Annotated in this window: 53 protein-coding genes (1 of these 53 cut by a window edge); 30 read left to right on the plus strand and 23 right to left on the minus strand. The window is 65.1% G+C overall.

Going from position 1 to position 56,275, the window contains the following annotated elements:
• Positions 1-611, plus strand: the 3' portion of a protein-coding gene (locus tag DVS29_RS22865) for an OmpA family protein (RefSeq protein ID WP_118182850.1). 346 nt of this gene lie to the left of the window's left edge; 611 of the gene's 957 nt are visible here — the last part of the coding sequence; its start codon lies off the left edge, out of view; its stop codon occupies positions 609-611.
• A 9-nt stretch (positions 612-620) separates the two neighbouring features.
• Here the strand turns inward: DVS29_RS22865 and tssA are convergent, their stop codons facing one another.
• The 9 genes from tssA to DVS29_RS22910 form a co-directional block, all read right to left on the minus strand.
• Positions 621-1,748: a type VI secretion system protein TssA gene (gene tssA / locus DVS29_RS22870; RefSeq protein ID WP_118182793.1), complete on the minus strand. Its 1,128-nt coding sequence runs from the start codon at positions 1,746-1,748 to the stop codon at positions 621-623.
• A 48-nt stretch (positions 1,749-1,796) separates the two neighbouring features.
• Complete coding sequence (gene tssH, locus DVS29_RS22875) at positions 1,797-4,469, minus strand: type VI secretion system ATPase TssH (RefSeq protein ID WP_118182794.1); 2,673 nt, start codon at positions 4,467-4,469, stop codon at positions 1,797-1,799.
• 65 nt (positions 4,470-4,534) lie between these two features.
• A complete protein-coding gene (gene tssG, locus DVS29_RS22880; protein ID WP_118182795.1) occupies positions 4,535-5,620 on the minus strand; it encodes a type VI secretion system baseplate subunit TssG in 1,086 nt (361 codons plus the stop codon).
• Positions 5,584-7,428, minus strand: coding sequence for a type VI secretion system baseplate subunit TssF (gene tssF, locus DVS29_RS22885; RefSeq protein WP_118182796.1), 1,845 nt, complete (start codon positions 7,426-7,428; stop codon positions 5,584-5,586). Before tssF ends, tssG begins: the two co-directional genes overlap by 37 nt.
• Positions 7,429-7,524: 96 nt before the next feature.
• On the minus strand, positions 7,525-8,007 hold the full coding sequence (tssE, locus tag DVS29_RS22890) for a type VI secretion system baseplate subunit TssE (RefSeq protein ID WP_118182797.1): 483 nt from the start codon (positions 8,005-8,007) through the stop codon (positions 7,525-7,527).
• A gap of 85 nt (positions 8,008-8,092) precedes the next feature.
• Positions 8,093-8,596 (minus strand): Hcp family type VI secretion system effector, encoded by a 504-nt coding sequence (locus tag DVS29_RS22895; protein ID WP_118182798.1) that lies wholly within the window; start codon positions 8,594-8,596, stop codon positions 8,093-8,095.
• Between the two features lie 78 nt (positions 8,597-8,674).
• Entirely contained in the window at positions 8,675-10,168 is a 1,494-nt protein-coding gene (gene tssC, locus DVS29_RS22900; protein WP_118182799.1) for a type VI secretion system contractile sheath large subunit, read from the minus strand.
• A gap of 24 nt (positions 10,169-10,192) precedes the next feature.
• Entirely contained in the window at positions 10,193-10,741 is a 549-nt protein-coding gene (gene tssB / locus DVS29_RS22905; RefSeq protein WP_118182800.1) for a type VI secretion system contractile sheath small subunit, read from the minus strand.
• A 54-nt stretch (positions 10,742-10,795) separates the two neighbouring features.
• Entirely contained in the window at positions 10,796-11,518 is a 723-nt protein-coding gene (locus DVS29_RS22910) for a hypothetical protein (protein ID WP_118182801.1), read from the minus strand.
• Between the two features lie 312 nt (positions 11,519-11,830).
• Here DVS29_RS22910 and tssJ point away from each other — a divergent pair, with 312 nt between their 5' ends.
• The 4 genes from tssJ (at position 11,831) to DVS29_RS22930 (ending at position 17,194) form a co-directional block, all read left to right on the plus strand.
• Complete coding sequence (tssJ, locus tag DVS29_RS22915; protein WP_118182802.1) at positions 11,831-12,553, plus strand: type VI secretion system lipoprotein TssJ; 723 nt, start codon at positions 11,831-11,833, stop codon at positions 12,551-12,553.
• A gap of 115 nt (positions 12,554-12,668) precedes the next feature.
• Positions 12,669-14,024 carry a type VI secretion system baseplate subunit TssK gene (tssK, locus tag DVS29_RS22920; RefSeq protein WP_118182803.1) on the plus strand — a complete coding sequence of 452 codons (1,356 nt, stop codon included), beginning with the start codon at positions 12,669-12,671 and terminating at the stop codon, positions 14,022-14,024.
• Positions 14,021-14,806, plus strand: a complete 786-nt coding sequence (icmH, locus tag DVS29_RS22925) for a type IVB secretion system protein IcmH/DotU (RefSeq protein ID WP_118182804.1) — start codon at positions 14,021-14,023, stop codon at positions 14,804-14,806. Before tssK ends, icmH begins: the two co-directional genes overlap by 4 nt.
• A gap of 501 nt (positions 14,807-15,307) precedes the next feature.
• Positions 15,308-17,194: an ABC transporter ATP-binding protein gene (locus tag DVS29_RS22930; protein WP_118182805.1), complete on the plus strand. Its 1,887-nt coding sequence runs from the start codon at positions 15,308-15,310 to the stop codon at positions 17,192-17,194.
• Positions 17,195-17,331: 137 nt separating this feature from the next.
• Here the strand turns inward: DVS29_RS22930 and DVS29_RS22935 are convergent, their stop codons facing one another.
• Positions 17,332-17,844, minus strand: coding sequence for an OmpA family protein (locus tag DVS29_RS22935; RefSeq protein WP_118182851.1), 513 nt, complete (start codon positions 17,842-17,844; stop codon positions 17,332-17,334).
• Positions 17,845-18,023: 179 nt separating this feature from the next.
• On the opposite strand from DVS29_RS22935, the gene DVS29_RS22940 reads away from it, so the two are divergent.
• Positions 18,024-18,386 carry a hypothetical protein gene (locus DVS29_RS22940; RefSeq protein WP_338069343.1) on the plus strand — a complete coding sequence of 121 codons (363 nt, stop codon included), beginning with the start codon at positions 18,024-18,026 and terminating at the stop codon, positions 18,384-18,386.
• Here DVS29_RS22940 and DVS29_RS36970 read toward each other — a convergent pair.
• Positions 18,376-18,615: a hypothetical protein gene (locus DVS29_RS36970; RefSeq protein ID WP_124800687.1), complete on the minus strand. Its 240-nt coding sequence runs from the start codon at positions 18,613-18,615 to the stop codon at positions 18,376-18,378. The genes DVS29_RS22940 and DVS29_RS36970 overlap by 11 nt on opposite strands.
• Before the next feature lie 352 nt (positions 18,616-18,967).
• Here DVS29_RS36970 and DVS29_RS37390 point away from each other — a divergent pair, with 352 nt between their 5' ends.
• Together DVS29_RS37390 and pdeM are read left to right on the plus strand one after the other, a co-directional pair.
• Positions 18,968-19,105 carry a hypothetical protein gene (locus tag DVS29_RS37390; RefSeq protein ID WP_164707969.1) on the plus strand — a complete coding sequence of 46 codons (138 nt, stop codon included), beginning with the start codon at positions 18,968-18,970 and terminating at the stop codon, positions 19,103-19,105.
• Positions 19,105-19,773, plus strand: coding sequence for a ligase-associated DNA damage response endonuclease PdeM (pdeM, locus tag DVS29_RS22950; RefSeq protein WP_118182808.1), 669 nt, complete (start codon positions 19,105-19,107; stop codon positions 19,771-19,773). The genes DVS29_RS37390 and pdeM overlap by 1 nt, the downstream gene beginning before the upstream one ends.
• Positions 19,774-19,809: 36 nt before the next feature.
• Here pdeM and DVS29_RS22955 read toward each other — a convergent pair whose 3' ends face one another.
• The 3 genes from DVS29_RS22955 to DVS29_RS22965 form a co-directional block, all read right to left on the minus strand.
• Positions 19,810-20,610, minus strand: coding sequence for a phytanoyl-CoA dioxygenase family protein (locus DVS29_RS22955; protein WP_118182809.1), 801 nt, complete (start codon positions 20,608-20,610; stop codon positions 19,810-19,812).
• A 117-nt stretch (positions 20,611-20,727) separates the two neighbouring features.
• The gene (gene glgA, locus DVS29_RS22960) at positions 20,728-22,314 is read right to left on the minus strand and encodes a glycogen synthase GlgA (protein WP_118182810.1); all 1,587 of its coding nucleotides are present in this window, start codon (positions 22,312-22,314) and stop codon (positions 20,728-20,730) included.
• 374 nt (positions 22,315-22,688) lie between these two features.
• Positions 22,689-23,777: an aldose 1-epimerase gene (locus DVS29_RS22965; protein WP_240655747.1), complete on the minus strand. Its 1,089-nt coding sequence runs from the start codon at positions 23,775-23,777 to the stop codon at positions 22,689-22,691.
• Between the two features lie 261 nt (positions 23,778-24,038).
• Between DVS29_RS22965 and DVS29_RS22970 the strand changes: the two genes are divergently transcribed.
• The 6 genes from DVS29_RS22970 to DVS29_RS22995 all read left to right on the plus strand — a co-directional run bounded on the left by DVS29_RS22970 (position 24,039) and on the right by DVS29_RS22995 (position 31,707).
• Complete coding sequence (locus DVS29_RS22970) at positions 24,039-25,184, plus strand: LacI family DNA-binding transcriptional regulator (RefSeq protein ID WP_118182812.1); 1,146 nt, start codon at positions 24,039-24,041, stop codon at positions 25,182-25,184.
• A 176-nt stretch (positions 25,185-25,360) separates the two neighbouring features.
• Positions 25,361-26,392, plus strand: coding sequence for an ABC transporter substrate-binding protein (locus DVS29_RS22975; protein ID WP_118182813.1), 1,032 nt, complete (start codon positions 25,361-25,363; stop codon positions 26,390-26,392).
• Positions 26,393-26,448: 56 nt separating this feature from the next.
• Positions 26,449-28,041: a sugar ABC transporter ATP-binding protein gene (locus DVS29_RS22980; protein ID WP_118182814.1), complete on the plus strand. Its 1,593-nt coding sequence runs from the start codon at positions 26,449-26,451 to the stop codon at positions 28,039-28,041.
• Between the two features lie 84 nt (positions 28,042-28,125).
• Entirely contained in the window at positions 28,126-29,097 is a 972-nt protein-coding gene (locus DVS29_RS22985; RefSeq protein ID WP_118182815.1) for an ABC transporter permease, read from the plus strand.
• A gap of 7 nt (positions 29,098-29,104) precedes the next feature.
• On the plus strand, positions 29,105-30,184 hold the full coding sequence (locus DVS29_RS22990) for an ABC transporter permease (RefSeq protein ID WP_240655748.1): 1,080 nt from the start codon (positions 29,105-29,107) through the stop codon (positions 30,182-30,184).
• A 122-nt stretch (positions 30,185-30,306) separates the two neighbouring features.
• Positions 30,307-31,707 (plus strand): MFS transporter, encoded by a 1,401-nt coding sequence (locus tag DVS29_RS22995; RefSeq protein WP_118182816.1) that lies wholly within the window; start codon positions 30,307-30,309, stop codon positions 31,705-31,707.
• A gap of 73 nt (positions 31,708-31,780) precedes the next feature.
• Here the strand turns inward: DVS29_RS22995 and DVS29_RS23000 are convergent, their stop codons facing one another.
• From DVS29_RS23000 to DVS29_RS23010, 3 genes are all read right to left on the minus strand, one after another.
• Positions 31,781-32,581: a MipA/OmpV family protein gene (locus DVS29_RS23000; RefSeq protein WP_420816156.1), complete on the minus strand. Its 801-nt coding sequence runs from the start codon at positions 32,579-32,581 to the stop codon at positions 31,781-31,783.
• 290 nt (positions 32,582-32,871) lie between these two features.
• On the minus strand, positions 32,872-34,974 hold the full coding sequence (gene katE / locus DVS29_RS23005; RefSeq protein WP_118182817.1) for a catalase HPII: 2,103 nt from the start codon (positions 34,972-34,974) through the stop codon (positions 32,872-32,874).
• Between the two features lie 115 nt (positions 34,975-35,089).
• Positions 35,090-35,509: a secondary thiamine-phosphate synthase enzyme YjbQ gene (locus DVS29_RS23010; protein WP_118182818.1), complete on the minus strand. Its 420-nt coding sequence runs from the start codon at positions 35,507-35,509 to the stop codon at positions 35,090-35,092.
• A gap of 250 nt (positions 35,510-35,759) precedes the next feature.
• Between DVS29_RS23010 and DVS29_RS23015 the strand changes: the two genes are divergently transcribed.
• The 4 genes from DVS29_RS23015 (at position 35,760) to DVS29_RS23030 (ending at position 37,854) form a co-directional block, all read left to right on the plus strand.
• Positions 35,760-36,188, plus strand: a complete 429-nt coding sequence (locus tag DVS29_RS23015) for a hypothetical protein (protein WP_118182819.1) — start codon at positions 35,760-35,762, stop codon at positions 36,186-36,188.
• A gap of 71 nt (positions 36,189-36,259) precedes the next feature.
• Positions 36,260-36,610, plus strand: a complete 351-nt coding sequence (locus DVS29_RS23020) for a hypothetical protein (RefSeq protein ID WP_124800688.1) — start codon at positions 36,260-36,262, stop codon at positions 36,608-36,610.
• Positions 36,611-36,981: 371 nt separating this feature from the next.
• Positions 36,982-37,248, plus strand: a complete 267-nt coding sequence (locus DVS29_RS23025; protein ID WP_124800689.1) for a hypothetical protein — start codon at positions 36,982-36,984, stop codon at positions 37,246-37,248.
• 192 nt (positions 37,249-37,440) lie between these two features.
• Positions 37,441-37,854 (plus strand): MarR family winged helix-turn-helix transcriptional regulator, encoded by a 414-nt coding sequence (locus tag DVS29_RS23030; RefSeq protein WP_118182822.1) that lies wholly within the window; start codon positions 37,441-37,443, stop codon positions 37,852-37,854.
• Positions 37,855-37,860: 6 nt separating this feature from the next.
• On the opposite strand, the gene tkt is transcribed toward DVS29_RS23030, so the two are convergent.
• Positions 37,861-39,930, minus strand: a complete 2,070-nt coding sequence (gene tkt, locus DVS29_RS23035) for a transketolase (RefSeq protein WP_118182823.1) — start codon at positions 39,928-39,930, stop codon at positions 37,861-37,863.
• A gap of 429 nt (positions 39,931-40,359) precedes the next feature.
• On the opposite strand from tkt, the gene DVS29_RS23040 reads away from it, so the two are divergent.
• Genes DVS29_RS23040 through DVS29_RS23055 form a run of 4 tightly spaced genes read left to right on the plus strand, consistent with a single transcriptional unit; the run spans position 40,360 to position 42,325 of the window.
• Positions 40,360-40,617 (plus strand): hypothetical protein, encoded by a 258-nt coding sequence (locus tag DVS29_RS23040; RefSeq protein ID WP_118182824.1) that lies wholly within the window; start codon positions 40,360-40,362, stop codon positions 40,615-40,617.
• 13 nt (positions 40,618-40,630) lie between these two features.
• Positions 40,631-40,849: a hypothetical protein gene (locus tag DVS29_RS23045; protein ID WP_118182825.1), complete on the plus strand. Its 219-nt coding sequence runs from the start codon at positions 40,631-40,633 to the stop codon at positions 40,847-40,849.
• A gap of 21 nt (positions 40,850-40,870) precedes the next feature.
• Positions 40,871-41,104 (plus strand): hypothetical protein, encoded by a 234-nt coding sequence (locus tag DVS29_RS23050; protein ID WP_118182826.1) that lies wholly within the window; start codon positions 40,871-40,873, stop codon positions 41,102-41,104.
• Positions 41,105-41,155: 51 nt separating this feature from the next.
• On the plus strand, positions 41,156-42,325 hold the full coding sequence (locus DVS29_RS23055) for an HlyD family secretion protein (protein ID WP_118182827.1): 1,170 nt from the start codon (positions 41,156-41,158) through the stop codon (positions 42,323-42,325).
• 157 nt (positions 42,326-42,482) lie between these two features.
• Here the strand turns inward: DVS29_RS23055 and DVS29_RS23060 are convergent, their stop codons facing one another.
• The gene (locus DVS29_RS23060) at positions 42,483-42,719 is read right to left on the minus strand and encodes a hypothetical protein (protein WP_118182828.1); all 237 of its coding nucleotides are present in this window, start codon (positions 42,717-42,719) and stop codon (positions 42,483-42,485) included.
• Positions 42,720-43,219: 500 nt separating this feature from the next.
• Here DVS29_RS23060 and DVS29_RS23065 point away from each other — a divergent pair, with 500 nt between their 5' ends.
• The 7 genes from DVS29_RS23065 (at position 43,220) to DVS29_RS23100 (ending at position 51,028) form a co-directional block, all read left to right on the plus strand.
• Positions 43,220-44,791, plus strand: coding sequence for a DHA2 family efflux MFS transporter permease subunit (locus DVS29_RS23065; protein WP_118182829.1), 1,572 nt, complete (start codon positions 43,220-43,222; stop codon positions 44,789-44,791).
• A gap of 43 nt (positions 44,792-44,834) precedes the next feature.
• Entirely contained in the window at positions 44,835-46,433 is a 1,599-nt protein-coding gene (locus DVS29_RS23070; RefSeq protein ID WP_118182854.1) for an efflux transporter outer membrane subunit, read from the plus strand.
• A 246-nt stretch (positions 46,434-46,679) separates the two neighbouring features.
• The gene (locus tag DVS29_RS23080; protein WP_240655750.1) at positions 46,680-47,180 is read left to right on the plus strand and encodes a PRC-barrel domain-containing protein; all 501 of its coding nucleotides are present in this window, start codon (positions 46,680-46,682) and stop codon (positions 47,178-47,180) included.
• A 206-nt stretch (positions 47,181-47,386) separates the two neighbouring features.
• Positions 47,387-47,791: a hypothetical protein gene (locus DVS29_RS23085; protein ID WP_118182831.1), complete on the plus strand. Its 405-nt coding sequence runs from the start codon at positions 47,387-47,389 to the stop codon at positions 47,789-47,791.
• A 224-nt stretch (positions 47,792-48,015) separates the two neighbouring features.
• A complete protein-coding gene (locus DVS29_RS23090) occupies positions 48,016-49,341 on the plus strand; it encodes an MFS transporter (RefSeq protein WP_118182832.1) in 1,326 nt (441 codons plus the stop codon).
• Positions 49,342-49,436: 95 nt separating this feature from the next.
• Positions 49,437-50,228 carry a class I SAM-dependent methyltransferase gene (locus DVS29_RS23095; RefSeq protein WP_118182833.1) on the plus strand — a complete coding sequence of 264 codons (792 nt, stop codon included), beginning with the start codon at positions 49,437-49,439 and terminating at the stop codon, positions 50,226-50,228.
• Positions 50,229-50,368: 140 nt separating this feature from the next.
• The gene (locus tag DVS29_RS23100) at positions 50,369-51,028 is read left to right on the plus strand and encodes a carbonic anhydrase (RefSeq protein WP_118182834.1); all 660 of its coding nucleotides are present in this window, start codon (positions 50,369-50,371) and stop codon (positions 51,026-51,028) included.
• 57 nt (positions 51,029-51,085) lie between these two features.
• Here DVS29_RS23100 and DVS29_RS23105 read toward each other — a convergent pair whose 3' ends face one another.
• The 3 genes from DVS29_RS23105 to DVS29_RS23115 form a co-directional block, all read right to left on the minus strand.
• On the minus strand, positions 51,086-51,904 hold the full coding sequence (locus DVS29_RS23105; protein WP_118182856.1) for an SDR family oxidoreductase: 819 nt from the start codon (positions 51,902-51,904) through the stop codon (positions 51,086-51,088).
• Positions 51,905-51,945: 41 nt separating this feature from the next.
• A complete protein-coding gene (locus DVS29_RS23110) occupies positions 51,946-52,803 on the minus strand; it encodes a phytanoyl-CoA dioxygenase family protein (protein WP_240655751.1) in 858 nt (285 codons plus the stop codon).
• A 237-nt stretch (positions 52,804-53,040) separates the two neighbouring features.
• The gene (locus tag DVS29_RS23115) at positions 53,041-53,814 is read right to left on the minus strand and encodes an SDR family NAD(P)-dependent oxidoreductase (protein WP_118182836.1); all 774 of its coding nucleotides are present in this window, start codon (positions 53,812-53,814) and stop codon (positions 53,041-53,043) included.
• A gap of 251 nt (positions 53,815-54,065) precedes the next feature.
• On the opposite strand from DVS29_RS23115, the gene DVS29_RS23120 reads away from it, so the two are divergent.
• Complete coding sequence (locus DVS29_RS23120; RefSeq protein ID WP_118182837.1) at positions 54,066-54,503, plus strand: carboxymuconolactone decarboxylase family protein; 438 nt, start codon at positions 54,066-54,068, stop codon at positions 54,501-54,503.
• 74 nt (positions 54,504-54,577) lie between these two features.
• On the opposite strand, the gene norR is transcribed toward DVS29_RS23120, so the two are convergent.
• The gene (norR, locus tag DVS29_RS23125; RefSeq protein WP_240655752.1) at positions 54,578-56,167 is read right to left on the minus strand and encodes a nitric oxide reductase transcriptional regulator NorR; all 1,590 of its coding nucleotides are present in this window, start codon (positions 56,165-56,167) and stop codon (positions 54,578-54,580) included.
• Positions 56,168-56,275 lie beyond the last annotated feature (108 nt).

Consider the following 56,275-nt stretch of genomic DNA (forward strand, 5'->3'; position numbering starts at 1 on the left):
GCGCCGCGAACGTACTCGACCAGATCGAAGTGCGCGATGTCGCGACGCCGCCGAACTGGTCGTCCAACGTGCAGCAGCTGCTTGGCCCGCAGCTGAAGCAGATCAGGAAGGGACAGCTGGTGATCGACGGTACGTCGATCGACGTGAAGGGTGAAGTCGGCAATGAAGCGCTACGCCAGCAGTTGGTCAGCAACATGGCGAACACGCTGAACCCGACCTACACGATCCGCAACGGCTTGCGCGTCAGTGCATCCGAACAGGGTCTGCTCGACCAGACGCTCGCGAACCGCACGATCGAATTCGAAACCGGCAGCGCGACGCTCACGCCGCAAGGCCGCGCGATTCTCGATCAGATGGCGGCCGTGCTCACGAAAATGACCACACGTACCGTCGAAATCATCGGCCACACCGACAATGCCGGCAATCGCGCGGCGAACATCGCGTTGAGCCAGGCGCGTGCGGATGCGGTGAAAGGCTACCTCGTCGCCAAGGGCATCTCGCCGCAACAGCTCACCACGACCGGCGTCGGCCCGGATCAGCCGATCGCATCGAACGATACGACCGACGGGCGCGCGCGCAACCGGCGCATCGAATTCCGCGCCGGCCTTTGAGCGGCGGTTTCAGCTGCCGCTATCCGGCTTCACGCCCAGCAGCTCGCGAATATGCGCGAGCGATCCGTCGTCCTTGACGACGGACGCGAGCCATTCGTGCAGCGGCATATCGGCCCATTCGGCGGCCTTGTCCGCGAGATACGCGACGGGGCTATGCGGCTCGGTGCGGCGGAAATACGCGGCAACCGCGCGCAGTTGCGCGAGGGCCTGAGCGCGCGTCGCCAGGCCCGCCTGTGCAACGGGTAACGTGACAGGATTCGGCACGGCAGTGTCCTCTGCAAAAGACTGCGTCCTGAAGCTCGGCTCCACGCGTTCGACGGCAACCGGTTCGTGTGTATCGGCGCTCGCCTGCGGTGCCGCGTTCGCCGGGTTTGCCGTGACGCCCGCTTCTTTCGCGAAACGTTCCGCGAGCCGATACACCGCGTCGTATGCGTCCTTCGTCTGGCGAAAGCTGGGAGCGGCATCGCCCGCATGCAGGTCGAGTTCGCGTTCGAGCGCGAGCAGCGCGGCATGGAACGCATGCAACTGCGCGAGCAGCGCGCTGTAGAACGCGATCGGCGTCGCACGGCGCGAAGCCTCGATCTGCTCGATCGAAGGCTTGCCTCGCACGATGTCGTTCGCGTGCTCGGGGTCGCGCTTCGCGGCCTGCGCGACATGCGTCGCGACGTCCCAGTCGAGCGTACGCCACGCGCCGTCCGGCGCCTGGGTCAGCGGAATCGCGCGCAGCAGTTCGGCCGAACGGCCCGCGAGCCACGACACGTTGCCCAGCCGATACTCGACGTCCTCGCTTTCCGGCAGCGGATGCACCGTGTCCCAATAGCGCGCGCACAGACCGGTCAGCAGCGTATAGCCCGCGGTCAGACCCGCGACGCCATCTTCGATCGTCAGCGCCTCGGTCAGCCACACCGCAAGGCGCAGGTCTTTGGTCTGCGTCTGCAGCAGCGCGGTCGCGCGCTCGACGACGAACGCCCAGTCCGCCTCCTTGATCTCGGTCACCCACTCGCCCTGGTCGAGCGACGGATCGTCAAAGCGGCGCGCGTGCTGGATCGCGTCGAAATCGGTGGAAAACAGCAGGTCGTCGCCGCAGGGCGAGGTTTCGCTGATCGGATTCAGCAGCGCATTCGTATCGATGGACATGATTCAGGCACCTGGGACTGCAATGAAACAAACGTCTTCCTTAAAAGCTCAACGCACCGTGTAGTCGAACGCACCTGTTTCTGCGTTCGCACGCACGGCGATCAGTTCGAGCGACGCGCCATCCGCCATCCGTTCGAGCACATGCTGCGCGATCTCCGGCAGCAGCGTCCCGTTCAGGATGTGATCGACGTTGCGCGCGCCGGAGTCGACTTCGGTGCAGCGCGCGAGCACCGCATCGACGAGCGACTCGTCCCATTCGAAGCGCGCGCGATGATTCGCTTCGATACGGCGCTGGATACGACCGAGCTTCAGCTCGATGATGTCCGCGAGCACGTCGTCCGGAATCGGGTAGTACGGCACGGTTTTCATGCGGCCGAGGAACGCAGGCTTGAAGGTCTTGTACAGCAGCGGCCGCAGCGTTTCGGCGAGTTCGTCGGGACCGGGCCGCTCGTCGACGCCCTTGTTCAGGCACGCCTGCATCACCGCCGACGACCCGACGTTCGACGTCAGGATGATCAGCGTGTTGCGGAAATCGATGTTGCGTCCTTCGGCATCGTCCATCGAGCCCTTGTCGAACACCTGAAAGAACATTTCGAGCACGTCGGGGTGCGCCTTCTCGACTTCGTCGAGCAGCACGACCGAATATGGATTACGCCGCACTGCCTCGGTCAGCACACCGCCTTCGCCATAACCGACGTAGCCCGGCGGCGAACCCTTGAGGCCCGACACGCTGTGCGCCTCCTGATACTCGCTCATGTTGATCGTGATCAGCTTGCGCTCGCCGCCATAGAGAATGTCGGCCAGCGCGAGCGCCGTCTCCGTCTTGCCGACACCGGACGGGCCGACGAACATGAACACGCCGCGCGGCTTGTCCGGGTCTTCGAGGTTCGCATTCGCGGTGCGGACCCGTTGCGCGATCGCGTCGAGCGCGTGGTCCTGACCGATCACACGCGCAGCGAGCAGTTCCTGCAGGTTCAGCACGGTCTGCAGTTCGTCCTTCACCATGCGTCCGAGTGGCACGCCGGTCCACGACGCGACGATTTCCGCGACGACGTGCGCGTCCACCTGCAGCGGCACCATTGGCTGATTGCCCTGCAAGGCATGCAGTTTTGCCATTTCTCCGCCTAGCCGTTCGCGAAGGCTGTGCCGCTGATCGGCGTTCGCCGAAGCATCGCCGCTTAGTGCACGTAGTGCATCGAGCTCATTGCGCAGCGCTTCGATCTGCGTGACGAGCGCACGCTCTTCGTCGTAACGCGCATTGCTTTGCGTGAGCGCGGCAAGCGTATCGTCGCGTTCGGTGCGCAATTCCGCGAGCCGTTCTTCATGTGAAGAAGCGCCCGCGGCCGCTTCGCGCTCCAGCGCCGCGATCTCCGCATCGAGCCGTTCGATGCGCTTGTTCGCATCGTCGATCGCTGCGGGCGTCGCGCTGTGCGCGAGCGCGACCTTCGCGCACGCAGTATCGAGCACGCTGATCGCCTTGTCGGGCAACTGCCGTCCGCTGATATAGCGATGCGACAGGCGCACGGCTTCGGTGATCGCTTCGTCGAGAATCCGCACGTCGAAGTGCTGTTCCATCAGTGCGGCCATGCCGCGCAGCATCGCGGACGCGAGCGCTTCCGACGGCTCCTCGACCTTCACCACCTGGAAGCGCCGCGCGAGCGCCGCATCCTTTTCGAAGTACTTTTTGTATTCGCTCCATGTCGTCGCGGCGACCGTGCGCAGTTCGCCGCGCGCGAGCGCGGGCTTCAACAGGTTCGCCGCATCGTTCTGCCCGGCCTGGCCGCCGGCGCCGATGATCGTGTGCGCTTCGTCGATGAAAAGAATGATCGGATGCGGACTCTTCTTCACCTCGTCGATCACGCTCTTCAGGCGGTTCTCGAACTCGCCCTTCACGCTCGCGCCGGCTTGCAGCAAGCCCATGTCGAGCACGTGCAGCGCGACGCCGCGCAATGGCGCAGGTACGTCGTCCGCCGCGATGCGCAGCGCGAGACCTTCCACGACCGCGGTCTTGCCGACGCCCGCCTCTCCGGTCAGGATCGGATTGTTCTGCCGGCGCCGCATCAGGATGTCGATCACCTGGCGAATCTCCCCTTCGCGGCCGATCACCGGATCGATCTTGCCGGCCCGGGCGCGCTCCGTGAGATTCGTCGTGTAGGTATCGAGCGCCGGGGTTCTGGATACGCCGGGCGCTGCAGGTATCGCCGTGTCGTCCGGTTCATCGGATGCAGCGGACTGCACACGCTCGGCTTCGGCCGAACCTTCGGTGGCTTCGTCGAAACGGTGCTTGAGTTCCGTTGCCGGCACGTGTGCGAACAGCGGCGACATGCGCTGCGCGAACCGCGCGAGATCCGGCGCGCCGACCAGCGCGAGCAGCAGATGCCCCGAGCGGATGCGGCCGATCTGCGTGTCGAGCGAAGCAATCAGCCACGCCTGCTCGAACAGCGCGATCAGATGCACCGAAAACACCGGCGTGCGCGTATTGCCCGTTTTCAGGCGCCCCAGTTCGCGCTCCAGATCGGCACGCAGCGCGTTCGTGTCGACGCCGTTCGCGCGCACCACCACCACCACGTCGCTCGCGGGTTCGTCGAGCAGCGTCACGAACAGATGCTCGAGATCGACCTCGTAGTGACCGCGCGACAGGCAGAGGCTGGCGGCGCGCTCGGTCGCCTGGCGGCTGGCCGGGTTCAGTTTCGCGATCAGGGTCTTCAAAGGCGTGCTCATGTCATGCGATCCGGTAAAGGTACGGCCTGGCGTTGGATGTCGTTGTGATTGAAATGCAATGCCGGTCAGTGCATCGCGTGCAGTTCGTAGCGCGCATCGGCACGGTCGCGATCAGCATCGCGCGTGCAAAGGAATGCATCCCAGCCGAGGCGCGCCCCTGCGCCCAGTTGCGCCGGGCCGACGTCGGTGCGCTTCAGCACGAGCGACACTTCATATTCGAACGTGATGCCCGCGAGCAGCGTCAGCATGCGTTCCAGTGCCTGCGCGCACGCGGCGCCGGGCAGGAACGCCTCGTACTCGGACATCGAAAGCGGACCGACCACGAGCCGCGCGCGCATATCGCGCTGCCACACGCGGCTGCCGGCAAGCGCCGTCGCGTTCAGCGTCGCGTTCGCGCGGCCGAGCACGCTCAGCTGCTCGGGCGGCACGTCGTACCAGCGGCCGACGAACTGCTCGACGCGGACCGGCACGCGAAAGTAGTCGGTCAGTGTGCGCTGCAGATACGCGGCCGAAACGGGACGGTGCCGCGCGGGCAACGCGTAACCGGCAATCGCCTCGTCAAGCAGACCGCCATGCTCGAACGCGCTCCGTTCCCGGCTCGTATCGTCGGCCACGCCTGCGAGCGCGAGCAGCAGCGGCAGATAACGTTCGTCACGATCGAGTTCGTAATGGAACGGCAGCCGGTATTTCTTCCACGCGGCGTAGAACAGCGCGGTGGCGCGGTTCGAGAACACGTCGAAGAATTCTCGCGCGGCACGATCGCGCTTCGTCTGTTCGCGTGCGACGAGCTGTTCGGTGTAGTGCAGCGGCAACGCGCCTTGCCCGCCCAGCAGGCCGAAAAATGCGGGCGTCAGCTCCACCCGCCGCAGCGTGCCCTCGCTCACCGCATGCGTGCGTTTCTCGCGCGTGTCGATCGGCTCGCCCGCTGCGTCGTACGACATCGCGCGTTCGATCTCGCTAGGCGGAAACGCGAGCGACAGCGTGTTGCGAAAGCCGATGCGGCGCGCGATCACCTCATCGGGACGCGAATCCGCATCTTCCGAGAACCAGCGTTCGAGCACGCGCACCGCCTGGAAAAACTCGAAGCGGTGCGGCTCGTCGAGCAGACGCTCGACTACGCCAGCGTCGATTCGCCGCTGCGCGGTTTGCATCGCAGAATCTCCTCGCCGGTGCGCTTCGATATCACGACCAGTTGCACGAAGCTGTTCAGATGGACGTAAAGCCCGAAAAAGACATCGAGTATCCGCGCGAACACACCGATACTCGCGCCGACGAAATGCTCTTCGTCGAGCGTCAGGCGAATTTCGGTGCCCCGCACGAAGGTCGAAAACGGTTTGCCCGGCAGCCACTGCACCGCGTCGCGCGATTCGATCGCGACGATACCCTCGATATGCCGCGACGAAATCGCCGTGCGGCGCAGGTCGTACAGCACCAGCATTTCCTTCAGCGCGGCGATGCCGTCGTCGATCAGCGAGATGTGGTTGAGCGTCAGGTGCGAAATCAGGCGCCAGTGCGTCGCGCGGCCGCGCGGAAAACGCGTGCTGTGCGTCGGCCGGCGCAGCAGCGCGATCGTGCCGTTGACCGCTTCATTCGACGCGAACAGGTCGCCGCCCTCCAGACCGATCGCGAGGCGCGCGGGCAAGTCGCGATTCGTGCAGGTGGCCTCGATGCTGAGCGTGTCGGTCTGCGCCTGAGTAGGCTCGAAATCGATATCCACGACGGAGATTTCAGTCTCGTAGCCGGGGCTGTTCGCCGCCACCCATTCGTTGCGCCGCGCAAACCAGTAGCGCCCGACGCGCGCGGCCTCACCGTGATGCAGCGCATAGAACGGCCGGAATTCGATCACGCGCTCCTGCTCGGGCTGCTGCCGCACCAGATGCACCGAGTCGATCGAATAGATCTCGTAACCGAACGCCCGGCGTGCGTCCGCCACCACCGGATACGACACCGCTTCGTGGCTCACACGGATCGGCTCGCCGTGCTGACGGAACAGGTTCACGACCGGCGTGCAGAAAAGCCGCAGATGATGCGCCGACAGCAGTTCGAGCAGACGCCCCGCATGCGAATCGTTGCGCACCTCGTTCAGCGCGATATGCAGCGTCAACCGGCGGCATGGCGCCAAAGGCTTCACGAGCGCCGCGAAATCGACGTCGGCGAAATCGAATTTCTCGGGAAACGCGAAGTATTCGGTCAGCAGGCGGTAGGCGGGATGCGAGCGCGGTGGAAAATCGATCAGCGCATCGTGTTCGTTCAGGCCAACGGGTGCGAGTGGAATGCGGCCCAGCGTGCGCCATGCATTCGGCCCCTCTCCTTGCACGAATGCCGCGCCCGCGTGAATGAACAGTCCGTCCGACAACGCGGCGACGAACGATTGCTCGCCGTGCAGGTTGACCCGCAGCGTATCCAGTTGCAGCGCGTGAAGGTTCAATTCGGGCTGCGTCGATTCGAAGGTGATCGACACAAAGCCGCTCGCGCTCGCGGGCAGCACGACGCTGGCCGGCGCCACCGCGATCGACTGATAGCGCGCGTCCACGATGCGCAGCGGCGCGACCGTCACGTCGTACGCGGTGCGAAAGCGGCATTCGACGCCGTTGATCGCGCGCGACCGCAGCTCGGTGCCGCGCTCGATACGAATCGCGTGTTGGTAGTCGTCCGCGCCGAACGCGCCGGCAGCGTTCAGCTGCGCGATCGAACACGACGGAAACGGCCGCAGATAATGCGGATACAGCACCTCGACGAGCGCTTCGGTGAATTCCGGGTAATCGTCGTCGAGCTTTTTGCCGACCCGCGCGCTCAACAGCGCGAACGCCTCGATCATGCGCTCGACGTGCGGGTCTTCTCCCAGCACACCGTGCATCGCAAGGTGCGAGGCGACCTTCGGGTAACGCGCGGCGAAATCGTGCGAATGCCGTCGCAGGAACGACAGTTCGCGTTCGTAATACGGCAGCAATTCTTCCATCTATCGTTCCCCGGACCATCCTTCGTGCTGCCGCACCGGCCTTCGTCATGCGCCAGACCGGTGCATTACCCCGATACTCCGCTAAACCGCTAACCGCTACAGCTTCGCGCGTGCGCGCGTCACCGAATACTGCAACGTGGACGGTTGCAGCATCGCGTCGAAACTCACCGGTTCTTCCGCCGGGTGAACCACCAGCAACGCCTGGATCGCGAAATTCAGCGCGTTGGTGGACTGCTGGTCGTTCAGTTCGAGCGTCACCACGACCTGCCGCAGACGCGGTTCATGGCGCGTGATCGCCTGCTGGATCGACTGGCAGATGAATGTGCGATCGTAGTGACTCGCGAGGCTCAGGCCCGCGAAATCGTTCAGCCCGTACGTCAGCACCGATTGCCGGCATTCGGGCAGCATCGCGAGTTGCTCTTCCGTCAGCGCGATGCGCGTGTTGAGAATCGACTCGACGTCGCGCGCGACGCTGCTTTTCAGCTCTTCCAGCGACCATTGCCGCATCGCCGCCGGAGCGGGACGATGCGGTTCGTCGTCGAACAGCTTGTCGAGAAAGCTTGGTTCGAAGCGTTTCATCAGGCGTTGGGCGAAAGCGCGCCGGCAAGGCGCACAGGTGTACTAAGCGTACGGTGAAAACCTGCGCGCGCTGCCGGCGCGAATCTCAGACCGCGTAGGTCTTGTCGTTCTTCGTCAGGCTCCACGCGCCCTGTGCGTTACCGCCCTGATTGCCGCCGATATTCTGCTGCGTGTACTTCCACTGCACGGCCGCGTACTTGAGCGAAAACTGCTCGGTCGGCAGGCCCTCGCCCGCGACGCTCGGCGACACGTTCGAGATGATCACGTACTTCAGCTTGATCTCGAGGTACTTGATGCGGTTGCCCTCGCCGTCCGAGCGCATGAAGTCGACCGTGACTTCATCGAACGTCGTGCCGCCCGACGCGTGCTGGTACAGCAGCGGGCTGACGACGTCGATGTCTTTCGTGAACACCATGTCGCCATGCTCGCAGCGCTCCGACGTGTGACCGCCGGACGTCGAAGCCGTTGCCGAACGCGGCTGCGTGATGCTGTGGCTCCACGAATCGAACTCGATCCAGCCCTGATGGTCCTTGTCCTGCGATTCGCCCTTGATCGCAGGATTGCCGAACTTCACATATCCGTCCTTCATGCCGCTGACTCCCCAAAGAGGTGGTTTGAGTGCGCCCCGGACGGCCCCCCCGCCGGGTAACGCACCTGCTTCACTTGTTTACGCGTTTGCCGGTTTCGGCAGATCAGCGACGAGCCGCAGAGAAATGGACAGCTCGTCCAGCTGGAAGTGCGGCCGCAGGAACGCGACCGAACGATACGATCCGGGCTTGCCCGGAATTTCCGAAACCTGGATCGACGCCTCGCGCAGCGGAAATTGCGCCTTCTGCTCCTGCGTGGCGTTGTCGTCGAGCAGCACGTACTGCGAAATCCAGCGGTTCAGGAACACCTCGACGTTCTGCGCGGACGCGAAGCTGCCGATCTTGTCGCGCATCATCGCCTTCAGATAGTGCGCGACGCGCGACACCGAGAAGATGTACTGAAGCTGCGCGGACAGCACGGCATTCGCGTTCGCGCTGTCGGTGCTGTATTTCTTCGCCTTCTGCACCGACTGCGCGGCGAAGAACGCCGCATAGTCCGAGTTCTTGCAGTGCACGAGCGGGATGAAGCCGAGGTCGCTCAGTTCCTTCTCGCGGCGATCGGTGATCGCGATTTCGGTCGGGCACTTCAGCGCGATTTCGCCGTCGTCGGTCTTGAACGTATGCGTGGGCAGATCTTCGACGAGACCGCCGCCTTCCACGCCGCGAATCGCCGCGCACCAGCCGAAATCGTCGAACGCGGCCGTGAGGCGCGCGGCGAACGCCCACGCGGCGTTGCACCACAGATACTTCGAGTGGTCGGTGCCGTCCACTTCTTCGACGAAGTTGAAGCCTTCAGCGGTGGCGCCGTCTTTCGGGTTGAACGGCAGACGGCCGAGGAAACGCGGCAGCGTCAGGCCGACGTAGCGCGAGTCTTCGGAATCGCGGAACGACTTCCACTTCGCGTATTCGACCGTGTCGAACACCTTGCCCATGTCGCGCGGTTTGCCGAGATCGGCGAACGATTCTAGCCCGAGCAGTTCCGGCGACGACGATGCGATGAACGGCGCGTGCGCGGCCGCCGCGACGTGCGCCATCTGCTCGATGAAATACATGTCTTCCGGCTGGCGCGTCACTTCGAAATCGCCGATCAGCGCGCCGAACGGCGCACCGCCGAAGGTGCCGAATTCTTCTTCGTACACTTTCTTGAAGAGCGCACTCTGGTCGAATTCGACCGCGGTCTTGAAGTCGCGCACCAGATCTTTTTTCGGCGCGTGAATCGCGCGGATCTTGATCGTCGAACCGGTATTGCTTTCCTTGCACAGGTAATCGAGCCCGCGCCACGTGCCTTCGAGTTTCTGGAACTGCGGCGCGTGCATCACCGCGCTCAGCTGCGCGGAAATCAGCCGGTCGAGTTCCGCGACGCGGGCGTCGATCGTGGCCGACAGATTGTCGGACACCACCATCGTGCCTTCCAGCACCTGATTCGCGAGTTCCCCGATCAGGTCTTTCGCGCGCGCGTGTTCCGACTGGGACTTGGCTACCTTGCTCTTCTCGACGATTTCATCGAGCAGCGAGGTCGTTTCCACACCTTGCTGTGCGCCCGCGAGCTGGGCCGCTGCCGTTTGCTGGTTCATCTGATCCTCTCGACCCGTGCGTCGTTATTCGGCCTGTCCGTCCTTGCCGTCCTCGTTGCCGCCCGCCGGCGCGCCGCCGTGCGAGCCCTGCGCGAGCGCCTGCACCTGCTGCGTGTTCGACAGCACGTCGCTCAGCAGATCTTCGAGACGGTCGTTGCCCGCGAGCTTGTTGCGCAGGTCGGCGAGCTTCGAGCGCGCTTCGAGCAGACGCCGCAGCGGTTCGATCTGCGCGACGACCTCGTCCGGATTGAAGTCGGACATCGACTGAAAGCGCAGATCCACCGCGAACTTGCCGCCCGCGTCGGAGAGCCGGTTTTCCACCTGGAACGCGGCGCGCGGCTCGATCGCTTTCATCACGTCGTCGATGTTGTCGCGGTCGATGCTGACGAACTTGCGATCGCGCAGCTTCGGCTGTTCGACTTCCGACTGTCCCGCCAGATCGGCCACCACACCGACGACGAACGGCAGTTCCTTGACCTCGATCGCATCGCCGCGCTCGACTTCGTACGTGAGCTGCACGCGCGGTGGCCGCACTTTCTGCAGGCGCTTCTGGATACTCTCTTTCTTCGCCATCGTCGGCTCCCCTGTTTTGTTGGCGTGTGGTTGGCGTGTGGTTCGCCTGTGCCTTCAGCGCAGCGCGCTGAACGGATCCGATGCGCCGCCGCTTTGCGCCGCCTTGGCCGGAGCCTTCGCGGGTGCGGCGGGTGCGGCAGGTGCTGCGGGCTGAGCGGGTGCAGCCTGCAACGCCGCGGCCGGACTGCTGCCCGCCGACGTGGCCGGCGAAGCCGATGCTGTCGTCGCGCTCGCTTCGGCCGGCGCCTTGCGCACGACGTGACGCACGATGCGGCGCTTCGGCGGCGTCTGCTTCTCGACCACTTCCGGCGGGAACAGCGTGTCTTCGCCGAGCGTGTCGCGCAGCTGCTGCGCGAGCGCCTGCGCGTCGGAACGCGCATCGCCCTGCAGCGACGAATCCTGCCGCAGTTCGCCGAGCGACTGCGTGGCGACCCGCAGGCCCGCCACCGCGAGCACGCTCTTCGCGCCGCGATCGCTCTGGTCGCGCTGCAGCGCTTCCTGCGCGGCGACGATGGCCTGACCGTAATGCGCGCGCTGGAACTCGATCTGCGCGATGCGCGCCCACGGTTCCTCGCGCGTCGGATCGGCTTTCGACAACTGCTGATAGAGCGCGATGGCGCGATCCTGATCGCCGCCCTTCGCGACCGTATCCGCATCGGCCAGTTGCTTGTTAAATGTTTCCGGAGTCATCGCCGTGTTATTGCCCTGCGACGCACAGCCCGCAATCGCGCAGGCCAGCATAACCCCAGATAGTTTTACCAGAAGCCGCTCTTTCATCGTTATCACCGACAGGCAGTTTTTTAATTCGGAAGAAGTACCGCGTTTTTGCTTTGGATTAGATGCGCGGGTATAGTACAGGCCAATTTTTGATAATTCAACATTCATCATTCGGGCAAGAAATTATTTCCGACTGCTTTAAATCCGTTTTGAAGATGAGTAGTTTTTTCCTGGAGCGGACCGGGACAACGCGCCTGTGTGAGATTGCCGATGGTGTGGCTGTCACATTCAAAACACATAGTTCTGGCCGCCTGCAGGGTTGATTGAACGCATGATTCACCGGGGAGACGGCCCACGTGCCGGTCGTTTTAAATGAAGTCACGCTTTATTCATTCGGCATTGAAAGGACCATGGATCGGCACCGATAACCGCGCACTGCGCCGCCGGTCCATTCGCGCGTTATTCACCGTATTGCCACGTACTGCCGCATTCCTGCGCATCGCCGTGCCGGCGCTCGCGTGCGCGGCGCTGCTGGGCGGCTGCGCGGCCGGCGTGTCGGTGCTCGGCGCGGCTGCGTCGACGGCCTTGCAGGCCGCCGGCATCGGCAAGCCGGACGTGCCCGACGCGCAGAAACCGCCGCGCAACCTGCCGGTCACGCTATTCGCCGCGCCCACCCTGAATGCCGGCGACGACAACCGGCCGCTCGCGCTGGTGGTGCGCCTCTATACGTTGAAGGACCCGACTTCATTCCAGCAGGCGCCATTCGATACCTTTACCGATCCGGCGAAGGAAAAGACCGTGCTCGGCAGCGATCTGCTGAGCGTGCGCGAAGTGACGCTGATCCCGGGCCAGCGCTATAGCGCGACCGAAAAGGTTTCGCGCGAGGCGCAGGCGTTCGGGGTGGTCGCGCTATTCCGGGAGCCCGCGCCGCAGCGCTGGAAATTCGCATTCGATCCGGCAAAGTCGGAGAAATCCGGCATAATGGTCGGCCTGCATAACTGTGCAATGACGGTGACAGGCGGCACGGTCATCCCGGTTGAACAGGGATTACCACCCCAGTCGCTCAACATGCTGTCGTCGGTGAGCTGTCAATAAAAGTGTCACTTAACCCTGATTTAACAATCCGGCGCCGGCGGATGCGGCAAATCGGCAAGCCCGCATTACCCTCGCATTGCGCTCATCGCTATCCGCACGATAAAACAGGTCCGATATGAGTTATTCCGCCAAGGTGCTCTGGGGGGAAGGTCTGTTTCTCAGGCCTCAGCACTTTCAGCGTCAGGATGCCTATCACGAGGCGCGTCTGTTCGAGTCGATCCAGGCGATCGAGCCGTACAACTGGGGCGTGCGCTCGCTCACGGTGGATCGCGATGCGCTCGGCAGCAATGTGCTGCGCCTCGCCGAACTGTCGCTCGTGTTTCCCGACGGTGCGCTCTATTCCGCGCCGCAGGCCGACCAGCTTCCGCCGCCCGTCGCGCTGGATACCCTGCCCGACGGCATCAACGAGTTCACCTTCTATCTCGCGATGCATCCGGTACGCGAAACCGGCGCGAACTACACCGACGGCAGCGACGCGAACGGCTCGGGATTCGTCGCGCGCTATACGAGCGAACAGCGGCCGGTGGCCGACCACTTCACCGACGCGGCCGACGCCGACGTCACGTTCCTGCGCACCAGCGTGAAGCTGCTCGCGCACAGCGAGCCGCGCGACCAGCTGCTGTCGTTGCCGCTCGTGCGCATCCGGCGCACCGCGACCTCCGGCTTCGAAGCCGACGATTCGTTCGTGCCGCCGTGTCTCGCGGTGGGCGCGTCGTCGTTGCTGCAGCAGCGGCTGCGCCAGCTGATCGACGCATTGCAGGCGAAGATCAACGCGCTGTACGGTTTTCACCGCGAGCCGACCAAGAACATTATCGAGTTCCGTTCGGGCGACATCGCATCGTTCTGGCTGCTGCATACGGCGAATACCGCGTTCGCCGTGCTCGCGCATCTGTACCAGCATCCGTCGCTGCATCCCGAGCGGCTCTTCGTCGAACTGCTGCGGCTCGCGGGGCAGCTGATGACGTTTTCGAAGGGCTATGCGCTCGGCGACCTGCCGGCGTACCGTCACGACGATCCCGGTCCGCCGTTCGCGCGGCTCGACACGATGCTGCGCGAGCTGCTCGAAACCGTGATCTCCACGCGCTACTTCCAGATCGCGCTCGACGAGGTCCGCCCATCGTTCCATGCGGGTCGGCTCGATTCCGGCAAGATCGACGACAAGACGCAGTTCTTCCTCGCGGTGTCGGCGAACTTGCCCACTGTGGAGCTCGTCGAAGCGGTGCCCGCGCGTTTCAAGGTGGGCGCGCCCGACGACGTCGACAAGCTGGTGCTGTCCGCGATGCCGGGCGTGCGGCTCGTGTATACGCCGCAGGTGCCGCCCGCCATCCCGGTGCGTCCCGGCGCGTGCTACTTCTCGTTCGAGCCGCGCGGCGCGCTGTATGAACGCATGCTGCAGGCGCAATCGGCCACCATCTACGCACCCTCGGGCATCGATGATCTGAAGCTCGAACTGATCGCGGTGACATCATGAGCCAGGCACCTTCACTCTTCGGCGCGCCGGCGCCGTCCGCCGCACTGCCGATGCAGCACGCGTCGGACCCCGGCTATCAGGTCCGCTCGCTGCTCGACCTGCTGTACGACGGCTTCTTCATGCTGTTCCTGCTGAAGAACGGCCGCGAGCCCGACGATGCGGCCAGCTTCAGCGCGAGCATCCAGCAGTTTCTCGGCGACTTCGAGCGCGGCGCGAAAAAACTCAACGTCGCCGCGGACGACATCTACGCGGCGAAATTCGCGTTCTGTGCCGCGATCGACGAGTCGGTGCTGTCGTCGTCGTTCCGGGTCCGCAACGACTGGGAGCGCCGGCCGCTGCAGCTGACGCTGTTCGGCGAACAGCTCGCGGGCGAGAAGTTCTTCCAGTACCTCGAGGAATGCCGCGCGCAGGGCGCCGTGCGTCTGCAGGCCCTTGAGGTGTTCCATATGTGTCTGCTGCTCGGTTTCCAGGGCAAGTACATGCTGGAGGGCCCCGAGAAGCTCGCGTATCTCACCGCGCGTCTCGGCGACGAGATCGCGCACATGAAGGGCAAACGCGCGGCGTTCGCGCCGCACTGGCCGTTGCCCGACCAGATCGCACACCGGCTGAAACGCGAGGTGCCGCTGTGGTCGATCGGCGCGGTGTTCGCGCTCGTCGCGCTGCTCGCGTACGTCGGGCTCAGCACGTGGCTGCGCGACACCACGATCCGTTCGCTCGCGCCGTACTCGCAGCTTGTGAAAGTCGGGCCTGAGTCGGCGAATCTGACGATTTCATTGCCGTGAACGTGGCGGTGAACTCTCGCTTCAGCGAACTGAACGCGCGTTGCGCTCGGTTCGCTCCTCAGCTCGCTGCCCGGTTCGCTGCTGTGTAGTCGGCTGTCGATTCATCGCAACGATCTACGGGGCGGCGCTGGCAAGCGCCGTCACTCGCTGCTATCATTCGCTGACTGGGCAAGCGCCCTTTCGCTTCAAACTTTCTCATCCATCATCACCCGCAAGGAGGCGTCAAATGCATGCAACGTTTATCGCGCTTTCCGGCATCGTCGCCGCGGCGGGTGGTATCTCCGGCATGGGTCCACGCGTTCCACGCTTCTCGCTGAAGCAACGCTGACGGGGTCACCCGTCTCCACGTGGTTCGCAGTGCGGCGCACTGCCTGTAGTCGTTCCAGATAGTCCATCGTTCGTTGTCGTGCCTGCCGTCATCCGCGGCGCGCACGGGCTATCGCTCCCTTCATTTTCCTGAATGGATAGTTTCGTGGCGTCGCGCGCCGCGGGCTTCGGCAAATGACCAAGAAGAAATTCGATTTTGGCGCCCAGGCGTTCAAGAACGTACTGGGTTTCACCGTCCAGCATTGGCGCAAGCAGCCGATGCGGATCGTCGCGATCGCAACGCTCGCGCTGCTGTCGGCGTTCGCGGATATTCTGACGCCGCTCTTCTCCGGGCGCCTCGTCGATGCGCTCGCCGCCGGCTCGCACGGCGGTGCTGCGCGGGCACAGGCATGGCACGACGCGGTGACGGCGTTCGGCGTGCTGATCGCGCTCGGCCTCGGCGCGACGCTGCTGCGGCAGTTCGTGTTCCGCAACATCATCGTGCTGACGCTGCGCATGATGAGCGAGATCGCCGCGAATGCGTTCTTCCGCGTGCAGCGGTTTTCGACCGACTGGCACGCGAACAGCTTCGCTGGCTCGACGGTCCGCAAGATCACGCGCGGCATGTGGGCGCTCGACCTGCTGAACGACACGCTGCTGATCGCGCTGCTGCCGTCGCTCGTGATGCTCGGCGGCGCGACGCTGCTGCTCGGCCTGCACTGGCCGCTGATGGGCATCGTGGTGGGCGTGGGCTCGCTGCTGTACGTGACGGTGACGGTCGCGCTGTCGCTCGGCTACGTCGCGCCCGCCGCGCGGCTTGGCAACCTGTGGGACACGCGCATGGGCGGCGCGCTCGCCGACGCGGTAACCTGCAACGCGGTCGTCAAGGCCTTCGGTGCGGAAACGCGCGAAGAGGTGCGTCTCGACCGGGTGATCGCGAAGTGGCGCAAGCGCACGCGCCGCACGTGGACGCGCGGCACCACCAATGGCGGCGTGCAGGGCGGCATGCTGGTGCTGATGCAGACCGCGATGCTCGGCGCCGCGCTGTGGCTGTGGATGAACGACGAAGCGAGCGTCGGCGACATCACGTTCGCGCTCACGATGTTCTTCATGCTGCAGGGCTATCTGCGTGAAGTCGGCATGCACGTGCGCAACCTGCAGCGTTCGGTGAACGACATGGAAGAACTCGTGCTGCTCGAACGCGAGCCGCTCGGCATCGACGACCGGCCCGGCGCGCGCCCGATCGACATCCGCCATGGCGAGATCCGCTTCGAGCACGTGACGTTCAACTACGGCAAGCAACCGCGACCGCTGTACTCGGACTTCTCGATGCGCGTCGCGCCGGGCGAGCGGATCGGACTGGTCGGCCATTCGGGATCGGGGAAGACGACGTTCATCAAACTGATCCAGCGTCTGTACGACGTGAACGATGGCCGCATCCTGATCGACGGGCAGAACATCGCCGACGTCGAGCAGGCGTCGCTGCGCCGGCAGATCGCGATCGTGCAGCAGGAGCCGCTGCTGTTTCACCGCTCGCTCGCGGAGAACATCGCGTACGCGAAGCCGGGCGCGACGCAGGCCGATATCGAACGTGCGGCGCGGCAGGCGAGCGCGCACGAGTTCATCTCGGCATTGCCGCACGGCTACGACACGCTGGTGGGTGAACGCGGCGTGAAGCTGTCGGGTGGCGAGCGTCAGCGCGTGGCGATCGCGCGGGCGTTCCTCGCGGACGCGCCGATCCTGATTCTCGACGAGGCGACGTCGAGCCTCGACAGCGAGAGCGAGGTGCTGATCCAGCAGGCGATGGAACGGCTGATGATTGGACGCACGACGCTCGTGGTTGCGCACCGGCTGTCGACGGTTCGCGCGCTCGACCGGCTGCTCGTGCTCGATCGCGGCCGCATCGTCGAGGAAGGCAGTCACGAGAAGCTGATCCGTCTCGACAACGGCCTGTACCGCCGGCTCTTCGAGCGTCAGGCGCTCGAACTGGCACGCGGGCTGCTGAACGACGGCGCGGCCGAAGCGGCCAGCCGCAAGGACGAAGCGATCGAGGACGACTCGACGCTGCTCGCGGGCGAGTAATTCCGCTGCCACGCGTCCGCGAGCGGTCTTTCAGTTCAAGCGGGTGGGTTTCGGAAGACCGGGCCCCACCCGCTGTCCCTCTCGCCCGCTGCCCTGTTCAGCCGTTCAGCCGTTCAGCCGTTCAGCCGCCTAGCCGTTCATCCGCGCGGTTTGCCGAGCACCGAATCCACCGATTCGCCTTCGATCACGATCTCGGTGCGGCGATTGCGCGCACGGCCTTCGGGCGAGTCGTTGCTCGCCACCGGGCGGTCGAACGCAAAGCCATGAACGGTCACGCGGCTCGCCTTCACGCCGCGTGCCTCCAGCGCCTCGGCCACGATCTGCGCGCGCGCCTCGGACAACTGCTGGTTGTACTCGCGCGTGCCGACGTTGTCCGTGTGCCCTTCGACCAGCACCGGCTTGCGGCTGCGACGGATCAGCACGACCGCGCGGTTGATCGCGACGCCGGAATCCGCGCGCAGCACGGACTGATCGAAGTCGAACAGCACCTTGTCCGGCAGACGGACCTGAACGCCGTTCTTCGTCTGCGTCACTTCGATGCCGGCGCCATGGTTGAGCGCGTCTTCCTTGCTGCGATCGAGCGCGGTCGAACAGCCGGTGAGCAACAACAGCGAAAAGGTGAGCGCCGCCAGCGGGATGCGTGTCTTCATGATCTTGAACGGTATGTGAAAGTGGGAACGGGGATGTTTCGCCGCGCTGTTCATCAAACTGATGAGGCGGGCGGCGGATTGTGCGTCTTCACGTCAACCCTGTCGCCGCACCTTTACCTTTGTTCACATAACCGTCGACACTAAAAGCGATTTAGTGAAAATCTGTCGAAGTTTTTTCGATGGCCATTCGATTACTTCGTTCTACTGAGTCGCACGTCTCCTATGATGAGATGATGTCCATTTTTCATCCGCTTTCGCCAGGAGACCACACCATGAGACTCACGTATGTCGCCGCGCTCTGCTGTGTCGTTCCGCTGTTTTTCGCAGCCACGCCGGTGCGCGCACAGAATGCGGCCGACGCTTCGGCGCAAGGCGCCAGCACCGATCCGATCGTGAAGATGCATGAGCGGATCGCCGCCGCAAACCAGGTGTACGAGCGCAAGGTGGCCGCCGCGAAGAAGGTGTATGACCGGCAGAAAGCCGCTGCGGCGAAAGAACGCGACGCCGCTGTGCAGACTGCACGCTATGGTGTCAATGAGTGATGAGGTCCGCCGAATGGCGCGGTGATTTCGATCTCTGAACGGCGCACTGAATTTGGTCGCCGTTCAGCTTCCTGCGCTTCAAGATTTTGCCGTTCAGTTTCGCCGTCCTGTCGCGGCCGTTCAATGCGCTGCGATTCACTGCACTGCGATTCATTGCGCTGCCATTCAGCCCGCTGCCGTTCAATGCGCTGCGATTCAACGCGTTGCCGTTCAACCTGCGGCTATACATTTCGCTGCCGTTCGGTCTTCCGCGATTCAATCTCCCGCCGTTCAACCTTCTGAAGCTCAACGCTTTGCACTTCAGAAGTGCGCTCGTTCATTCACGTAAGTGAACTCCGGATGAAATCCGTCGCATCCATCAGCGCCACCTAAGATCACGATAACGAGCGCGATGCGGCCGAAAAACGTGGCATGAACGATGCTTGGCGCATGACGTCGTTTGCGCGACATCGTTCACTCGCGATCCGCAAGCGGATTCGCAAGCGGGTCCGCAACCAGATTCGCAACCCGAACCCCTGCGGCATATCGCACACGCCGCGCGGAAATCGGCGACACTGAGCGTCTGCCACGTCTGCTGTCCCATGACCGCCCCGATCGATCCAGACCGCGAAACCGTCGGCAGCGGAAAGTCCGCTGACGCCGATGCGACCGACATGTCGCCGCCGCAGCAGCGGCGTGCGCCCCGCCCGTTCGTCGAACGCGACAAGGCAGCGCGCTGATGGCATTTCAGACCGTCACCGTCGACGTCGCCGGCTATCCGCTGCAACTCTCCGCGCTGCGCGCCGCGTTCGACCAGCATCTGAAGAGTCTCTTCATCGCCGACGCGCATTTCGGCAAAAGCACCGTGTTCCGCGCGCGTGGCGTGCCGGTGCCCGCCGCTGCGACCGCTGAAGATCTCGCGCGCCTCGATTCGCTGATCGCCGCGCACCGGCCGGAGTCGATCGTATTTCTCGGCGATCTGCTGCATGGACGCGAATCGCTCGGCCGCGACACGCTGGACGCGCTGCTTGCATGGCGCGCGCGCCACGCCCAGTTACGCATCGTCACGGTGGAAGGCAATCACGATCGCACGGCGGGCAAGCTGCCCGCGTCGCTTCGGGTCGAGACCGTGCCGGAGCCGTGGCCGTTCGGTCCGTGGGCGCTGTGCCACTACCCGCAGGTGATCGAAGACGCTTACGTGCTGGCCGGTCACGAGCATCCGGTCTACGCGATCTCGACGCGCGCGGACCCGGCGCACGTGCCGTGCTTCCGCTTCGCGCCGCGCTATGGCGTGCTGCCCGCGTTCAGCACGTTCACCGGCGGCTTCGTGGTCAACGATTCGGCGGACGAAGCGAGCATCTACGCAATCGCGCAGAACCGCGTGATCGCGATACGCGACCGGCTATAAATGTGAGCGCGCCGTCAGCCGCCCACAAAACCCCGCTCAATAAGCGAAATTCCGGTAACTCTCATCGAACGTGCGCGGCGTCGCATCGACCTTCGGCATGAAACGCAGCAGCCGCTTCGCGCGCGGCGGCAGCGCATCGAATACCTGTCGCGGCACCGCGATGCTCACCTCGGGGCGGAAATACCACGCGCGGCTATAGCCGATCACGACCATCGGGCGCGGCTCGCCGATATGGTTCGGCGTGCCGCGATGCAGCCCGCGCACGTCGCGGATCATCACGTCGCCCATTCGCATCGGCACACGCTCCGCGGCGATCTCGCCGGCTTCGAGCGCGCGCAGCGCGTCGTCGCGCGACATCCGGTGCGTGCCGCGCGTCGTCTCGAGCGAGCCGTTGCGTTCGTCGACGTCGACGAGCGGGAAATTCACCGCAAGCTGGAACGACGGCGTTTCCGCGAAATCGTCGAAGAGCGGCGGCGTATCGCGATGCCAGTCCTGGAAACCGGAGCCTTGCACGGGCGTATCGGTGGCGAGCTGGCACATCACCGGGTCCGCACCCGCGATGCGCTCGACGATGCTCACGATGTCGTCGTCGCAGATCACGGCTGGGTCAGCGAAATCGCCTTCGAACGGCAGCGTCACGTAGTAGCGGCCCGGTCCGCGATTGCCGTTGCCGCCCTCAGCGTGTGAGGCGCCGATATGCGGCGCGAGCAGCGGCGCGAACTGCTGCTGCCAGCGGTGCATCACGTCGACAGGGAAATGATCCGGCAGCAGCACGAAGCCATCGCGCTCGAACTGTTGCGCAAGCGCGTCGCGCGACGCGTCGTCGTAACGGGGCATGCGTGTCTCCGGTAATCGTCGTTGTCTTCCGACTATACCGAAGTCCCTTTCTTCGCGACGCGAACCGCGGCAGCGAAAGCGGCCCTGAAAACAGGCGTTATCGAATCAGCGCGCAAATCACGCACTCATCGCGAGCCCGGCATCCGGGACGATAGCGGTAGCGCCAACCGTCTCGCGTTGCGCACGCAACGCCGACTCCACGCCTTTCGCGTCCTTGCGACGACGCGCGGTCACAGGCCGCGTCTCCGTCAACGCCGCATACAGCTCGCCATAGCGCGCAACCGGACGTCCCCAGCCCGAGTCGCGTTCCATCGCATTGCGCTGAAGCGCGTGCCACAGCGACGGATTGCCGAACGCATCGAGCGCGCGGTCCACGGCCTGCACCACGCCGTCCACGCTCTCGCGCTCGAACAGGAACCCGGTTGCCGCGCCATGCCGGCCATAGTCGAGCGAGTAGTCGCGGATCGTATCCGCAAGCCCGCCTACACGCGACGCGATCGGCACCGTGCCGTAGCGCATCGCATAGAGTTGCGTGAGGCCGCAGGGCTCGAAGCGGCTGCCGTGCAGCAGCATGTCGGCGCCCGCATGCAGCTGATGCGCACGCGCTTCGTCGTAGCCGATATGCACGCCGACGCGGCCGCGCCATTGCGCGGCCAGCGCGATGAGACGCTGTTCGAGCCGCGTCTCGCCCTCGCCCAGCACCGCGAACTGCAGCCGCGGATGCTGCACGAGCATTGCGGGTATCGCGTCGACCACCACGTCCGCGAGCTTCTGCTCAGTGAGCCGGCTGCCGATCGCGACGAGCGGCGCGAACGGCTCGCGCTCGAGCCCGAACATCTGCTGCAGCGCGCGTTTGCACGCGTGCTTGCCGCTCACGTCGACCGCCGAATACGAACGCGCGATCAGCGGATCGATCTCCGGATTCCACACCTCCATGTCGATCCCGTTCGTGATGCCCGTCACCTTGCGCGCGACCGATTGCAGCACGCCTTCCATCCGGTGACCGAAACGCGGCGTCATGATCTCGTTCGCGTAGCGCTCGCTGACCGTCGTCACGCGGTCCGCGTGCACGATGCCCGCCTTCATCAGGCTCAGCTCACCATAGAACTCGATGCTGCGCTCGTCGGTGAGCGCGGGCGCGAGCAGCTCGGGCGGCACGCCGATCCAGCTGCCCATCGCGAGCGGGAAATTACCCTGAAACGCGAGGTTGTGGACCGTGAACACGCTGCGCGCGCGCACGCCGCCAAGCTTCAGAAACAGCGGCGTGAGACCCGCATGCCAGTCGTGCGCGTGCACGACGTCCGGACGCTTGATGCCGCGAATGCCGCGCGCGATCCGCGCCGCAGCCGCCGCCAGCGACGCGAATCGCACCAGATTGTCGAGATAGTCGCGGCCGCCCGGGTCGCGGTAGAGTCCTTCGCGTTCGTACAGATGATCCATCTGCAGCAGCAGCACCGGCAGGCCGCTATCGGGCATCTGCGCGCGGATCAGCGTCGCGTCGCCGCCCGGCAGTCCCGCGAGCCGGCCCACCGGCGTCTTGCCAAGCGCGCGACGCAACGCGCCCGGATACGCGGGCATCAGGATCGACACTTCGACGCCGGCATCGCGCAACGCGGCGCCATAGGCGCTGACCATGTCTCCGAGCCCACCGCTCTTCGCTAGCGGTACGGCTTCGGACGCAACCATCAGGACGTTGAGCGGCAAGTGCACTCCGGCATTCAGGAGAAAAGCGAATGACGCGAGCCTGGATGTCGACGACGCGGCGTCGACATCCAGGCTCGCGCCGCGAAGTCGGTGATACAGGTCGGTGCAACAGGAAGATGAAACGGAAAGCCAACGCACAGGAGCAAAGCCTGTGCCATTTGACCTCGCGCATGTGAAGCGCGGATGTCGTGCCGAGCCGTCTCGATGACGGCACAGCAAAGCAGAGGGGCGAGTGAGTGCGGCTGAACACCAGAACCGGCGGCCACCGCGAGCCATCAGACCGCAACGCTTCACGCCGTTGCGGCACTGCAGAAATGACAACGCTTGCTAACTTTTTGTAGCGCTTTTTTCAGAACGGCAAAACGTCGCGCCCTTCAGTCGAACGATGGCCGCCACGCGAAGCCCGCTTCGACCGATTCGCCCGGCGCGAGCACACAGCCGCCCTTGTCCGCGACGGGCACGTCGAGATTCAGCCAGTCGGTAGTGTTGCTCACGGGCTCCGCGCAGAAGAATGGCTGGTCCGACGGCGAATACAGCACGAAGCAGTCGAGCGGCGCCTCGGCGACGAGCGTGAGGCTGCGATGCTCGTCCGGCCACACGATGCGCGCTTCGCGATTCCAGCCGGTGAAGTTGTTGTCGAGCGAAAACCCGTCGATCACCAGGCCCTGCTTCAGTGCGTCGACGGCCGGATGCGGGGCAAGCGCGACAGGCAACAGTGCATCGTCGGATGCCCACATCGCGCGTACGCCGGTTTCGATGCGCGTGCCAGCCGAACGCGGGTAGTACGGATGATGACCGAAGCCGCAAGGCATCGGCCGCGTGTCGAGATTGCACACGCTGAGATGGATCGACAGACCGTCCGCATCGAGCACGATCCGCTGGCGCGCCTCGTAGCGAAACGGCCAGCCGGGTTCGGATGCGGTGCCTGCCAGCGGCGAGGGTTCGTGACGGAACACCAGTTCCACCGTATTCGCGGTGCGCTTCGCGATCTGCCACGGGCGCTTCCACGCGTGGCCATGCAACGCGTGGCGCAGCATGCCCTCGCCCATCGGCAGCTGCCAGCTCACGCCTTCGAACGTGAAGCGTCCGTCACGGATGCGGTTGCAGTACGGGAAGAGCGGGAAGCTCGCGAGCTCCAGCGGATCGCCCGCAGCAAGCGCGGCGCGGCTCGTTGGGCGCAGCCAGTGGATCGGGCCGCGCGCCGTGTCGTCGTAGAACGCGACGAGCGAGCCGCCCAGCTCCGGCGCTACCACCGTGCGCCGCGCGTCATAACGAAGCACGACGAGCGCCGGATCCGCCAGCACCGCCGGATCGTATGCAGGCGCAACCGCCGCGCTGGATGAAGCAACCGCGCCGGTTCGCGGCGCGTCCGACGCGCGTGCCGCACGCGGCGCCTTGTGCTGCCGAGACTTCGGCGCTGCGCCGCCACGCGCGGGAAAAGCAGAAGTGTGCCGGCTACTCAAGACCAGGACTCCCGTGATCGTGGTGGACACAACCGCGCACGGCCGATCCGCGCGTTTCCCGCCAGCGTCCACCTGCCGCGAGGGTCGCACAAACCGATACGTCAGGTCAAATTATTACTAATAAAATCGCTCAAAAGCGCCTGAAAGCCGCCGCCGAAAGGCCATGAAATCTGGCGATGAATGCCAATTGCGGGTCGCGATTATTAGTGTTACCGTCATTTCGCCCCGCGCGCGCGGGGCCTCACGCTACCTGGCAAGCCAATGAAAAAATCCACCCAGCGTCGCCCGACCATGACCGACATCGCCAAGGCAACCGGCGTGTCGCAGTCCACGGTGTCTCTCGTCCTGAACGGCGCGGTCGGCGCGAAATTCTCCGAAGGCACGCGCAAGAAAGTGCTGAAGGCGGCCGAAGAACTCGGCTACCAGTTGCCTACCCGTGCCACCGTGCCGCTCGCGCCGGGCGAGCGCAACCTGATCGTGTATGTCGCGGACGAAATCTCGACCAGCCCGCATCCCGTCGTGAACGTCGACGGCGCGCGCGATGCCGCGTGGAACAACGGCTGTCTGCTCGCCGTGTACTCGACGCACGGCAACGCCGACATCGAGGCGCGCGTACTGCAGGAAACGCTGTCGAACCCGAACGTGCTCGGCGTCGTCTACGCGACCGTCTACACCCGCAAGGTCACGCTGCCGGCCGCGCTGCTGAAGGTGCCGGCGGTGCTGCTGAACTGCTATTCGGCGGAGCACGCGCTGTCGTCGGTGGTGCCCGCCGAAGTGGCGGGCGGCCACACCGCGACCGAATACCTGACGGCCGCGGGCCACCGCCGGATCGGCTTCATCAACGGCGAAACCTGGCAGGACGCCGCGAAAGACCGCCTGAAAGGCTACCGCCAGGCGCTCACTACCGCGGACCTGCTGTACGACGAGAACCTCGTGCGCGACGGCGACTGGAGTTCAGGCAAAGGCTTCGAACACACGCTGTCGCTGATGCGCGAACCGAATCCGCCCACCGCGATCTTCTGCGCGAACGACCTGACCGCGATCGGCGCAATCGAGGCGCTCAAGCAGCTCGGCCTGCGAGTGCCCGAGGACGTCTCGGTGATGGGCTACGACGACCAGGAAATCGCGCGGCACACGCACCCGCCGCTCACCACCGTCGTGCTGCCGAACTACGAACTGGGCCGCTGGGCCGTCGAAACCCTGCTGCAGGAGGAAGAGAACCGCAGCGCCGGCGCGCCGTTCAAGCGCCGCACGATCAAGCTGGACGGTCCGCTGATCGAGCGCGGCTCGGTCGGCGTGCCGCCCTCGCCCGATGCGCGTGCGTCCGGCGGAGACGGCGGTGGCAGCGGCAGGTCATCGGGCCAGCCCGGCACGGGGGATACCCTAAGTAATATTCTTAATGATTGACTGATAATATTAACGATGAAGGGTCGGGCAGGACCGGCCGGACGAGGATCCGGCCGGACATCGGCGAGGTTCGTCCGCCGCCGTCGTGAAGCTGTAATGGGACGGGCAACGCTGTCAATAACAACGAAGTCACAAAGTCGTTAGCACCTGTTGGGTCAACAACAACGGAGACACGCATGTCATCAGTCAAACTGCAGCACAAGCTCGTCACGCTCGCGCTCTGTGTCGCGGGCGCATGGTCGTTCGGCGCTTCCGCGCAGGACAACAGCGCGCAGAAAGTGCAGAACGCATCCAGCGAAACCTGTACGAACCCGAAGCCCAGCAATCAGTCGCTGAAAGGTCTCGTGGTCGGCTTCTCGCAGTCGGAGAACGAACAGAACCCGTTCCGCGCGACGGAAACCGCATCGGTGCGCGCCGCCGCGAAGGCCGCGGGCGTCAAGCGTCTGCTCTATACGAACGCGAACGACAACCAGGCGAAACAGGTTGCCGATATCGAGAGCATGATCAATCAGGGAGCCCAGGCGCTGATCGTCGCGCCTAACGATTCGACCGGCCTGCAGCCGGCGTTTGCCCAGGCGAAAGCCAAAGGTATTCCAGTCGTGACGATCGACCGCCAGACGGCCGGCAACTTCTGCGAGGACTACATCACGTTCCTCGGCTCGGACTTCTACGAGCAGGGCAAGCGCGCCGCACAGGCGCTCGCCGACGCGACGGGCGGCAAGGCGGTGATCGCCGAGATCCAGGGCGGCTACGGTAACACGGTGGAAAGCCAGCGTACCGACGGCTTCGCCGAAGTGCTGAAGAAGTACCCGGACATGAAGCTCGCCGCTGCGCAAACGGCGAACTGGTCGACGACCGAAGCGCAGAAAGTCATGGAACAGATCCTGCTGTCACACCCCGACGTCAACGCCGTGTACACGCACGCCGACGTGATGACGCTCGGCGCGATCACCGCGCTGCGCCAGGCCGGCAAGCTGAAGGGCGTGACGATCGTGTCGATCGACGGCACGAAGGACGTGGTGCGCGACATCACCGACGGCGTCGTGGTCGCGGACGTGGAAACCAATCCGCGTTTCGGCCCGCTCGCCTTCCAGTCGCTCGCCGACTGGTTCGCCGGCAAGCCGGTCGCGCAGAAGCAGATCATGAAGGACGCGCTGTACGACAAGACCAACGCGAAGAAGTCGCTCGACGCAGGCGCGGTGTACTGACGCTTTCGTCACCGCTTGTCTCAACGCTTGTTTAAAGACTAGCAGGCTGATGACGCATGAACGATCCGCAGCAGGCAGTCCCCCACCCGGCCGGTCGCGCTGACCGCAACCACGCCGGCTCGCCCGGCCAGGTGGTGCTCGAAACCCGCAACGCGTCGAAGACCTTCGGGGTCGTCCGCGCGCTGCGGGACGTCTCCCTCACGTTGCGCGCGGGCGAGGTGCATGGCCTCGTCGGCGAGAACGGCGCGGGCAAGTCCACCCTTATCAAGATCCTGACGGGCTTCTACCAGCCCGATGAAGGCGGCGTTGTGCTGGACGGCAACGCGGTCGCGTTCGATTCGCCGCGCACCGCGCAGCTGAATGGCGTGTGCGCCGTGTATCAGGAGATCAACCTGATTCCGGAGCGCAGCGTCGCCGAGAACATCTTCATCGGTCACGAGCCGAAACGTTTCGGCATACTGATCGACCGGCGCCGCATGAACGACATGGCGCACGACATCGTGCGGCGCTACGGCCTCACCGTCGATCCGGTCGCGAAGCTGAGTTCGCTCGGGCTCGGCGAGCAGCAGATGGTGTCGATCGCACGCGGCGTATCGCTCGGCGCCCGCGTGCTGATTCTCGACGAACCGACCTCCGCCCTCTCCGGCGCGGAAGTCGAAGTGCTGTTCCAGGTGGTGGACCGGCTGCGCGCCGACGGCATCGCGCTGCTGTTCGTGAGCCACCGGCTGTCCGAATGCTACCGGCTGTGCGACCGCTTCACGGTGATGCGCGATGGCGCAGTCGTGAAGACCGGCACGCCCGCCGAACTGCCGCGCAATGCGCTGATCGCCGCGATGCTCGGACGCGAAGGCAAGGGTCTCGGCGGTCATGGCGGCCAGCGCGATACGCGCGGCGCGGCCGATGCGCAACCGGCGCTGCAGGTCGACAAACTCCGCTGGCGCACGCGCGTGCGCGATGTGTCGATGCGGGTCGCGCCGAAGGAAATCGTCGGTCTCGCGGGGCTGCTCGGCTCGGGCCGCACCGAGACCTTCAAGACCGTATTCGGCGCGCAGAAGGCCGACGCCGGCGACGTGCACGTGCAAGGCAATCTGCTCGGCCACACCGCGCCGGCGCGTTCGATCGATCGCGGCGTCGCGTTCCTGTCCGAAGACCGGCGCTCGGAAGGCATCTTTCCGCGGCTGTCGGTGCGCGACAACATCGTCGCGTCGGTGCTGCCGCGCATCTCGCGCTTCGGCTTCATTTCGCACCGCAAGCAGGAAGCGCTGGTAAAGCGCTACATCGAGGAACTCGGTATCAAGACCGCCGGACCGGGCGCGCTGATCTCGACGCTCTCCGGCGGCAACCAGCAGAAGGCGCTGATCGCGCGCTGCCTGTCGACGCACCCGACCGTGCTGCTGCTCGACGATCCCACACGCGGCATCGACGTCGGCGCGAAAGAGGAAGTGCATCGCGTCGTGCAGGAACTCGCGGACGAAGGACTCGCGGTGGTCGTCACGTCGTCGGAGATGGAAGAGCTGCTCGAGCTGACGGACCGGCTCGTGGTGCTCAACGAAGGCGTAAGCACCGGCGAGATCGCGACCAAAGGCGCGAGCCCGGACGACGTGCTCGCGATCCTTGCGAGCAGCACGCCGTCGGCATCGTCGCAGTAGAACGCGCAAGCAGCGAGCGCGAACAGCGAACCCGCACGGCAGCCGCATGGAGGCTGCCGGCCATCCAGAACCAACGAGGACAGCTTGAGTCTTTCGAACTCCCCGGCTCAAGGAGCGCGCGCCCAGCCCGGCCACGCGCTCCTCGTGTGGGCCCGCGAAAACAGCGTGTACGTGGCGCTCGCGGTGCTCGTGCTGATCAATCTGGCCGTCACGCCAGGCTTTTCGAATCCTCTCGCGGCGCGCAGCCTGCTGTTCGAAGCCGCGCCCGTGGTGATGATCGCGCTCGGCCAGAACCTCGCGATCGCGACGCGCGGCATCGACCTCTCCGTCGGCTCGGTGATGGCGCTCTCGAGCGCGACCATCGCGGTGTGTCTCGACTACGGCGCCGGCACCGCGATCTTCGCGGGCATCGCGATCGGCCTGATCGCCGGCATCTTCAACGGTGCGCTGGTGTCGATCGTGCGCATCGATCCGCTGATCTCCGGTCTCGCGCTGCTGGTCGCGGCGCGCGGCCTCGCGCAGGCGCTCGTCGGCGGTTCGCGGGTGAACCTGCCGCCGTCGGACGCGTTCGACCTGCTCGGCACCGGCGCGCTCGGCCCGCTGCCGGTGGTGATGCTGATCGGCATCGTGCTGGCTGTCGTGATCTCGCTCGTGGTCAGGCGCACCACCTTCGGCCGCTATACGATCCTGATCGGCGCGAGCCGCGGCGCGGCGTTTCTCGCGGGCATTCCGGTGCGCCGCACGCTGTTCATGGTGTACGCGGCAAGCGGCATGCTGGCGGGTTTCGCGGGCGTGATCGCGACGGCGCGTCTCGGCGCGTCGGACCCGAACTATGTGGGCGTGAACTTCGAGCTCGACGCGATCGCGGCGTCGGTGATCGGCGGCACGCCGCTGTCGGGCGGGCGGATCTCGATCGTCGGCACCGTGTTCGGCGTGCTGCTGTTGCAGGTGCTCGACGCCAGCTTCATCATGAACAACATCAGCTATACGTACGCGCAGATCCTGAAGGCCGTGTTCATCGTCGTCGCGCTCTACCTGCAGCGGCAGGGAGGCTGAGCCGCAGATGAACATGCACATCGACACGGGCACCAACATGAGCAGCCACGGCGACAGCGGCCACGATCCGTCACACGCATCGCACGACGCCACCGCCGCGGCGGTAGTAACCGCCGGCGCGGCGCCGCTGCGCGAGCACAAGGAACGCCGCAACCAGATCGTGCGGCTGATCCAGGCGCGCGGCGCGATCGGCATCCTGATCCTCGTGTGCGCGATCGCCGGCGCGATCTTTCCTGATTTCCTGCATTTCGCCAACTTGGCGGATATTGTCTCCGCAGGTTCTTTCCTCGGCCTGATCGTGATCGGCCAGAGCCTCGTGATCATCCTCGGCGGCTTCGATCTGTCGGTCGGCTCGCTGGTCGGGCTCGGCACCGTGATCGCGGCGTACGCGGCGCCGTATGGCTGGGGCGCGGCGATGCTCGCGCCGATCGTCGTCGGCCTGCTGGTCGGACTGGTGAACGGTGTGCTGATCGCGCGGGCGCGGATGGCGCCGTTCATCGTGACGCTCGCGGCGCTGCTCGGGCTGAAGGGCCTTGCGCTGGTGCTCGCGAGTCAGGATCTGCTGATCGCGAACCCGGGCTTTTTCACGCACATCGCGAACGGGTCGCTGTTCGGCATCAGCAGCCTGATCTGGATCCTGCTCGTCGCGTACGCGATCGGCGCGCTCGTGCTCAACTGCACGCCGTACGGCGCGGCGGTGTTCGCGATCGGCGGCAACGAGGAGGCCGCGCGCATGCTCGGCGTGCGGGTGGAGCGCGTGAAGATCGTCACCTATGGCGTGAGCGGCGCACTGGCCGGGCTCGCGGGCGCCCTGCTCGCGTCGCATCTCGATTCGGGTCTGTCGGGCGCGGGCACCGGCTACGAACTGCAGTCGATCGCCGCGGCGGTGATCGGCGGCGTGCTGCTGACGGGCGGCGTCGGCACGATGGCGGGACCGCTCGCGGGCGCGATCCTGCTCGGCGTGATCGAAAACGTGATCAACCAGGTCGGCACGCTGAGCCCGTATTACCAGAACCTTGCGAGCGGCGCGTTCCTGCTCGTCGCGGTGGTAGTGCAGACGCTGCTCACGAGTTCGCGCAAGCAGTAGCGGCCATCGGTATTGTTCCTCATTGCTGGGCGGGTTAAGCGCATGCGACATTGCGGGTGGACCGGCCGCGTCAAGACCGCACGGCCGTTTCGCCCAACAATACCTCAAAGCAAGAGGCGCCCATGTCTACCCAGAAGGCTGCCGAGATAGCCGCCCGTTTCGACCGCCTGCCCCCGTCGCGCACGATCTGGACGATGGTGATCCTGATCTCGCTTGGCGGCGTGTTCGAGTTCTACGACCTGTTCTTCACCGGCTATGTCGCGCCCGGCATGGTCGAATCCGGACTCTTCAAGCCTGAATCGCTCGGCATCTTCGCCGCGCTGCAACCGCTCGCGGTGGCCGGTTTCGGCACCTTCGTGTTCGCAACCTTCGCCGGCCTGTGGCTCGGCACGCTCGTGTTCGGCTTCGTCGCCGACCGCTTCGGGCGACGCATGGTGTTCACGTGGTCGCTGATCTGGTACATGATCTGCACGGTGATCATGGCGTTCCAGACCTCCGGCTTCGCGATCGACATCTGGCGTCTCGTCGCCGGCATCGGCATTGGCGTCGAGCTCGTCACCATCGACACCTACATCTCCGAACTGATCCCGAGCAGCGAACGCGGCCGCGCTTACGCGGTGAACCAGTTCATCACGTTCTCCGTGGTGCCGGTGATCGCGTTCCTCGCGTACGCGCTGAAGGGCAGCCATCCGTTCGGCCTCGAGTACTGGCGCGTGGTGATCCTGATCGGCTCGCTCGGCGCGGTGATCGTGTGGGTGCTCCGCCGCAATATTCCCGAAAGCCCGCGCTGGCTGGCGCGCCATGGCCGCATCGCGGAAGCGGAAGCGATCGTCAACGACATCGAGCGGCGCGTCGCGATCGAGAAAGGCGTGATGCATCTGCCGAAGCCGGAAGCGGTGGTCGCTGAACAGGAAGGCACCGGCCGCTACGGCGAGATCTTCAGCCCGCGCTACCGCGGCCGCACGCTGCTGCTGTCGATCTTCAACATGGCGCAGGTGATCGGCTTCTACGGCTTCGCCGCATGGGTGCCGACGCTCTTGATCCATCGCGGCATCCACACCACCGCGAGCCTGGGCTATGCGTTCGTGATCGCCATCGCGAATCCGTTCGGGCCGCTGCTCGGCGTGTGGTTCGCGGACAAGGTGGAGCGCAAGACGCAGATCGTCGGCGGGCTGCTGATCATGGGCATCGTGATCGCGATCTTCGCGCAGGTGTCGGAGCCGTGGATGCTGATCGTGCTCGGCGTGCTGTTTACGCTCGCGTCGAACGTGATGTCGTACGCGTACCACGGCTATCAGGCCGAACTGTTCCCCACCCGCGTGCGCGCCCGGGCAGTCGGTTTCGTGTATTCGTGGAGCCGCATCTCGGCGGCGTTCGCGGGGCTCGCGATCGGCATCCTGCTGCATGGCTACGGCGTGCCGGGTGTGGCCGCGTTCATCGGCGTATCGATGCTGATCGGTATCGCGATGATCCTGCTCGGACCGGCGACGCGCGGCCGTACGCTGGAGTCGATCAGCCACTGAGCGGTTTTTTCCGTCAGTTTCACCGATGCGAGCGCACGAACAGGTGCGCTCGCCTCTTTCCCGCAAGCTCCCGCTAGAACTGATACGCGAACGACAGGTCGACCACCGCGTTGGTCGCCTTCTGCACGATCGGGCTGTGCTGCGCACTGCCCACCAGCTGCTCCACCGCGCCATCGGCCGTGACGAACCAGTGCTTCTGGAAGAACCAGACCATGCTCACGCCGAATCCCACCGACTTCAGTCCCGCGCTCGCGCCGTACTGCGGGTAGCCCGATTGCATCGACTGGTTCTGGTTCACGCCGAACCAGCTGTTCATGTATTTCGAATCCGCGAACGTGAGCGTCGGTCCCGCGAACCAGAAGAACTGCTTGTTGCTGCCCGGCAGCGGCATGTACGCGCCAAGGTCGCCGATCCAGCCGTTCGAGCCGCCGATGTTGCGCCGGACGTCGCCGCGCAGCACCAGCGGAAACTGGTCGGACACGACGTACTCGCCGAACAGCTTCACCTCCGGCGCCGGGTTGATGTTGCCGAGGCCGTTCAGATGCTCGGGATCGTCGTGGCCGCGCCGCCCGAGGTCGTACGTGCCGGCGATGCCGACGCGCCAGTTGCGTCCCTGCGCGACGTTCACGCCGACGCCCTCGCCGGTGGAGAGAAAGAACAGGTCCTTGTAGCGGATGTCGACGGTCGGTCCCAATAGCGGCCGGTAGCGCTCGGAACCGTCATAGCGCGGCGCCAGCGTTGCCCCCATACCCAGTCGAATTTGCCAGTCCGGCACATTCGGCTGGTACATTTTTTCCAGCGGGATGCCGACGGAATACTGCCACTCCGCGAGCGGCGAAGGCGTCTGCGCGTGCGCGCCGGAAGCCGCCAGCATCGAGAGCGCGAACGCCGCCGCCGAAGCGGCGGGCTTCGCGCGCGCCGGCGGCATGGGCGCGGAAAGCGTGCAGCGCGCACGCGGGAAAGCTGGATTGCGCAGCCGTTCGTTCGCTGTCGTCATGTCGTGAGTACCCGAGGTGCAGATCGCACATCGTGTAGCAACCACTGTTCCAGACGAACGGTTGTTCGCGGCACACACGCGCATCGGCGGGGATTCGCGCGATGCGCACGCAGCGCCGCGTAGCGCGCACGCGACGGCCCTTGCGGCCGCATCCATCGCGCGCCGGTTCAAGCCGGCACCGTTTCGGCCTGCGCCTGACGCGACCACACGCGATGCTGGCCGGCGGCATCGACGAACGACTTCAGCACCTGTTTCAGTGCGCCATCGTCGCCGGTGGCCACACCGTCCGCATTGCCCGGCAGATGCGCAGCGTTGAGCACGTCGCGGCCGCTGCCGAGCGCGCCGATCGCCTTCAGATGACGGAACGCCTCAAGCACGAAATGGCGCGCATCGCCGGATTGCGCGAGCGCGTCCGTCGCCGGTTTGCCGCTCACGATGAACACCGCATCGAACATCACCGACGGCATGCCCGCGATCGTCGCATCGGGCGTCACGTCGCCGATCGCCGCGAGCGATGGCGCGATCACGAGCGCGTGCGCGCCTTCGGCCGCGAGCGCATCGCGTAACTGCCTTAGCACCGCGACGTCCGCGCCCGGCGCCGCGAGCAGCGCGACCTTGCGCGTCCTGATGCCGGGCTTCACGCGGTTCAGCAGACTCAGCGCCGGCGACGCATCCGGCGACGGCTTGCCCGGCTTGCTGCCTGGCTTGGGTGCGGGCAGCCCGAGCGCGGTGGCCACCTTGCCCGCGAGATCGAGATCGATGTTCGCGAGGATCTGGTTCACGACGCGTTCGCGGATCTCCGGCTTCGTCACCTTGCCGAGTTCGAACGAATACGCCGCGAGAATGTGATCCTTCTCCGGCTGCGACATGCTGTTGTAGAACATCGTGGCCTGCGAGAAATGATCGGCGAACGAGTCGCTGCGCACGCGGATCTTCGTGCCTTCCACGCGCTCCTGATAGCTCTCGAAACCGCCCTGTTCGACCGGCGTTTCCTTCGGCCAGCCGCCGCTCACCGTGTTCGGTTCATACGATGCCTGGCCGAGGTTGATGGTCTGCCGATGCATCGCGTCGCGCTGGTTGTTGTGGAACGGGCAGACCGGCCGGTTGATCGGGATCTCGTGGAAATTCGGGCCGCCGAGCCGGCTGATCTGCGTATCCGTGTACGAGAAGAGCCGCCCCTGCAGCAGCGGATCGTTCGAGAAGTCGATGCCCGGCACGATATGGCCCGGATGAAACGCGACCTGTTCCGTCTCCGCGAAGAAGTTGTCGGGATTGCGGTTGAGCGTCATCTTGCCGATGATCTTCACCGGCACGAGCTCTTCGGGAATCAGCTTGGTTGCATCGAGCAGATCGAAGCTGAAGGTGTGCTCGTCCTTTTCCTCGACGATCTGCACGCCGAGTTCGAACTCGGGATAGTCGCCGCGCTCGATCGCTTCCCACAGGTCGCGGCGATGATAATCGGGGTCCTTGCCCGCAATTTTCTGCGCTTCGTCCCACATCAGCGAATACGAGCCGAGCACCGGGCGCCAGTGAAACTTCACGAAGCACCCTTCGCCCTTCGCATTGATGAAGCGGAACGTGTGCACGCCGAAGCCTTCCATCGTGCGCAGGCTCTTCGGAATCGCACGGTCCGACATCGCCCAGATCACCGTATGCGCGCTTTCGGGCACGAGCGACACGAAGTCCCAGAAGGTATCGTGCGCGGTGCCGCCGGTCGGCATTTCATTCGGCGCTTCCGGTTTCACCGCATGCACGAAGTCTGGAAACTTGATCGCGTCCTGAATGAAGAACACCGGCACGTTATTGCCGACCAGGTCGAAGTTGCCTTCGTCCGTGTAGAACTTCGTCGCGAAGCCGCGCACGTCGCGCACCGTATCCGACGAGCCGCGCGGACCCTGCACCGTCGAAAAGCGCACATACACCGGCGTCAGACGCGATGGATCGTTGAGAAAGCCCGCGCGCGTGATGTCCGCCTGCGATTCATACACCTGAAACACGCCGTGCGCGGCAGAACCACGCGCATGCACGATGCGCTCGGGAATGCGCTCGTGATCGAAGTGCGTGATCTTCTCGCGCATGATGAAGTCTTCGAGCAGCGAAGGACCTCGCGGGCCTGCGCGCAACGTGTTCTGGTTGTCGGCGATCTTCACGCCCTGATTGGTGCGCAGCGCTTCGCCGTCGGGACGCGCGCGAAACGTCTCGAGGCTCTCCGATTTTGCGTCTGTGCTTTGCGTGTTCTGGGTGCTGCGCTGCTTCGACTGACTGGCCATTTGCCGGACTCCTTGCGTTGGACGGTACGCCGGGCGAAGGCTCGGCGCGTGCGTCAACGGGCAGCAAGCGATGTTCCTTTGAGCGATTCCTTTGACGAGATCCTGTGTTGCGGTATCAGTCGCCGATCACGTGCAACACGATGTCGCGCCGATGCGCACGGCGCCGGTGCTCGAATACGTAGATGCCTTGCCACGTGCCGAGCGTCGGCCTGCCGTGTTCGACAGGCACGACGAGGTGCACCTGCGTGAGCGCGGTACGCAGATGCGCGGGCATATCGTCGTCGCCTTCGTCGTCATGCTCGTAGCGCGTGGGGTCTTCGGGCGCGATCGTCGCGAAGTACGCTTCGAGATCGCGGCGTACCGAAGGATCCGCATTCTCCTGTATCAGTAACGACGCAGACGTATGACGGCAGAACACGGTCAGCACGCCTGTCTGGATGCGCTGCTCCGCGAGCCATGCGTTGATCTGCCGCGTGATGTCGTAAAGGCCCTGGCCGCGCGTGTCGACGTCGAGATGCCCGATTGCCTGCTTCATTGCGTTGTCCTTCCTGTGTCGTTTCCCTGGTTCGTTCGCCCGCGATTGTGCAGCAGATCGATGTACGCGACACGTGTTTTCGCGTCATCGGGTTGCCGTCGGAACTGGCGCGCAACACGTGTTCCCGCATCGCCATCTACTGCATGCACCGCGCGGCGCATGCAGCGAGGCACACCGCTTGCGCGACCGTGTATGAGGCGATCCGCAGTCATCGCTGACGAATTCAACTGCATTGAAGGAGGACAGCACCATGAATACGGTAACCAGAAATCTGCTCGCTTCCGCAATCGTGATGGCGCTCTCGGGCGGCGCATTTGCCGCGGGCATGGGCGGTAGCGGTGGTGGTAGCGGCGCGGGAAGCGCAGGAAGCGCGGGCAGCACCGGTGTGGGTGCGGGCGGCAGTACGACTGGCGGCGCGGCGGGCGTGACCACGCCGGGCACGAACATGAACGCAACACCCGGCGCCAGCATGAGCACAACCCCAGGCGGTACGACCGGCTCCGATAGCGGCTACGGTTCGCCGGGCGTGACGGGCACAGGCGCGGGCACTCGAACCGGCGCGGGCACCGCACCGGACGCGACGGGCGGCACCGCTGGCAGTACTGGCAGCAGCGGAAACAACAACATGCCGAACATGATGCAGACCATGCCGGGTTCGAGCGGTGAGAATGGACAATGAGTGACCATACGTGGCCAATGACACACTGAACTCATTAGTCATCCCGATCGTTCATTCGATCACTAATCACCATGAGCTCAATCCCACCGGAAACGTCGCTCGACGCGGCATCGAATCCACCACCCGATCTCGCCACGATCATGGCGACTCTCGCGAGCCGGCTCGATCTGGACGTGACCCAACTCGTGCTGAGCGAGGACCAGGGCCGCGTAATCGTCACCGGCACGTTGCCGCTGCGCAGGATGGTGCATCAGGTGCAGACGCTGATCGAAACGCAGCCGGACGTGCGCGCGGCAGAGATGCGCGTCGACGTGGTCACGCAGGACTTCGCGGAAGCGGAACGCCGCCAGCAGGCGGATCGTCGCGATGCGTCGGAAGTCGTGAAGGACGAACGCGACCGGCAGACCGGTCACGAAATCTAGCGATGCGGCTTTTTGGGGCGAGCAAACCGGCAGGCGCTCGACGCACCACATTAAAGCGTCACGCACTTTCATGCAGCATTTAATGCACACAAATGCAGCACATGACCACCAATGAGGTGCGTTCGGGTTGCAAAAAAACCGGTTCCAGCACGATAATTCCTCGCCTGGTATATTCCGTGCTTCATCCTGACGCCCCGGCAACGGCGCTGGGGGCTTGCGATGTCGGCAGAAAGGATCGGCCCCAAGCCGCTCTGGAGTTGACACAGCACCACCGGACAACGGCGTCCCTGGCCGCGCGCATCGCGCGGCGGGATGCCGTTTTTTATTGGTCGGAGCGACGACGCTGCGACGCAAGACCCAGGATGCCGATCGTGACCAAGCGTCGCCCCGCTGTATTCGCACGTCTCAGCGATCTGTTCGCGCCGCAACGCGCCGAGCAGATCCTGTTGCCGCCCGCCGCCGACAGCGCCGACGGCGCGTCCGGTGCCGGCAAACGCGATACCGCGGCGCTTCGTCCCGCCCGTCTGCGCGACCGCCGCGGCTCGCGTCCGGCACGGCGCGACGGCCGTCGCGTGCGGGGCAGCGCGCCTCGTCCAGCCGCACGCTGCGCGGCATCGCGCGGGAACCCGGCCGCCTGAGCGACGCCCGGCGGCTCGCTCATCTGATCTTCACGCTGACCATCATCCAGCGGCGGCCACTTCGGCTGGCCGCGAGCAAACATCCTCCCGCCCGCATCTGCGTTGCCCTTTCGCGCGGCAAACACACAAAACCCGGCCCCGACGGCTCAACTTCTGATAAGTTTTGCCTTTTGCCCGCACGGCCGACCGTCGATGAAATCACCCAGCCGCGAACTCGCGAAGACAGACTTCGAGCAACTGTCGGAATTCCGCTACCAGATGCGCCGCTTCGAGCGCTTTTCCGAGCAGGCCGCACAAGGCGAAGGCATCACGCCGCTGCAATACCTGTTGCTGTTGCACGTGAAGGGCTATCCGGGTCGCGAGTGGGCAACCATCGGCGAACTCGCCGAACGGCTGCAGGCGCAACATCACGGCGTGGTGGCGCTCGTATCGCGCTGCGAAGCGCTCGACCTGGTCAAGCGCAAGGTGAGCGAGACCGATCGCCGGCAGGTGGAAGTGCATCTGCTGAAGGCCGGCGATCGCGTGCTGGCGCGGCTCGCCAAACTGCACCGCGCCGAGCTGCGCTCGCTCAAGGGCACCTTCAGCGTGCCGCAGATCGATCTCTGAACCCGCTCAGCCGTTCTTCGCGACCCGCGCGAGCTGCGCCTTCGCGGCGTCGTAGATCTTGTCCGGCGTGAAGCCGAACTTCTCCTTCAGCTCCTTGAACGGCGCGGACGCGCCGAACGTGCGCATCACGATCTTTGCGCCGAGCGGTCCCGCGTAACGGTCCCAGCCGATCTCCGCGGCCTGCTCGACCGCGACGCGCGCCTCGACGTCGGGCGGCAGCACGTCGTTGCGATAGCGCTCGTCCTGCCGCTCGAACAGGTCCCACGACGGCATCGACACGACCCGCGCGCGCACGCCCTCGCCCTTCAGCTTCTCGTACGTCTCGATGCACGCGCCGAGCTCGCTGCCGGTCGCCATCAGGATCACCTGCGGCTTGCCGCCGTCCGCGTCGGCCACGACATACGCGCCGCGATGCACGCCTTCCGCCGACGCATAGCGCTTGCGGTCGAGCGTGGGCAGCGGCTGGCGCGACAGGACGATGCACGCTGGCCGATGCGGATGCGACAGCGCGACGCGCCATGCTTCGGTCACTTCGTTCGCATCGCCGGGACGCAGCACGGTCAACCCCGGCACGCCGCGCAGCGACGCAAGCTGCTCGATCGGCTGGTGCGTCGGTCCGTCTTCGCCGAGACCGATCGAGTCGTGCGTGAACACAAAGACCACCGGCACCTCCATGATGGCCGAGAGCCGGATCGGCGGCTTCATGTAATCGCTGAAGATCAGGAAGGTCGACGCGAACGGCCGCAGGTTCGACAGTGCGAGCCCGTTCGCGACCGCGCCCATACCGTGCTCGCGAATGCCGAAGTGCATGTTGCGGCCGCCATAGCTGTCGTGTTCGAAGCTGCCCGCGCCGTCGAACTTGAGCGCGGTCTTGGTGGATGGCGCGAGGTCCGCCGCGCCGCCGAGCAGCCATGGAATGCGCTGCGCGAGCACGTTCAGCACCTTGCCCGACGATTCGCGCGTGGCCAGCCCTTTCGCGTCCGCATCGAACACGGGCAGATTCTTGTCCCAGCTTTCAGGGAGGGTATGCGCGTCCATCTGCGCGAGCTCGCGCGCGGCATCCGGATAGCGCGAACGGAAGTCGTCGAATTTTTTCTGCCAGGTTTCGCGCGCCGCCTTGCCGCGTGCGCCGATACCCGCCGCGAAGCGCTCGCGCACGCCGTCGGGCACATAAAAGAATTTGTCCTCCGGCCAGCCGTATGCGCGCTTCGCGAGCTTCACTTCTTCTTCGCCGAGCGGCTCGCCGTGCGCGGCCGCGGTGTCCTGCTTGTTCGGCGCGCCCCAGCCGATGATGCTCTTCACGACGATCAGCGTGGGCCGGTCGCTCTGCTTCGCTTCGTTGAACGCGGCTTCGAGCGCGGCGGGATCGTTCACGTCGTCGACGTGCAGCGTGTGCCAGCCGTAGCCGTGAAAGCGCGCTTCGGGATCGTCGCTGTACGCCAGGTCCGTGTGGCCCTCGATCGTCACGCGGTTGCTGTCGTAGATCCAGATCAGGTTCGACAGCTGCAGATGCCCGGCGAGCGATGCGGCTTCATGCGACACGCCTTCCATCATGTCGCCGTCGCCGCAGAGCGCGTACACGCGATAGTCAAACACCTGCGCGTCGGGCTGGTTGAAACGCGACTCGTACCAGCGCGCGGCCATCGCCATGCCGACGCTGTTGCCGAGCCCCTGGCCGAGCGGACCGGTCGTGGTTTCGACGCCGGTCGTCATCCGGTATTCCGGGTGGCCCGGCGTGTTGCTGTCGAGCTGACGGAACTGCTTGATGTCGTCGATCGACACCGCGGGGCCGCCGGTCGGTTTGCCATGTTCGTCGACGGCCTTCACGCTGGCGAGATGCAGCATCGAGTAAAGCAGCATCGACGCATGTCCGACCGACAGCACGAAGCGGTCGCGGTTCGGCCACAGCGGCTCGTCGGGATCGTAGCGAAGATGGTTCTGCCACAGGTGATACGCGACCGGCGCGAGCGCCATCGGCGTACCGGGGTGGCCGGAGTTGGCCTTCTGCACGGCATCCATCGACAACGTGCGGATGGTGTTGATGCATAGCTGGTCGAGGGCGGGATCGTTCTGCATGAATGGACTCCTGTTCGACGGTTGGCGTGGACGCACGCGCACAGTGGACGGATCCGGCGCACAGGTTCGCCGCTCCTTCAGTTCCATCACATTCTGATGGAGCGAAAGGTTGCGGGCGCTCATCTCATGAACCCGTATGAACCCGTCGGGACGACTTTCAGTAAAGCACACGCGCGCGAGCGCGGCAGCGAAACTGCACGGCACGGCTGGACCGGCGTGCGCGCGCCGCGCGAGCGGGTCGGTGCTTCGCGTCGGCACTGGCATGGCGGTGTTTTCACTACGTTGCATGACACACCGCAGCAACTATCGATCCCCACGACCGCCAGGCTCACGGCCCGTGTTCGGATAACGCAAGCCGCGCGTCAGGTATGAAGGTTGCGCGCACTCCGGGATATGCACTGCAAAAACCATCATCCCAGGGAGATCGCAATGCCGTATACGACGATCCGCGTGTCGGACAGGGAAGTTCAGGTCGAGCTGACGGTGTACACATTCGCCGAAAAGAGCGACGCCGACGCGTTCGAACAGTGCGCGCTGCAACACCCGATCGAAACCTGCTACCGCCGCTGTCCGCCCGTTGCGCTGCGGTCGGCGAAGGCTCATGAACGTCCCGACGATCCCGATCGCGCGCGGGCCGTATCGCGTTCCGCGGGTGGCGGCATGATGCCGGCGCGCGGGATGCGCTGACCGAGGAATACCGATGCATCCGATCACGCTCGAGGTCTCCGGCTGGACGACCTCCTTCCCGCCGCTGCTTCATATGCCGACACCGCCCGAAGTCGATCCCGACGCTCCCGCGCCCGACATCGATCCCGACCCGCCGCTGCCCGAGGACGATCCCGACTGGCCCGACCTGCCGCATCCGCCGGCCGGCGACTCGCCTCCGCCGCCGCAACCGCCGCAGCGCGTTCTGCATTGAGTTCGCCTTCAAGGAGCCAACATGTCCGGCAACCGTGAAAAACATCCGCATTCGAACCGCAGCGAAAAACAGATCGACGAAGCGGTCGAAAACACCTTCCCCGCGAGCGATGCGCCATCGACCGGCGGCAAGACCCGCATCGAAAGCGACGGCGGTACTTCGCGCGACGAGCGCGATCATCGCGACGATCGCGACGATCGCGACACGCACAAGGATGACCATACGGAGCACCGTTCGTCGCACGGGTCGCGCTGATGCGGGCCGCCAATTCGACGCGCGCGGCCGCCGCGCGCAGGCGGGCGCGCCATGGCTGAACCTCGCAACGAAGACGACCCGCAGGACGGGCAACCGCACGGCGATGACGACGCCGCTGATCAAGACAGCGGCAAAGACAGCCCGAACGGCGATGACGCTGGCAACGACAGCAGCAAACGCAAACGCCCGGGCAGGAAGCCGCTGATCATCATCGGCCTCGTCGTCGTGCTGCTCGGGATCGGTGCATTCGTCTGGTGGTTCGCGACGCGCAACGAGGAAGGCACCGACGACGCGTACACCGACGGCAACGCGATCACGATCGCGCCGAAAGTCTCCGGCTACGTGACGACGCTCGCGATCAACGACAACACCTATGTGCACAAGGGCGACCTGCTGCTGGTGATCGACAAGCGCGACTATCAGGCGCAGGTCGATCAGGCGCAGGCACAGCTCGGCCTCGCGCAGGCGCAGCTGAATTCCGCGCAGGTGCAACTCGACATTGCGAAGGTCCAGTATCCGGCGCAGTACGCGCAGGCGAAAGCGCAGATCGAATCCGCCGAAGCGAACTTCAAACAGGCGCAGGCTGCTTACGCACGACAGCACGCAGTGGACGTCCGCGCGACGTCACAGCAGAACATCGACACCGCGAACGCGCAGCAGGCCACTGCGGTTGCGAACGTCGACACGGCGCGCGCACAGCTGAAGACCGCCGCGCTCGTGCCGCAGCAGATCCGCCAGGTGGAAGCGACCGTCGAGGAACGCCGGCAGCAGGTGCGGCAGGCCGAGGCGCAGCTCGAGCAGGCGCAGCTGAATCTGTCGTGGTGCGAAGTGCGTTCGCCGTCGGACGGCTGGGTCACGCGCCGCAACGTGCAGTACGGCAGTTTTCTGCAGGCCGGCGTCACGCTCTTCTCGATCGTCACGCCGGACGTCTGGGTGACCGCGAACTACAAGGAATCGCAGTTGGACCGCATGCGTCCCGGCGACAAGGTGAAGATCAAGGTCGACGCGTATCCGAACCTGGAACTGCACGGGCACGTGGACAGTGTGCAGCTCGGCAGCGGCTCGCGCTTTTCCGCGTTCCCCGCGGAAAACGCGACCGGCAACTTCGTGAAGATCGTGCAGCGCGTGCCCGTGAAAATCGTGATCGACGACGGCATGCCGAAAGATCATCCGCTCGGGCTCGGCCTCTCCGTCGAACCGACGGTTTATCTGCGCCACTAGCGCTTCATCGATAAATCTTCCGGGCACAAAAAAACGCGCAGCCCGGCAAGAGTTTCAACCGGGCTGCGCGTTTTTTACTATCCCCTTCCGTCTGCCTTCACGCGCGCGATGCAGCAGGATCGCGCCGCGCAAAATCGGGCCGGGTATGGATCAGGTATTACCAGTCCGGATTCGACACGTCGAGCTGATAGTTCAGCGCGCGATTGAACACGCGGTACGGACGCGCGGCGCCGTCGAGCAGCTCGCGCCAGGCGCCGATCACGGCCAGCGAATCCGTGCCCAGCGTGGCGCAGCGGCTCGGCAACTGACCGGGGAGCGCACCCTCGCTGCCTTGCGCGATCGCGCGCAGCAATGCGGCATCTTTTTCCCCGACCTGTATTTCATAGTGATTCATGTGCGCACCTCGACGCGGATTGGGACGCCGGCCACTTCATGTTCGACGAACGCGAGCCCGGCCCAACATTAGATGAAAGCAGCTTGTGTACCAGTTTCTTGTCGTCATTCGCGATATGCATGGCAACCACTCCTGCTCTTCGTGCCCGTTGACAGTGTTGTGACGCTGCACATCTGCACGCGGATGCCAGTCACGATCATGGTGCAGCGGCGCGGCGGACACAAGTGCATTTTCATGCATCCGACCCGAAGCCTGCACCGTCGCGGTGACGCGCGGATGGCGGTGAGCGCGGGCCCTTCTACGCGCGCTCCGGGCTCGCCGTTTGCTGACCCCGAAATATTGCGCAGCGCGGGCTGCGATGGTTTTTCCTTGTGCGCCGCTCCCGCACATTCGCCCGCTCAGGACCGAGACCCTTCGATGCCATTGCCCCGCTTCCAGATGCCACCGTTCGCGCTTCCCGCTTCTCTCGCTAATCGTCTTCTGCACGCGGGATCGACGCAATGAGCGAACCCCACGGCAACTGGCGCCCATCGGCGAACCCGTGGCTCATCGCGATCGTCGTCACGCTCGCCGCGTTCATGGAAGTGCTCGATACGACCATCGTCAACGTCGCGCTGCCGCACATCGCGGGCACGATGTCGGCGAGCTACGACGAAGCCACGTGGACGCTGACCTCCTACCTCGTGTCGAACGGCATCGTGCTGCCGATCTCCGCGTTCTTCGGGCGCATCATGGGACGCAAGCGCTATTTCCTCGTATGTATTGCCGCGTTCACGGTCTGCTCGTTTCTGTGCGGCATCGCGACGAGCCTCGGCCAGCTGATCGTGTTCCGCGTGCTGCAGGGATTCTTCGGCGGCGGCCTGCAGCCGAACCAGCAGTCGATCATTCTCGACACCTTCCCGCCCGAACAGCGCGGCCGCGCGTTCTCGATCTCCGCGATCGCGATCGTCGTCGCGCCGGTGCTCGGCCCGACGCTCGGCGGCTGGATCACGGACAACTTCTCATGGCGCTGGGTGTTCCTGCTGAACGTGCCGGTCGGCATCCTGACGACGCTCGCCGTGATGCAGCTCGTCGAAGATCCGCCGTGGGAACGGCGCCAGCGCGGCAAGGTGTCGATCGACTACATCGGCATCGCGCTGATCGCGATCGGACTCGGTTGCCTGCAGGTGATGCTCGATCGCGGCGAGGACGACGACTGGTTCAAGTCGCCGTTCATCGTGACGTTCGGCGTGCTGGCCGCACTCGGCATTCTCGGCGCCACCGTGTGGCTGATCTACGCGAAGCGGCCAGTCGTTCATCTCGGTGTGCTGAAAGACCGCAATTTTGCGCTGGGCTGCGTGATGATGGGCGCGTTCGCGATGATCCTGTACGGCAGCGCGGTGCTCGTGCCGCAGCTCGCGCAGCAGCAGCTCGGCTATACCGCGATGCTCGCGGGCCTCGTGCTGTCGCCGGGCGCCGTGCTGATCGTGATGGAGATCCCGATCATCAGCAAGGCGATGCCGCACATCCAGACGCGCTACTTCGTCACGACCGGCTTCGTGCTGCTGGCGCTCGCGCTGGCCTACGCGCATACGCTCGTGCCGGATGTGGATTACGACACGCTCGTGAAGATGCGCAGTTCGCAGTCGATCGCGATCGGCTTCCTGTTCGTGCCGATCACGACGCTCGCGTACCTGACCGTGCCGCGCCAGCTGAACAACGATGCATCGGCGCTCTTCACGATGTTCCGCAACGTGGCCGGCTCGATCGGCATCTCGATCTCGACCGCGATGGTGCGCGAGCGCGCGCAGGTGCGGATGGCGCATCTGTCCGGGCACATGACGCTGCTCTCGCAGAACTACACCGACACGCTCAACCGCACCGCAAAGACCATCATGGACATGACGGGCCAGCCGTTCGCGGCCGCGCTGCAGACCGCAACCGGCCGCATCTACCAGACCTTCGTCTCGCAGGCGACGATCCTCGCGTACATCGACGTGTTCGCGTATCTCGCGATCTTCTGCCTGTGCTGCGTGCCTTTTACGTTCTTCTTCTCGCCGGTGAAGGCCGCCGGCGGCGGTGGAGGACACTGACATGTTCAATCGTTTGCCGTCGTTGCGTTCGCGATTTCATGCGATGTTCATTGCGTTCATTGGTGTGTTCATTGCGCCGTTCACTGCCGTGTTCATCACGGCCTGCACCGTTGGACCGAACTACCAGCCGCCGCAAGCCGACGTGCCGGCGCAGTGGCACGACACGCAGCACGCAGCGGCGAACGCGGCAACCGCATCGGCCGCGTCGGCCACGTCGAGCGCATCGGTGCCGACCGTCGATTCGGACCCCGACCCGCGCTGGTGGCGCAGCTTCAACGACCCGACGCTCGATTCGCTGATCGAGCGCGCGGTGGCCGGCAACCCCGATCTGCAGCAGGCGGTGTTGCGCATCGCGCAGGCGCGCCTGCAGACGCAGCAGGCAGCCGCGCAGGGCCTGCCGAATCTGCGCGCGACCGCGAGCTATCAGCGCGAACAGCTCGGCCTGAAAGGCATTCTCGAATCGCAAGGCGTCTATAACCGCGTCGATCAACTCGGCGCGCCGGGTTCGCCGCTCGACTCGATCTCCCCGAATGCGGGCACAGCCGTACAGAACGGCGCGAACAAGCTGCTCGACCAGCTGACGGCGCCGGTCAATCTCTGGCAGGCGGGCTTCGACGCATCGTGGGAACTCGACCTGTTCGGCCGCGTGCGGCGTTCGGTCGAAGCCTCGCAGGCGCAGACCCAGGCGGCGATCGAAAACCGCAACGACGCGCTGCTGTCGCTCGAAGCGGAGGTCGCGCAGACCTACGCGCAACTGCGCGGCGCGCAGACCATCCGCGCGGTCGCGACCAGCCTCGTCGACCAGCAGCGCGAGATCGTCGAGCTCACGCAGAGCCAGGCGAAGGTCGGACTCGCGAGCCAGCTCGACGTGCGCAGCGCGGCCGCGCAGCTCGCCACGACGCAGGCCGGGCTCCCGCAATACGATCAGCAGATCGAACAATCGATGAACGGTCTCGCGTATCTCGTCGGTGAAGCGCCCGGCGCGCTCGATACCGAACTGTCGACGCCCGCCGCCGTGCCGCCAGTGCCGCCGACGGTGCCGATCGGTCTGCCCTCCACGCTCGCGCGCCGCCGCCCCGATATCCGCGAAGCGGAAGCGAATCTGCATGCGGCCACCGCGAGCGTCGGCGTTGCAGTCGCGCAGTTCTATCCGGACATCTCGCTGACGGGCAGCGTGGGCACGCGCGCGTTGAACGCGAGCGACCTGTCGCACTGGTCGCATCTGTTCTATGCATTCGGCCCGCAGATTTCGCTGCCGATCTTTCAGGGCGGCGCGCTCGTGGCGAACCTGAAGCTCTCGAAGGTGCAGCAGGCGAATGCGGCGCTCGCGTATCGGAAGGCGGTGCTCGGCGCGCTGCGCGACGTCGATAACGCGCTTGCCGTCTACCGCACCGACCAGGCGCGCCACGTGTCGCTCGACGACAGCGTGCGCGAACAGCAGCAGGCGTTCGATCTCGCGCGCGACAGCTATCGCAAGGGCCTCGTCACCTACATCAATGTGCTTGATGCGGAACGGCAGCTCGCGCAGGATCGCGAGCAGGCCGCACAGAGCAACGCGCAGGTGACGACGGATCTGGTCGCGCTCTACAAGGCGCTGGGCGGCGGCTGGCAGGACGATGCGAGCGCTGCTGCGGCGCGGTGAACGGCGGGGTGGCGCGGGCGTGTACCCGTCTGTGCTCGTGGAGCCCATTTTTCGTGCCGCATCGCGGCCGCGGTTACAAGCTGCAATAACTGCAACCTTCGTTCGCAGATATTTCAAATCGCCGTCATCCCCGTGCCCCGTCTGATGCCGCGGCGCGCCGCCAGTCCGGGCTGCGGCGCCGCTGCACCAAAATGGCACAGACCTTGCGTGACTTCATACGAAAGCTGCATCGGCAGGAGGCACTGCATGAGCATCACGAGACCTTTGACACCGCCTTCGGGCGGCGCGCGCATCGTCGGCAAGAGCGGCGGATCGCTGGGCCCCGGCCCCGAACTGATGACCGCCGCGACGCTGGATGGCGACAAGGTCCTGAGCAACGACGGCGACGACATCGGCAAGGTGAAGGACATCATGCTCGACGTGCGGGCGGGCCGCGTCGCTTACGTGGTGATGTCGACGGGCGGATTTCTCGGCGTGGGCGACAAGCTGCTCGCGATTCCGTGGGACGCGCTCACGCTCGATCTGGACCGCAAGTGCTTTCGTCTCGACATGAGCGCCGAGCGCGTGAAGAACGCGCCGGGCTTCGACAAGGATCACTGGCCTTCGATGGCGGATCAGACGTGGGCCAGTTCCGCGCACCAGTTCTTCGGCCGCGAGCCGCACCTGAATCCGGACATGGAGCTGGACGTTGACGACGGCGAGCCCGGTTCGCCCGATGCACCCGACGCAGGGAGTGTGAAGCTGTGAGCACCTGCACGATCCTGCCTGTTCCGCTGCGCATGCGAATGCATGAGAAACGGATGATGCGTGCATCCAATGCGACCTGCATTGCATTGCTGGTTGGATCGGCATTCGAATGCCACCGTGGCCGCGACTGACGCGGCCACATTTTTGTCATCGAGTTTTGTCTACCGTTGACTATCGTTTATCCATCATCAAAAGGACTGCCGGCCATGGACAACTTTGAAAAGCGGATGCGAGCCCTGCTCGCCGCGGCGCTACCCGGAACCGACGTGACGCATCTGTCGCCGCGCGAGTTCTGCGTGTGGCAGCGGGTGGGCAGACTCACGCCGCCGACGGTGTATCCGCGCGATCTCGTCGTCGTCGTCGACGACGATCTGCTCGGCGACATCCAGGTTGCCACGGAAACCGAATTCCAGTCCCGCCTTGGACCGAAGCTCGCGCGCAGCCTGCTGCGCGCGCTCGTGGGCTACGATCCCGCGTCGAAGAATCCGAACCCGTTCGTGGTGTCGCTCGCGGATTCGCCGCAGGATCAGGTTGCGCGCGCAGCGTCGCTGACGGTCGCGGCCGTGACCAATCCTCGCAGCGCGACGATGCGGCCCGCGGTTGCGCACTGAATCGTGCATTGAACTGCATGGGTAGGTGAACCGCATGCGTATGAGGTTCGATCCGCGGTGACCGGGAATGCGCGCCGCGCGCGCTCCCGACCTTCAGGTTCCCCCGCTTTCATTTTCCTGTTCACGTCGCATGCGCGCCAGCCGATGTCGCATGGAGGCGTGACGATTTGCGCGCGCCGCTTCTACAATCGGACACGAGCCCTGTCCCCGGACCTCCCACCGCGATGAAAGCGGCAGACGATCCCACGTTGCAGCAGCCCAGCGCGCTTCCGCCCGATCCCTTGACGGCGGCGGACCTCGCGCTGCGCGCCACGCCGCTCGCCGCCGACGCGCCGCTGCTCGATCCCGCCGCCGACGCCGTTGCCGCGCCCACCGCATCGCGCTCGTGGGTCGCATCGGTCTCCAGCCTGCTGATCGGCTACGCGATTCTCGTCACCGGCAATGGCCTGCTCGGCACGCTGATCTCGCTCCGGCTGATAGCCGATCACGCAACCGCGCTGACAGTCGGCGTCGTGCAGTCCGCGTACTACCTCGGTTTCATGCTCGGCGCGGTGTCGGGCGGCGCGCTGATCGGCCGGGTCGGACATCATCGCGCGTTCGTCACGTTCGCCGCCGCCTGCGCGTGCTGCGCGCTGGGCTATGCCGGAGGCGGCAACGCCGCGGTGTGGACCGCGTTACGCTTCGTCACCGGCTTTTGTCTCGTCGGCATCTATACGGTGGTGGAAAGCTGGCTCAACGAAGTGGCGAGCAACGCGCAACGTGCGCGCGTTTTCTCCGCGTATCTGATCGTCAATTATCTCTGTGTGGGCACCGGGCAATTTCTGCTGAACCTCGCCGATCCAGCCGGTTTCGCGCTGTTCAGTATCGTGAGCGCGCTGTTTTCCGCTTCGCTGATTCCGGTCGCGCTCGCGAGCCAGCAATCCGGCGCCGCGGCCACGCAGACGGTCGGCACGTCGCGCTTCACGCTCGGGCTCGCGGGTCTGCGTACCGTGCTGCGCCATACGCCGCTCGCGCTCGTCGGATGTCTTGCGGCGGGCGCACTGAACAGCGCGTTCTACACGATGCAGCCGGTGTTCATGCGACGCAGCGGCGCGAGCGTCGCCGAAGTCTCCAGCTTCATGGGCTGCGCGCTGATCGCGGCGCTGCTGCTGCAGTGGCCGGTCGCGCGGCTCGCGGACCGGTTCGATCGCCGCTCGATCATCTTCGCGGTCACCACCGCGTCCGCGCTATGCAGCGCGATCGTGTTCATCCTGCGGCAAGGCGTGCTCGCCAGCGCGTTCAATTATCTGTACGTCGCGATCGTGTTCACGCTGTACGGCGCGATCGTCTCGCATGCGAACGACACCGCGCCGCACGGCGAACGCGTCGCCGTAAGCGCGGGGCTGCTGCTGATCTTCGCGCTCGGCGCGAGCGCCGGGCCGACGCTCGCGTCCGCCACGATGGCGCTGGCCGGACCCGCTGGACTCTATCTGTTCACTGCACTGATCACCGGCGCACTCGCGCTGCTGACGGCGAGAAGCCTGCGCGGGCCGCGCGCGGTTGTATCGTGATGACGCGGTCGTGATAACGCGATCGCGGCACACTACGTGAACCAGCCGGCTCGTTCGCTGTCTTCGTGAAAGTCCCCGCGCTGAAGGCCCTCTCGATGACGACACCCATTCCCTTCGCTCCCGACCGTTTCCGCCACGCCGCCGCTCACTATCTGACCGGCCGCCCGGCGTACGCACCCGCGTTGATCCGGCGCGTCGCGCAGTTATGCGGACTCGACGGCTCGCAGCGCATGCTCGATATCGGCTGCGGCCCCGGACAGTTGTCGCTCGCGTTTTCGACGTGGGTCGACAGCGCGCTCGCGATCGACCCGGAACCGGCGATGCTGCAGGTCGCGACCGAACTCGGCGCAGGCGTTGCGCCCAACGTCGAGTACCGGCAAGGCAGCTCGTACGACCTGTCGCCGGAACTGGGGCGTTTCCAGTTCGTCGCGATCGGCCGTGCGTTTCACTGGATGGACCGGCTCGACACGCTCGCGCGGCTCGACGGGATGCTCGACGTGGGCGGCGCGATCGCGCTGTTCAGCACGCAGGCGCGGGACGATGCCGCAGCGCCATGGATGAGCGCGTATCGCGCGCTGATGGAACGCTATGCCGCCGACGACCCCGCACGCGCGCAACACCGGGGGCCGGACTGGGAGCATCACGACTCGGTGCTGCTGCGCTCGCCGTTCCGGCGTCTGGAACGGATCGCGATCGTCGATGAACGCCGCGTGTCCGCCGGGCAACTGCGCGCGCGGCCGCTGTCGATGTCGAGCCTTTCGCGCGATCGGCTCGGCGCGCGGCTCGATACGCTGCTGGGCGAGATCGACGAGCTTACCGCCGCATACGCGACCGATGGCTGGCTGATCGAGCGGATTGAATCGATCGCGTTGATCGGGAGACGTTGATTCAGTGCACTGAACGCGCACTGAACACGCATTGAAAACCTGGCGCGCGGTTAATGTCAGCGATAATGTCGGCCGCGCAGGCACGGCATCGTTTCGAACGGTCGTGCCGGCATTGAAGAATTCGAACTGGAGAGACGCCCATGCGCGACATCATCGACGGCTTTCTGCGCTTTCAGCGCGAGGTCTACCCGCAACGCGTCGAGCTGTTCAAGCAGCTCGCGACGACGCAAAATCCGAAGGCGCTGTTCGTCACCTGCTCCGACAGCCGCGTCGTGCCCGAACTGCTCACGCAGCGCGAACCGGGCGAGCTGTTCGTGATCCGCAATGCGGGCAACATCGTGCCGTCGTACGGACCGGAGCCGGGCGGCGTGTCGGCCACGGTCGAATACGCGGTCGCGGTGCTCGACGTGCACGACATTGTGATCTGCGGCCACTCCGATTGCGGCGCGATGGGCGCGATTTCGCGCTGTACGTGTCTCGATCATCTGCCGGCCGTCGCGAACTGGCTGCGTCACTCGGACGCCGCGAAAGCGATCAACGCCGCGCATCAGTTCGACACGCCGCGCGCGAAACTTGATGCACTGGTGCGCGAGAACGTGATCGCGCAGCTTGCGAACCTGCGCACGCATCCGTCGGTCGCGCTCGCACTCGAGCAGGGCCGGATGAATCTGCATGGCTGGGTGTACGACATCGAAACCGGCGGCATCGACGCGCTCGACGGCGCGACGCGACGCTTCGTGCCGCTCGCGGAATCGCCGGCCACGGTGGCGGTTTCGCCGCGCAATCGCGGGCAGGTTTGACGGTTCGCTTTGAGGTGCCGCGCGTGAGTCGGGCGCGCGGCATTCGGGGCAAACGCTTCAGGACAAACGCATCGCCTCGGCTGGATGAGGCGAATCTTCGTACGCGCCCCACACCGACTGATCGTAGTTGACGATCGAACCGGTCATCAGGCCGGACTCGCTGCTGCTCAGAAACGCGACTGCCCGCGCAACCTCGTTCGGGTCGATCAACCGGCCGAACGGCTGAGCCTTCGCAGCGGCGTCGAGCCAGTCGTGCGACGCGCCGTGAAAGCTCTTCTGGATCCGGTCTTCTCCATCCGACGCCATCCAGCCGATGTTCAGTCCGTTCACGCGGATGCGATTGTGCAGCAGCGCGAACGCGGTGTTCCCCGTCAACGTCGCCAGTGCACCCTTCGACGCGCAGTACGCGGCAATGAACGGCTGCCCCGCCTTCGCCGACATCGAACCGATGTTCACGATCGTCCCTTCCGTGCGCTCGCGCAGCATCACCTTCACCGCATCCTGCATCAGAAAGAACGGCGCACGCACATTGGTCGCGAACATCCGGTCGAAAAGCTCGGGATCGGTGTCGAGCAGCGTGCCGCGGTCAGTCAGGCCAGCGGCATTGACGAGCGCATCGATGCGGCCGAAATGACGGTCCGCTGTTGCAATCACCGCGCGGCAGTCGTCGACATTTGCGAGGTCCGCCGTGACGAAATGCACGGCGGCACCCGTTTCGTCGGCAATGGCCCGCGCCCTCGCCTCGCCCTTGTCGCGCGAACGTCCGCAGATCACGATACCCGCGGCGCCGCGTTGCGCGAACAGCGTCGCAATCGCGGCGCCGAGCCCTTGCGTGCCGCCGGTCACGACCGCGATCTTGCCTGTCATCTGACTCATCGTCTGGCTCCTGCCGGGTTCGATCTTCTCAATCTCGTCGCTCAATAACGTGCAGCGTTGACGCGCCCTTCGGCGTTGGTCGCGTTGGCCACCGCGTCGAGATTCTGCGGATAGGGATAGGTCATGCCGAGCAGTTGCCGCATCGTCGGGCTCGCGCGTTTGACGAACGCTTCGCCGACCATCGCGCGCAGATCTTCCATCGGCTTCACGAACTTCGGCAGATACTGGATCAGCACCGCGCTGCGGTCCTGATTGCTATGGTTGGGCATCGCGCAATGCCACGTGGCGCCGAAGAAGAGGATCGCGTCGCCAGGCTCCGCTTCCATCCGCTCGCAACGCTCGAAGAAACGGTCGGATTCGTCGGGATAGCGCAGCTTGTGCTGGGTGTGCGGCACGAATGCCGTCGCACCGGTCTGCGTCGTAAACGGATCGAGCGGAATGGTCACCTGCGCGTTCAGCGGGAAGCTCGAATTGATGCCGATCGGGAAGCTGTTCGGCGCATGGAAGTCCCAGTACGGATAGTCGATATGCGGCTCCTGCCCCGGACCATCCGGCAGGATGCGGTTCGCGGCGATCGAGCCCATGATGAAGTCTTCGCCCAGAAAACGCCGCATGGCCGCGACGATCACCGGTTGTTCCGACATTGCGCTGAACACGTCGCCCTTCGCGAGCAGGTTCCACACGCGCCGTTGCAGATGCAGCCGTGCGTCCTTCGCCGCTTCGCCCTGAAAATGCGTGACGGTCTGCGCGCGATGTTCCGAATGCTCCATCACGACGCGGCGCGCGTCGGCCACCTGTTCCGCGCTGAACAGGCCGCGAATGACGATCGCGCCTGGCCCGCGCATCAACGCATCGACGACGACTTCCGGGGTACCGGTTTCCGGTGTGACGATCTGCACGGCTGTCTCCTTTGCCTGTATTCGCCTTTGGCGTGGCGGCATGCACGACGTGCGCGATCCTGCGTAATCATGTTGACGTCGCGTGCCGTGTCCCAAGCATAGTGCAGCGTTCAGCCGCTTGCAACTTTCATTGCACAATCAATGACGATGGAATTTTAATTCCATTTTCCAGCCTGCGATGCGGATGCGCAGATGGGTTCAAGATGCAGTTCAACGTGCGGTTCAGGATCCTGCCGTTCATTCCGGCATCGCGACGCCGGACAGGCGCGCGCACTCCGCAAACAGGCGATCCTGCAGCGCGGGATCGCGCGCCGCGGCACTCGCCGCGCGCGGCTTCAGGTGGTAGAAGTACTCGTCCGTCACGGTCGCTGCGCGATCGTCGCTGACCGCGAGCCACACCTGCGTGGTGGGCCCCGCGCCGAGATCGTCGGGCGCACCGGCACCGCCCATCTTCGTTGCGACCCAGCCCGGTTCGAGCGCGTTCGACAGCACGTCGGGCCAGCGACGCGCGATTGCGAACGCCAGCATCGCGTCGTGCAGTTTGGTGTCGGAATACGCGGCCGTGCCGTTCCAGCGCCGTCGCTCCCAGTTCAGGTCCTGCAGGCTCGCATCGCCCGACTGATGCAGTCCCGAGCTCAGGTACACGAGCCGCTTCGGCCGCGCGACCAGCGCGGTCAGTACATAGGGCGCCAGCGTGTTGATCGCGAACACGTGCGCAAGACCGTCTTCGGTTTCGATGCGGCGGCTCTCGCGGTACCCCACTGCCGCGTTATGGATGACCGCGTCGAACCGACCGAGGGCATTGACCTTGTCCGCGAGCGCCCGGGTTTGCCGGATGCTCGCGAGATCACCGGCAAGCGCCGCCGCGGCGCCTGGCGCAGCGTCGAGCGCTTCTGCCGCGCGCGCTTCGCTGCGTGCGTGCAGCACGACTTCGTGACCGGCCCCGATGAGAAGCCGCGCCGCCATCAGCCCGAGGCCGTCAGCCGATCCGGTAATGAATACGCGCGCCATGCCGATGCTCCTTCGTCTTCGTGTTACGACAGGTGGACCAGCTTATCCGCAATCGGCATGCGCGACGATGCATGCTCCGTCATCGGTGCATTGACGGCTTGTCATGGATCAAAGTGGCTACCTGAGATAGATCGGAACTGGCTATTTTATGCATCCACTTTAGGTCCTACGATGCAGTCATCGATCGCACCACCCAACGCAACAACGAGCGCAACACCGGGCGATCATCCCACCCCGATCAAGGAGCCATCATGCAACCCCGTCTCGACTTCTACCGCGTCAACCAGCCGGCAATGAAAGCCATGCTCACGCTCGAAGAGCGGGTGAACAAATCCGGCATCGAAAAGCCGCTCGCAGAACTGGTGCGTCTGCGCGCGTCGCAGATCAACGGCTGTGCGTTCTGCGTCGACATGCATACCACCGACGCGCGCAAGGGCGGCGAAACCGAGCGGCGTCTCGCCACGGTCGTCGCGTGGCGCGAAACGCCGTTCTTCACCGACCGCGAACGCGCCGCGCTCGAATGGACCGAAGCCGTGACGCTCATATCGGAGACCCACGTGCCGGACGCGGTGTGGGAAACGGTCCGCCCGCATTTCAGCGACGAAGAACTGGTCGACCTGACGCTGCTGATCTCGGCGATCAACGCATGGAACCGCTTTTCGATTTCATTCCGCAAGATGCCGGAGTGAATGCGGAATGAAGCTTTCCGAACGCGAATGAACAAGCGTGTGGAAAGCTTCAGCGCCCCAATCAGCGGACTGAATCACTTCAAACCGAGACGCTTCGCCATGCGGTTCAGATTCGCGCGGTCGATGCCGAGTTCACGCGCCACCGCGGCCCAGTTGTTGTCGTTGCGCGTGAGCGCGTCGCCGATCAGGCTGCGCTCGAACGCCGCCACCGCGCCGCGGAAATCGATGCTGCCGGCCGCTTCATCGCCGTGGCTTCCTTCGCCGGACGACAAGGCCGACAGCGCGCTGGCAGCAAACGCACTGCCTGGGCCGCTCGCACCCGCTTCGTTCAGACCGAGATCCGCGGCGTTCAGCGTCAGGATGCGCGGCCGCTCGCGTCGCGCGGACAGCGCCTTGAACGCGCTGCGGCCGATCAGATGCTCGAGCTCGCGCACGTTGCCAGGCCACGGGTAAGCCAGCAGCGCGGCCTGTGCGTCCGCGCTCAGCCGGATACCCAGCAGCCCCAGCCGCGCGCGGTTCTCTTCGAGGAAAAAGCCCGCGAGCAGCAGCACGTCGCGGCCACGTTCGCGCAACGGCGGCACGCGCAGCGGATAGACGCTCAGCCGGTGATACAGGTCCGCGCGAAAACGCCCCGCCTTCACTTCCTCCGCGAGATCGCGATTCGTTGCAGCGATCAGCCGCACGTCGACACGATGCTCGCTGTCCGAACCGATGCGCTGCAGCTGGCCGTTCTGCAGCACGCGTAGCAGCTTCGCCTGCACGCCTTGCGGCAGCTCGCCGACCTCGTCGAGAAAGAGCGTCGCGCCGTCGGCGAGTTCGAACTTGCCGCGCCGGTCCGACGACGCGCCCGAAAACGCGCCGCGCACATGCCCGAACAGTTCGCTCTCGACGAGCGTATCGGGCAACGCCGCGCAGTTCAGGCTGATCACGGGCTTGTCCGCGCGCGGCGACAGCGCATGGATCGCGCTCGCCACCAGTTCCTTGCCGACGCCCGTTTCGCCGGTGATCAGCACGGTGAGGTCGCTGTTCGCGACCACGCGTATCTCGTCCATCAGCCGCGCGAGCGGCTTGCTGTGGCCGATCATCTCGCGCCGCGCGGGCCCCGCCGCCTGCCGGTACGCCTCCGCGCGTTGCCGCTCCTCTTCGCCGTGCCGCGCCAGCATGTCGATGCGTACGGCGGCGCTGACGGTTGCCGCGGCGAGGCTCAAAAACGCCTGCAGCGCAGCCATGTCGATGCGGTCGAAACAGGCGGGGTCGAGCGCATCGAGTGTCAGCAGACCCCACGGCCGCCCGCCGACATGAAGCACACAACCGAGGCAGTCATGCACCTCGAGATGGCCGCTCACGCCCTGCACCAGGCCGTCGTACGGATCGGGTAGATCGGAGTCAGCGGGAAAGCGGGTAGGCGTGCCCCGCTCCAGCAGTTCCGCGAAACGGGGATGATCGGCAACGCGAAAACGGCGGCCCAGCGTGTCGCGCGTGAGGCCGTCGATCGCGACCGGCACGAGCGTGTCGTGGTCGAGCCGCAGCAGCGCGGCCGCATCGCCCGGAAACAGCGAGCGCAGCGTGTCGAGGAGGCGACGATAACGCTCTTCGTCCGGCAGGTCGCGCGACAGATCCTCGACCAGCGGAATCAGCGCGTCGAGCATTGCGCCTGGAGTCATTCCGACTTCATTATGAGTCATTTCAACCCGGGTCATGTTCACTGCAGCAAAAACTAGTTCATTGATTTTAAAACAGTTCTTCACTGGCACGCTTCATGATAATGAAAG

The organism is Paraburkholderia phosphatilytica (genome assembly GCF_003443895.1).
Lineage (GTDB): Bacteria > Pseudomonadota > Gammaproteobacteria > Burkholderiales > Burkholderiaceae > Paraburkholderia > Paraburkholderia phosphatilytica.

What these genes read in the sequence shown, in the direction of transcription:
- tssA (WP_118182793.1), bottom strand. Translation starts at nt 1,748, where the DNA reads ATGTCCATCGATACGAATGCGCTGCTGAATCCGATCAGCGAAACCTCG.
- tssH (WP_118182794.1), bottom strand. Translation starts at nt 4,469, where the DNA reads ATGAGCACGCCTTTGAAGACCCTGATCGCGAAACTGAACCCGGCCAGC.
- tssG (WP_118182795.1), bottom strand. Translation starts at nt 5,620, where the DNA reads ATGCAAACCGCGCAGCGGCGAATCGACGCTGGCGTAGTCGAGCGTCTG.
- tssF (WP_118182796.1), bottom strand. Translation starts at nt 7,428, where the DNA reads ATGGAAGAATTGCTGCCGTATTACGAACGCGAACTGTCGTTCCTGCGA.
- tssE (WP_118182797.1), bottom strand. Translation starts at nt 8,007, where the DNA reads ATGAAACGCTTCGAACCAAGCTTTCTCGACAAGCTGTTCGACGACGAA.
- DVS29_RS22895 (WP_118182798.1), bottom strand. Translation starts at nt 8,596, where the DNA reads ATGAAGGACGGATATGTGAAGTTCGGCAATCCTGCGATCAAGGGCGAA.
- tssC (WP_118182799.1), bottom strand. Translation starts at nt 10,168, where the DNA reads ATGAACCAGCAAACGGCAGCGGCCCAGCTCGCGGGCGCACAGCAAGGT.
- tssB (WP_118182800.1), bottom strand. Translation starts at nt 10,741, where the DNA reads ATGGCGAAGAAAGAGAGTATCCAGAAGCGCCTGCAGAAAGTGCGGCCA.
- DVS29_RS22910 (WP_118182801.1), bottom strand. Translation starts at nt 11,518, where the DNA reads ATGAAAGAGCGGCTTCTGGTAAAACTATCTGGGGTTATGCTGGCCTGC.
- tssJ (WP_118182802.1), top strand. Translation starts at nt 11,831, where the DNA reads ATGAAGTCACGCTTTATTCATTCGGCATTGAAAGGACCATGGATCGGC.
- tssK (WP_118182803.1), top strand. Translation starts at nt 12,669, where the DNA reads ATGAGTTATTCCGCCAAGGTGCTCTGGGGGGAAGGTCTGTTTCTCAGG.
- icmH (WP_118182804.1), top strand. Translation starts at nt 14,021, where the DNA reads ATGAGCCAGGCACCTTCACTCTTCGGCGCGCCGGCGCCGTCCGCCGCA.
- DVS29_RS22930 (WP_118182805.1), top strand. Translation starts at nt 15,308, where the DNA reads ATGACCAAGAAGAAATTCGATTTTGGCGCCCAGGCGTTCAAGAACGTA.
- DVS29_RS22935 (WP_118182851.1), bottom strand. Translation starts at nt 17,844, where the DNA reads ATGAAGACACGCATCCCGCTGGCGGCGCTCACCTTTTCGCTGTTGTTG.
- DVS29_RS22940 (WP_338069343.1), top strand. Translation starts at nt 18,024, where the DNA reads ATGGCCATTCGATTACTTCGTTCTACTGAGTCGCACGTCTCCTATGAT.
- DVS29_RS36970 (WP_124800687.1), bottom strand. Translation starts at nt 18,615, where the DNA reads ATGTATAGCCGCAGGTTGAACGGCAACGCGTTGAATCGCAGCGCATTG.
- DVS29_RS37390 (WP_164707969.1), top strand. Translation starts at nt 18,968, where the DNA reads ATGACCGCCCCGATCGATCCAGACCGCGAAACCGTCGGCAGCGGAAAG.
- pdeM (WP_118182808.1), top strand. Translation starts at nt 19,105, where the DNA reads ATGGCATTTCAGACCGTCACCGTCGACGTCGCCGGCTATCCGCTGCAA.
- DVS29_RS22955 (WP_118182809.1), bottom strand. Translation starts at nt 20,610, where the DNA reads ATGCCCCGTTACGACGACGCGTCGCGCGACGCGCTTGCGCAACAGTTC.
- DVS29_RS22970 (WP_118182812.1), top strand. Translation starts at nt 24,039, where the DNA reads ATGAAAAAATCCACCCAGCGTCGCCCGACCATGACCGACATCGCCAAG.
- DVS29_RS22975 (WP_118182813.1), top strand. Translation starts at nt 25,361, where the DNA reads ATGTCATCAGTCAAACTGCAGCACAAGCTCGTCACGCTCGCGCTCTGT.
- DVS29_RS22980 (WP_118182814.1), top strand. Translation starts at nt 26,449, where the DNA reads ATGAACGATCCGCAGCAGGCAGTCCCCCACCCGGCCGGTCGCGCTGAC.
- DVS29_RS22990 (WP_240655748.1), top strand. Translation starts at nt 29,105, where the DNA reads ATGAACATGCACATCGACACGGGCACCAACATGAGCAGCCACGGCGAC.
- DVS29_RS22995 (WP_118182816.1), top strand. Translation starts at nt 30,307, where the DNA reads ATGTCTACCCAGAAGGCTGCCGAGATAGCCGCCCGTTTCGACCGCCTG.
- DVS29_RS23000 (WP_420816156.1), bottom strand. Translation starts at nt 32,581, where the DNA reads ATGCTGGCGGCTTCCGGCGCGCACGCGCAGACGCCTTCGCCGCTCGCG.
- katE (WP_118182817.1), bottom strand. Translation starts at nt 34,974, where the DNA reads ATGGCCAGTCAGTCGAAGCAGCGCAGCACCCAGAACACGCAAAGCACA.
- DVS29_RS23010 (WP_118182818.1), bottom strand. Translation starts at nt 35,509, where the DNA reads ATGAAGCAGGCAATCGGGCATCTCGACGTCGACACGCGCGGCCAGGGC.
- DVS29_RS23015 (WP_118182819.1), top strand. Translation starts at nt 35,760, where the DNA reads ATGAATACGGTAACCAGAAATCTGCTCGCTTCCGCAATCGTGATGGCG.
- DVS29_RS23020 (WP_124800688.1), top strand. Translation starts at nt 36,260, where the DNA reads ATGAGCTCAATCCCACCGGAAACGTCGCTCGACGCGGCATCGAATCCA.
- DVS29_RS23030 (WP_118182822.1), top strand. Translation starts at nt 37,441, where the DNA reads ATGAAATCACCCAGCCGCGAACTCGCGAAGACAGACTTCGAGCAACTG.
- tkt (WP_118182823.1), bottom strand. Translation starts at nt 39,930, where the DNA reads ATGCAGAACGATCCCGCCCTCGACCAGCTATGCATCAACACCATCCGC.
- DVS29_RS23040 (WP_118182824.1), top strand. Translation starts at nt 40,360, where the DNA reads ATGCCGTATACGACGATCCGCGTGTCGGACAGGGAAGTTCAGGTCGAG.
- DVS29_RS23045 (WP_118182825.1), top strand. Translation starts at nt 40,631, where the DNA reads ATGCATCCGATCACGCTCGAGGTCTCCGGCTGGACGACCTCCTTCCCG.
- DVS29_RS23050 (WP_118182826.1), top strand. Translation starts at nt 40,871, where the DNA reads ATGTCCGGCAACCGTGAAAAACATCCGCATTCGAACCGCAGCGAAAAA.
- DVS29_RS23055 (WP_118182827.1), top strand. Translation starts at nt 41,156, where the DNA reads ATGGCTGAACCTCGCAACGAAGACGACCCGCAGGACGGGCAACCGCAC.
- DVS29_RS23060 (WP_118182828.1), bottom strand. Translation starts at nt 42,719, where the DNA reads ATGAATCACTATGAAATACAGGTCGGGGAAAAAGATGCCGCATTGCTG.
- DVS29_RS23065 (WP_118182829.1), top strand. Translation starts at nt 43,220, where the DNA reads ATGAGCGAACCCCACGGCAACTGGCGCCCATCGGCGAACCCGTGGCTC.
- DVS29_RS23070 (WP_118182854.1), top strand. Translation starts at nt 44,835, where the DNA reads ATGTTCATTGCGTTCATTGGTGTGTTCATTGCGCCGTTCACTGCCGTG.
- DVS29_RS23080 (WP_240655750.1), top strand. Translation starts at nt 46,680, where the DNA reads ATGAGCATCACGAGACCTTTGACACCGCCTTCGGGCGGCGCGCGCATC.
- DVS29_RS23085 (WP_118182831.1), top strand. Translation starts at nt 47,387, where the DNA reads ATGGACAACTTTGAAAAGCGGATGCGAGCCCTGCTCGCCGCGGCGCTA.
- DVS29_RS23090 (WP_118182832.1), top strand. Translation starts at nt 48,016, where the DNA reads ATGAAAGCGGCAGACGATCCCACGTTGCAGCAGCCCAGCGCGCTTCCG.
- DVS29_RS23095 (WP_118182833.1), top strand. Translation starts at nt 49,437, where the DNA reads ATGACGACACCCATTCCCTTCGCTCCCGACCGTTTCCGCCACGCCGCC.
- DVS29_RS23100 (WP_118182834.1), top strand. Translation starts at nt 50,369, where the DNA reads ATGCGCGACATCATCGACGGCTTTCTGCGCTTTCAGCGCGAGGTCTAC.
- DVS29_RS23105 (WP_118182856.1), bottom strand. Translation starts at nt 51,904, where the DNA reads ATGAGTCAGATGACAGGCAAGATCGCGGTCGTGACCGGCGGCACGCAA.
- DVS29_RS23115 (WP_118182836.1), bottom strand. Translation starts at nt 53,814, where the DNA reads ATGGCGCGCGTATTCATTACCGGATCGGCTGACGGCCTCGGGCTGATG.
- DVS29_RS23120 (WP_118182837.1), top strand. Translation starts at nt 54,066, where the DNA reads ATGCAACCCCGTCTCGACTTCTACCGCGTCAACCAGCCGGCAATGAAA.
- norR (WP_240655752.1), bottom strand. Translation starts at nt 56,167, where the DNA reads ATGACTCCAGGCGCAATGCTCGACGCGCTGATTCCGCTGGTCGAGGAT.